General features: G+C 46.7%; 48 protein-coding genes and 1 other RNA gene (1 of these 49 running past the window's edge). 29 read left to right on the top strand and 20 right to left on the bottom strand.

Annotated elements, in window-relative coordinates; translation table 11 throughout:
- The 6 genes from ACKI3C_RS05945 to ACKI3C_RS05920 form a co-directional block, all read right to left on the bottom strand.
- On the bottom strand, positions 1-985 hold the 5' portion of the coding sequence (locus ACKI3C_RS05945) for a DEAD/DEAH box helicase (RefSeq protein ID WP_407403036.1). It extends 509 nt beyond the left edge of the window; only the first 985 of its 1,494 coding nucleotides appear in the window; its start codon is at positions 983-985; its stop codon lies beyond the left edge, outside the window.
- A 12-nt stretch (positions 986-997) separates the two neighbouring features.
- Positions 998-2,641, bottom strand: a complete 1,644-nt coding sequence (locus ACKI3C_RS05940) for a site-specific DNA-methyltransferase (RefSeq protein WP_407403034.1) — start codon at positions 2,639-2,641, stop codon at positions 998-1,000.
- A 670-nt stretch (positions 2,642-3,311) separates the two neighbouring features.
- A complete protein-coding gene (locus tag ACKI3C_RS05935) occupies positions 3,312-4,199 on the bottom strand; it encodes a helix-turn-helix domain-containing protein (RefSeq protein ID WP_407403032.1) in 888 nt (295 codons plus the stop codon).
- 92 nt (positions 4,200-4,291) lie between these two features.
- On the bottom strand, positions 4,292-5,050 hold the full coding sequence (locus ACKI3C_RS05930; RefSeq protein ID WP_407403030.1) for a ZIP family metal transporter: 759 nt from the start codon (positions 5,048-5,050) through the stop codon (positions 4,292-4,294).
- 98 nt (positions 5,051-5,148) lie between these two features.
- Positions 5,149-6,225 carry a YeiH family protein gene (locus ACKI3C_RS05925; RefSeq protein WP_407403028.1) on the bottom strand — a complete coding sequence of 359 codons (1,077 nt, stop codon included), beginning with the start codon at positions 6,223-6,225 and terminating at the stop codon, positions 5,149-5,151.
- A gap of 76 nt (positions 6,226-6,301) precedes the next feature.
- Complete coding sequence (locus ACKI3C_RS05920) at positions 6,302-8,530, bottom strand: RelA/SpoT family protein (RefSeq protein WP_407403026.1); 2,229 nt, start codon at positions 8,528-8,530, stop codon at positions 6,302-6,304.
- Positions 8,531-8,636: 106 nt separating this feature from the next.
- On the opposite strand from ACKI3C_RS05920, the gene ACKI3C_RS05915 reads away from it, so the two are divergent.
- From ACKI3C_RS05915 to rplI, 6 genes are all read left to right on the top strand, one after another.
- A complete protein-coding gene (locus ACKI3C_RS05915) occupies positions 8,637-10,151 on the top strand; it encodes a DUF4301 family protein (RefSeq protein ID WP_407403024.1) in 1,515 nt (504 codons plus the stop codon).
- An 8-nt stretch (positions 10,152-10,159) separates the two neighbouring features.
- Positions 10,160-10,615, top strand: a complete 456-nt coding sequence (trxA, locus tag ACKI3C_RS05910) for a thioredoxin (protein ID WP_407403022.1) — start codon at positions 10,160-10,162, stop codon at positions 10,613-10,615.
- 14 nt (positions 10,616-10,629) lie between these two features.
- Entirely contained in the window at positions 10,630-11,544 is a 915-nt protein-coding gene (locus ACKI3C_RS05905; protein WP_407403020.1) for an FKBP-type peptidyl-prolyl cis-trans isomerase N-terminal domain-containing protein, read from the top strand.
- A 517-nt stretch (positions 11,545-12,061) separates the two neighbouring features.
- On the top strand, positions 12,062-12,454 hold the full coding sequence (gene rpsF / locus ACKI3C_RS05900; protein ID WP_407403018.1) for a 30S ribosomal protein S6: 393 nt from the start codon (positions 12,062-12,064) through the stop codon (positions 12,452-12,454).
- A gap of 19 nt (positions 12,455-12,473) precedes the next feature.
- The gene (gene rpsR, locus ACKI3C_RS05895) at positions 12,474-12,743 is read left to right on the top strand and encodes a 30S ribosomal protein S18 (RefSeq protein ID WP_407403016.1); all 270 of its coding nucleotides are present in this window, start codon (positions 12,474-12,476) and stop codon (positions 12,741-12,743) included.
- Positions 12,744-12,767: 24 nt separating this feature from the next.
- Positions 12,768-13,226 (top strand): 50S ribosomal protein L9, encoded by a 459-nt coding sequence (rplI, locus tag ACKI3C_RS05890; protein WP_407403014.1) that lies wholly within the window; start codon positions 12,768-12,770, stop codon positions 13,224-13,226.
- Between the two features lie 424 nt (positions 13,227-13,650).
- Here the strand turns inward: rplI and ACKI3C_RS05885 are convergent, their stop codons facing one another.
- Both ACKI3C_RS05885 and ssrA read right to left on the bottom strand, forming a co-directional pair.
- Positions 13,651-15,690: a M3 family metallopeptidase gene (locus tag ACKI3C_RS05885; RefSeq protein ID WP_407403012.1), complete on the bottom strand. Its 2,040-nt coding sequence runs from the start codon at positions 15,688-15,690 to the stop codon at positions 13,651-13,653.
- 208 nt (positions 15,691-15,898) lie between these two features.
- Positions 15,899-16,300, bottom strand: a transfer-messenger RNA (tmRNA) gene (ssrA, locus tag ACKI3C_RS05880).
- 100 nt (positions 16,301-16,400) lie between these two features.
- Between ssrA and ACKI3C_RS05875 the strand changes: the two genes are divergently transcribed.
- From ACKI3C_RS05875 to ACKI3C_RS05865, 3 genes are all read left to right on the top strand, one after another.
- On the top strand, positions 16,401-17,027 hold the full coding sequence (locus ACKI3C_RS05875) for a DUF4369 domain-containing protein (protein WP_407403010.1): 627 nt from the start codon (positions 16,401-16,403) through the stop codon (positions 17,025-17,027).
- Positions 17,028-17,051: 24 nt separating this feature from the next.
- Positions 17,052-18,323, top strand: coding sequence for a TMEM43 family protein (locus tag ACKI3C_RS05870; protein ID WP_407403008.1), 1,272 nt, complete (start codon positions 17,052-17,054; stop codon positions 18,321-18,323).
- Between the two features lie 97 nt (positions 18,324-18,420).
- Positions 18,421-19,158, top strand: a complete 738-nt coding sequence (locus ACKI3C_RS05865; protein ID WP_407403006.1) for a DUF6935 domain-containing protein — start codon at positions 18,421-18,423, stop codon at positions 19,156-19,158.
- Positions 19,159-19,243: 85 nt separating this feature from the next.
- Here ACKI3C_RS05865 and ACKI3C_RS05860 read toward each other — a convergent pair whose 3' ends face one another.
- Positions 19,244-19,843, bottom strand: coding sequence for a hypothetical protein (locus ACKI3C_RS05860; RefSeq protein WP_407403005.1), 600 nt, complete (start codon positions 19,841-19,843; stop codon positions 19,244-19,246).
- 720 nt (positions 19,844-20,563) lie between these two features.
- Between ACKI3C_RS05860 and ACKI3C_RS05855 the strand changes: the two genes are divergently transcribed.
- Positions 20,564-22,753 carry a glutamine synthetase III gene (locus ACKI3C_RS05855; protein ID WP_407403003.1) on the top strand — a complete coding sequence of 730 codons (2,190 nt, stop codon included), beginning with the start codon at positions 20,564-20,566 and terminating at the stop codon, positions 22,751-22,753.
- A gap of 353 nt (positions 22,754-23,106) precedes the next feature.
- Here ACKI3C_RS05855 and ACKI3C_RS05850 read toward each other — a convergent pair whose 3' ends face one another.
- Together ACKI3C_RS05850 and ACKI3C_RS05845 are read right to left on the bottom strand one after the other, a co-directional pair.
- Entirely contained in the window at positions 23,107-23,649 is a 543-nt protein-coding gene (locus ACKI3C_RS05850) for a GNAT family N-acetyltransferase (RefSeq protein WP_407403001.1), read from the bottom strand.
- A gap of 6 nt (positions 23,650-23,655) precedes the next feature.
- Positions 23,656-24,900: a CinA family nicotinamide mononucleotide deamidase-related protein gene (locus ACKI3C_RS05845; protein ID WP_407402999.1), complete on the bottom strand. Its 1,245-nt coding sequence runs from the start codon at positions 24,898-24,900 to the stop codon at positions 23,656-23,658.
- Positions 24,901-24,949: 49 nt separating this feature from the next.
- On the opposite strand from ACKI3C_RS05845, the gene ACKI3C_RS05840 reads away from it, so the two are divergent.
- The 8 genes from ACKI3C_RS05840 to ACKI3C_RS05805 all read left to right on the top strand — a co-directional run bounded on the left by ACKI3C_RS05840 (position 24,950) and on the right by ACKI3C_RS05805 (position 34,380).
- On the top strand, positions 24,950-27,301 hold the full coding sequence (locus ACKI3C_RS05840; protein ID WP_407402997.1) for an ATP-dependent helicase: 2,352 nt from the start codon (positions 24,950-24,952) through the stop codon (positions 27,299-27,301).
- Positions 27,301-28,434, top strand: coding sequence for a carboxynorspermidine decarboxylase (gene nspC / locus ACKI3C_RS05835; RefSeq protein ID WP_407402995.1), 1,134 nt, complete (start codon positions 27,301-27,303; stop codon positions 28,432-28,434). The genes ACKI3C_RS05840 and nspC overlap by 1 nt, the downstream gene beginning before the upstream one ends.
- A 79-nt stretch (positions 28,435-28,513) precedes the next feature.
- Positions 28,514-29,215 (top strand): Crp/Fnr family transcriptional regulator, encoded by a 702-nt coding sequence (locus ACKI3C_RS05830; protein WP_407402993.1) that lies wholly within the window; start codon positions 28,514-28,516, stop codon positions 29,213-29,215.
- 3 nt (positions 29,216-29,218) lie between these two features.
- Positions 29,219-29,770 carry a DUF4924 family protein gene (locus ACKI3C_RS05825; RefSeq protein ID WP_407402991.1) on the top strand — a complete coding sequence of 184 codons (552 nt, stop codon included), beginning with the start codon at positions 29,219-29,221 and terminating at the stop codon, positions 29,768-29,770.
- A 5-nt stretch (positions 29,771-29,775) separates the two neighbouring features.
- A complete protein-coding gene (gene rfbD, locus ACKI3C_RS05820) occupies positions 29,776-30,639 on the top strand; it encodes a dTDP-4-dehydrorhamnose reductase (protein ID WP_407402989.1) in 864 nt (287 codons plus the stop codon).
- A complete protein-coding gene (locus ACKI3C_RS05815; RefSeq protein WP_407402987.1) occupies positions 30,632-32,209 on the top strand; it encodes a peptide chain release factor 3 in 1,578 nt (525 codons plus the stop codon). The genes rfbD and ACKI3C_RS05815 overlap by 8 nt, the downstream gene beginning before the upstream one ends.
- A gap of 2 nt (positions 32,210-32,211) precedes the next feature.
- Positions 32,212-33,639 (top strand): phosphotransferase, encoded by a 1,428-nt coding sequence (locus tag ACKI3C_RS05810; protein ID WP_407402985.1) that lies wholly within the window; start codon positions 32,212-32,214, stop codon positions 33,637-33,639.
- A complete protein-coding gene (locus ACKI3C_RS05805; RefSeq protein ID WP_407402983.1) occupies positions 33,640-34,380 on the top strand; it encodes an NDP-sugar synthase in 741 nt (246 codons plus the stop codon).
- 18 nt (positions 34,381-34,398) lie between these two features.
- Here ACKI3C_RS05805 and ACKI3C_RS05800 read toward each other — a convergent pair whose 3' ends face one another.
- The 9 genes from ACKI3C_RS05800 to ACKI3C_RS05760 form a co-directional block, all read right to left on the bottom strand.
- Positions 34,399-35,016 carry a radical SAM protein gene (locus tag ACKI3C_RS05800; RefSeq protein WP_407403040.1) on the bottom strand — a complete coding sequence of 206 codons (618 nt, stop codon included), beginning with the start codon at positions 35,014-35,016 and terminating at the stop codon, positions 34,399-34,401.
- 74 nt (positions 35,017-35,090) lie between these two features.
- Positions 35,091-35,459 (bottom strand): hypothetical protein, encoded by a 369-nt coding sequence (locus ACKI3C_RS05795; protein WP_407402981.1) that lies wholly within the window; start codon positions 35,457-35,459, stop codon positions 35,091-35,093.
- Positions 35,460-35,465: 6 nt separating this feature from the next.
- Positions 35,466-36,911: a DUF4836 family protein gene (locus ACKI3C_RS05790; RefSeq protein WP_407402979.1), complete on the bottom strand. Its 1,446-nt coding sequence runs from the start codon at positions 36,909-36,911 to the stop codon at positions 35,466-35,468.
- Between the two features lie 232 nt (positions 36,912-37,143).
- Positions 37,144-37,374: a hypothetical protein gene (locus ACKI3C_RS05785; protein WP_407402977.1), complete on the bottom strand. Its 231-nt coding sequence runs from the start codon at positions 37,372-37,374 to the stop codon at positions 37,144-37,146.
- Positions 37,375-37,529: 155 nt separating this feature from the next.
- The gene (tsaD, locus tag ACKI3C_RS05780; RefSeq protein ID WP_407402975.1) at positions 37,530-38,546 is read right to left on the bottom strand and encodes a tRNA (adenosine(37)-N6)-threonylcarbamoyltransferase complex transferase subunit TsaD; all 1,017 of its coding nucleotides are present in this window, start codon (positions 38,544-38,546) and stop codon (positions 37,530-37,532) included.
- Between the two features lie 30 nt (positions 38,547-38,576).
- On the bottom strand, positions 38,577-39,740 hold the full coding sequence (locus tag ACKI3C_RS05775) for a DUF4421 domain-containing protein (protein ID WP_407402973.1): 1,164 nt from the start codon (positions 39,738-39,740) through the stop codon (positions 38,577-38,579).
- Positions 39,740-44,293: a translocation/assembly module TamB domain-containing protein gene (locus tag ACKI3C_RS05770; RefSeq protein WP_407402971.1), complete on the bottom strand. Its 4,554-nt coding sequence runs from the start codon at positions 44,291-44,293 to the stop codon at positions 39,740-39,742. The genes ACKI3C_RS05775 and ACKI3C_RS05770 overlap by 1 nt, the downstream gene beginning before the upstream one ends.
- Positions 44,294-44,312: 19 nt before the next feature.
- Positions 44,313-46,298 carry an NAD(+) synthase gene (locus ACKI3C_RS05765; RefSeq protein ID WP_407402969.1) on the bottom strand — a complete coding sequence of 662 codons (1,986 nt, stop codon included), beginning with the start codon at positions 46,296-46,298 and terminating at the stop codon, positions 44,313-44,315.
- Positions 46,299-46,318: 20 nt separating this feature from the next.
- A complete protein-coding gene (locus tag ACKI3C_RS05760; protein WP_407402967.1) occupies positions 46,319-46,474 on the bottom strand; it encodes a hypothetical protein in 156 nt (51 codons plus the stop codon).
- 3 nt (positions 46,475-46,477) lie between these two features.
- Between ACKI3C_RS05760 and ACKI3C_RS05755 the strand changes: the two genes are divergently transcribed.
- The 11 genes from ACKI3C_RS05755 (at position 46,478) to ACKI3C_RS05705 (ending at position 57,576) form a co-directional block, all read left to right on the top strand.
- Positions 46,478-47,062 carry a MarC family protein gene (locus ACKI3C_RS05755; RefSeq protein ID WP_407402965.1) on the top strand — a complete coding sequence of 195 codons (585 nt, stop codon included), beginning with the start codon at positions 46,478-46,480 and terminating at the stop codon, positions 47,060-47,062.
- A 282-nt stretch (positions 47,063-47,344) separates the two neighbouring features.
- Entirely contained in the window at positions 47,345-48,184 is an 840-nt protein-coding gene (locus ACKI3C_RS05750; RefSeq protein ID WP_407402963.1) for a prephenate dehydratase, read from the top strand.
- Positions 48,165-49,349 carry a pyridoxal phosphate-dependent aminotransferase gene (locus ACKI3C_RS05745; protein WP_407402961.1) on the top strand — a complete coding sequence of 395 codons (1,185 nt, stop codon included), beginning with the start codon at positions 48,165-48,167 and terminating at the stop codon, positions 49,347-49,349. The genes ACKI3C_RS05750 and ACKI3C_RS05745 overlap by 20 nt, the downstream gene beginning before the upstream one ends.
- A gap of 19 nt (positions 49,350-49,368) precedes the next feature.
- Positions 49,369-50,445, top strand: a complete 1,077-nt coding sequence (locus ACKI3C_RS05740; protein WP_407402959.1) for a bifunctional 3-deoxy-7-phosphoheptulonate synthase/chorismate mutase type II — start codon at positions 49,369-49,371, stop codon at positions 50,443-50,445.
- A gap of 8 nt (positions 50,446-50,453) precedes the next feature.
- Positions 50,454-51,227, top strand: coding sequence for a prephenate dehydrogenase/arogenate dehydrogenase family protein (locus ACKI3C_RS05735; protein ID WP_407402957.1), 774 nt, complete (start codon positions 50,454-50,456; stop codon positions 51,225-51,227).
- Between the two features lie 427 nt (positions 51,228-51,654).
- Positions 51,655-53,352, top strand: coding sequence for a SulP family inorganic anion transporter (locus tag ACKI3C_RS05730; protein WP_407402955.1), 1,698 nt, complete (start codon positions 51,655-51,657; stop codon positions 53,350-53,352).
- Between the two features lie 369 nt (positions 53,353-53,721).
- Positions 53,722-54,201, top strand: a complete 480-nt coding sequence (locus tag ACKI3C_RS05725) for a hypothetical protein (protein WP_407402953.1) — start codon at positions 53,722-53,724, stop codon at positions 54,199-54,201.
- Positions 54,191-54,397 (top strand): helix-turn-helix transcriptional regulator, encoded by a 207-nt coding sequence (locus tag ACKI3C_RS05720; RefSeq protein WP_407402951.1) that lies wholly within the window; start codon positions 54,191-54,193, stop codon positions 54,395-54,397. The genes ACKI3C_RS05725 and ACKI3C_RS05720 overlap by 11 nt, the downstream gene beginning before the upstream one ends.
- A 29-nt stretch (positions 54,398-54,426) precedes the next feature.
- Entirely contained in the window at positions 54,427-56,463 is a 2,037-nt protein-coding gene (locus ACKI3C_RS05715) for a hypothetical protein (RefSeq protein WP_407402949.1), read from the top strand.
- Between the two features lie 360 nt (positions 56,464-56,823).
- Positions 56,824-57,087, top strand: coding sequence for a hypothetical protein (locus tag ACKI3C_RS05710; protein ID WP_407402947.1), 264 nt, complete (start codon positions 56,824-56,826; stop codon positions 57,085-57,087).
- A 12-nt stretch (positions 57,088-57,099) separates the two neighbouring features.
- A complete protein-coding gene (locus ACKI3C_RS05705; protein WP_407402945.1) occupies positions 57,100-57,576 on the top strand; it encodes a hypothetical protein in 477 nt (158 codons plus the stop codon).
- The last annotated feature ends 95 nt before the right edge of the window (positions 57,577-57,671 follow it).

Here is a 57,671-nt window from a genome sequence, read left to right as displayed (position 1 = left end):
ATAACATACAAGCACGAGGAATATCCCACCCCTCGGTAATGACCATCTTGAAGATAATTATATCAATGGTGGATTCTTTGCTTTTTGCGTAATCTTTCCACTTCGAGACAGGCAGTTTCTTTGCCTTAAAAACATCGTTGGTATTGCAATCCTTATGTTTATCAACAATAAGCATCCATTTCAAATCCTTATGTTCAGGCTTATTAAGCACATCATAAATTCGAGCCAAATCATCATTTGCTTTATCCTTGTTTGAAATCTGTATTATCAAGCAGGGATTTACATCAAGCCGATTGCGATATTCCTCTTTTATCTCTTCCAACTTTTCAATGGCTTCTGCAACATCACTGTCCTGCTCATTCCATTCTACTGTCTTGATAAGTCTTGCATTAACAGCTGCTTCTTCTGTAATTTCTACATCGGGAACTTGCCCTCGGGATAGTATAGGCGTAGCAGACATATTGATGGTTTTGGAGAAGTAATCTTTTGAGATTGAATCAAGATTGTTGGTTGCTTGATGGCACTCATCTTTTATCAGATAGACCTGTTTGTTCATGCCATTGCCAAACAAATTGCTTGTGATGGTTTGCAAGAAGTTATCCATTGCTCCTTGCATTAATCGTCCTCCTTTTTTATACAAATCACGTGGCAGAACATAGACATTGTAATCTATTGGCACAAACGGTCCTTCCTCGCCCGACACTTCACTTGATATCAGGTAAGGGCTTAGATGTGAGAACTCTCCATGCTCCTTGCACTCGCAAAACTTGTCATAGTTCTGTTTTGCCAATTCACTTTTTGAGAGTGACGAGACAAGGAAAATCACGTCATTTCTTTCGCTCAATATTCTGTCCATAAAGTCAGCCATCATGTGAGTCTTTCCACTTCCTGTAGGAGACTTGAATGTGATAACATTCTTTCTAGCTATCTTATCAACGAGAGCAGTTACTGCTTCATCGTGTAGTTGAATAACTTCTTGTAGCATAGTAGCAACTCATTATTTCTTCTCAACAAGTTTATCTTGAGTAATCTCAAAGTTTTCACATACCCATCGTATCTTGTCTTCAAGAGTAGTAAACTTCTCATGTCCATAAAGCGTCTCGTCAATCACATCAAAGGGAGTCTTGCCACAAACATGCTCAGCATTCGATACAGAATCTATCTCATATACATCAAGATTGCCACCATAAGGTTGATTGTTTTTCAACCATTTAAAGTCTGATGTTCCATCATAGCACGTTCCAGTCATTACACGTTTAATTCGTTTTGTGGTTACATCGTACGCAATACCATTAGGTGTTTCGTTTGTTATTTCATTGATTTGACATAGAATGAACATCGCTTTGTTTCCTTCTTTATTTCTCTCCAGTATAGCTTGTCCTGTGGTACCACTTCCCGCAAAGAAATCAAGAACAATCGCATCCTCATTTGATAATACAAGATCTATTAAGGCTTTTATTAAAGAGATTGGTTTTGGATTTTTGAAGAATCCATTTGCACCAGGGATGACAGAATTAAGGTCTTTTTTACCTATATTGTTAGAAAAATCATTTTCTACATACATCAAGGATGAATACGCTTGTTGCTTTTTTGTAAAAAATTGCAGTTCTGCCCGACCTATTCTTTTTCGACATTTTTCGTAAGTTTTTGTGTAAATACGATTACCTTTTAGGACGAGCAGTTTATTCTCTGCTGCCCACTGAATATCTGATTCGCTCCAACGCCAAGTCCAATCTTGCTTGGCATGATTGCCGTTGATTCGCTTTTCCCTCTTTTCTCTATCACCACCTGCAACAAAGCATTTTCCCTCATAATTAAGGACATAATCCATAGTCGCAGAATAGGATAACGAATCATAATCTAATGTTTGAGTAACCTTGTACTTACCTCGTGTCTCTACAAATTCATCTTCCAAATTATAACTTGATGTGTCGGTATCCAATAATGCCAGTTGTATTTCCATATTCATACTATAAGCAAGTACATAATCATGATTTTTATATATAGAGGTGGTTGTCTTTCCTCCTTTTATTGTTTGACGTGGTACATTGAAAAGAAATGCGCTTTCCCCGAATACTTCATCTAGTAAACATTTTACGTATGATTGGTTTCTATCATCTATACTACAGAAGATAATACCAGTATTGCTAAGCAGTTGTTTTGCCAACATCAACCTTGGATGTAGCATTGACAAAAGATTATCTCTTGTTATAGCATTATCATAGTTTGTGTTTGCAAACTCACCCATGCTGTCCTTTCCGTATGGTGGATCAATGTAGATAACATCCACTTTTCCACGATATTGGATGAGAAGATTTTGCAAAGCATCGTAGTTGTCACCAATTATCAATTTGTGATGCGGAGAATCCGTACCATCAGTGAAACTTAACTCTTTATTTTTCTTGAAATACTTTATCGTGTTCCCGCGTTGTTTTTCAAGGCGTTTATCATAATGGAGTCCTGTACGTTTGTATGTTGTACCCAACTGAGCAATAGCCATTGCTTCGTCTAATGTATCTGCACCGCGAATAAGTTTTATTAGCAATTCGGCATTCGTCTGCTCAAGTATTTTGTCATCAACACGCCGTTGAATCTCCGCGATAAGCCCTTCGCGAGTTGCTGTAATGCTGTTCTCTGCCATAGTTGTTTTCCTTAGTAGCAATGCCTACTCTTTCAACTATGCGATGAACGGAGTAAAAGAAAGGTGCAGACCTTTCCATTCGCGTTCACGGGAAGCCTGAGAGAGAAACCCGCATGTCATCCAGGATGAAGTCCACACCATTGGCATGAACATCAACTAATGGATGACATTAAAGGGATAATCTTTCTTGTCAGACAATCCTCGTGAACAAATTATTCCGAAATCCTTTCAGGTGAAAAGAAATCAGTTTCTCAGGCTTTTTCTTTTTCTGAACGCGAAATAATAGTCAATGCTGTTTGTTAATATGTTAATATTTAAGTAATTTCTATTTTGTTTCGTTGGCCTTTGAGGTCGGCATAGCCTGGACCTGATGGCGGAACGTGTAATTTTCTTTTATTGTTTAACTAATTTGTTGTTATTTGTAACTAAATTAACTTTATTCCTCCTGCAAATCCTTATATTCGAGGTGACGAGGATTGATAGTACGCGACTTTTCAGCCTCGTATTAGGAGGTCTTGTGTAGAGGTTTTCTTGTTCCCTCACATATTATTTTACTGCAAAATTACTAAATTATTGGCAAAGGAAACATTGATTTAAATAATTTATGGTAGAATTTAACACTAATTGGTGTTTTGATATAGTGAACGTAGCAAATGGAACATAAAAGTATTTACGCTGCCCTCCATTGTGTAGGTGTCTTTCCCGTCATAGCATTGAAGAAGCGGATGAAATGTTGTGAATATTCAAAGCCAAGTCGCTGGCTCACCTGGTTGATTGATAATGTCTCAGATTGGAGAATTTCTTTGGCTTTGGCGAGAATTCTGTCGTTTATAAGGTCTTTGGCAGTTCGGCCTGTTTCGGTCTTTACCAGTGTACCGAAGTAACCAGTAGAGAGACAGCACTTGTCAGCAAAGTAGGCGACCGTGGGTAAGCCCTCATATTCTGCTTTGTTGACAATGTATTCATCGAGAAGGGAAAGGAATTTCTTCACTACGCTGTGATTGATTTCCTCACGTGTGATGAACTGGCGATCGTAGAAACGGAGGCAGTAGTTGAGAAGGAGTTCGATATGGCTTACCACCAGTTCGCGTGTATGCTTGTCGATGGCGTGATGCAACTCCTGCTCTATCATGGCAAGTACACCTTTGAAGATTTCAACCTCTTGTGCTGAAAGATGCAGTGCCTCATTGCTCGTATAGTCAAAAAACTCATAACGACTCATCTGTTTGCCCAATGATGTGCGATTGAGAAGATCGGGATGGAATGCCAAACCAACGTATTTAGCAAACGGAACCTCAGGATTCGGTTCAATAGTCACCACCTGTCCTGGTGCAAAACTGGTTACAGTCATCTCGTCGAAGTCATACTCGGTGCGACCATACGAGAGTTTACATCCTTTGTTCTCCTTCAGATAGAGCGCATAGAAGCCATAGTGCATCATACATTCCTTGATATGCTCCGTGCTCTCAACATGCACAACACTTACAAGAGGATGAAGCGTTTCCATCCCATTATAGTCGTTGAACTGCTGTATTGTGTCTAAATAAATTTTTTGCATTATTTATTTAAAATGTTTTCGGACACAAAGGTATTCACATTATTTACATTTAGGCATACCTGAATTATTGGAGTAATAACCAATTTTTAGGATTATTCAAAAAACCGTTCAATCACAAGCAATGTCATAAAGCCAAGAAGAAGGGCGTAAGTTGCTTGCTTCTGATAACCATGGGCATGAGTTTCGGGAATCATCTCATCACTAGTAACATAGAGCATTGCCCCGCCAGCAAAGCCAAGCATGACGGGCAAGAACATTGTTGATGCTGTCCCCAGTGCGAATCCTAACCACACTCCTACCACTTCAAGAAGTCCTATTGCGATAGATATTGCCAGTGTACGACTACGTGTCACTCCTGCTACAAGCAGCGGAGCAATTATGACCATGCCTTCAGGTATGTTCTGTATTGCAATTCCCAATGACACTGTCCACGATGTTTCACCAGAACTGACATTGCTCATGCTGACACCTGCGGCCATTCCTTCTGGCAATTTGTGAAGCGCAATAGCCAACACAAAAAGGAGTATGTGATTAAGCGATGCATTGTTGCGATGTTCCTCTTCGTCAAGACCTGTAATGTGGTGAAGGTGTGGTGTAACCAAGTCTAGTACATTGAGAAACCATGCTCCTGACATCACTCCTATCACAACCATCCACCAATTAGTACCCCCCGCGCCATCGAAAGCCGGTACAATAAGACCTAACGTGGAAGCAGCAAGCATTATTCCGGCACAGAAGCCAAGCACTGTGTCGTTCCATTTGTGAGGCAGTTCCTTGATACCGAACCCCAGAACTGCTCCTATCAATGTCGCGCCGCATAGTCCTATGGCGCTAATCCATACACTATTCATGTGTTGTATCTTTGCTCTTGTTCAATCTTATGATGTAAACGAGTATTTTAGCGCTACAAAACAGTGATACTCTTTCACTTTTAGCTGAGTCACACAACTCATATCCACAGTATGTAAGCCAGCGATACACAACTGATGGTAACCCAGAGCAGAATGCCTTGTATAAGGGGGCGAATCCCGACGGCTTTAAGCGTCTTACGTGTAAGTCCGGCTCCAATGAAGAAAAGCGATAACGTGATGAGATGCTTAGCAAGCTGGTTGACAGCGCCACTTATTCCGGTACCGATATTTACCACATCATCGCCGAGAAGCGATGAGTTTGACAGCAGATAGGTGTTCACAAGAATGGCAATGACGAACCAGATGATGAAACGAGGAATAGCATGATACCATGCTTTCCCTCCTTTTTCGCTTTCATCGTCGTTTCGCATGATGAAAGGGGTGACAAGCACCAACGCCACAATCCACAGGGCACGGGTAAGCTTGATGGTAGTGGCAACTTCCAGAGCCGAAACTCCCTCGCTCGCCATCATTTCAGGATGCATGGCGTCGTATGCCGAGCCTGCTCCTACAACCGAACTCGTATCATGAATGGCAATAGCTGCCCACATGCCAAAATCCTTCATTGTCATGCCAATTGCATCACCGATGTAAGGAAAGACAAAGAGCGCTACGGCATTCAGCACAAAAACCACTCCAAGGGCCACTGACATCGACTCGGCTTTCGCCTTTATTGCAGGACCTACTGCGGCAATAGCTGAACCTCCGCAGATGGCTGTGCCCGATGAGATAAGATAACTTGTATCTCTATCAACCTTAAGCAGTTTCCTGCCTATCAGCCAACCGATAGCGAGCGTGCCAAACACGCTGACGATCGTAAACAGCATTCCTTCCTTGCCCGATGCAAGAGCCTGATTGACATTCATGCCGAAACCCAGTCCTATGACCGAGTACTGCAACATCTTCTTTGACATCAGCTTAGTGAATTTCTCAAAAGTCGCTCCGAAAGTCAGAGCAAACACAATGCCCAGCAAAAGAGCTACAGGCGATGACACCCAATGTGCCATCCAATCCATTGCACCGAGGTTGACGCTAAATTGTTTTGTAATAAATGCTGCAAGTAAAGAAATGCTCAACGCTGCTACAATAAGGATGTAAATGACTTTTTTATACATATCAATAATTCTCTTTTTTCACTCCTAATTTAGTTTGCATGAGGACAACGTCGTGCTTCGCGGCAAGTCTGGCTTCTCACCTGTTCACTCGTTCCACGTGCTTCACGCCCTTGAGTGCCAAGATCTTCTTCATCAGTTCATCGAGTGCATCATTACTGGGAATACCCACCACAAGGAAACCCTCAAATGTGCCTTGCTGCGACGAGATGGAAATGTTGCGTAGCACTGTGTCGGCGTTCTTGTTGATTACCGAGGTGATATTCGATACAATACCTATGTCATCCTTGCCCACTACCTTTATTGTCACGGCAAACTGGGTTCCCACTTTGCCCGACCATGCGCTCTTTATCAATCGATAAGGATATTTTGCAACTAGATGCTTCAGGTTACCGCATTCAAGTTTGTGAATCTTGATTGCCCCGTCACTAGCGATGAAACCAGCAATCTTGTCGCCCAAGATAGGGTTACAGCACTTTGAAAGCTTGTAATTGATGCCCTTCACGTTATTGCCTATGACTAGGATATCGTCCGACGGGACCTCATCCTTCACAGGCTGAAGCACAAAGCCTTCGGCCGTGCCATGAGGCGCATTAGGATTACCCTCGGTGAGACGTCCCACGAGTTGCTCATATTTCTCGGCAACAGTGTTAACATCAAGATGGCCTTCATTGATGTCAACATAGAAGTCGGTGATTGTCTTGTAGCCTAACTTCTTGGTGAGCTTTGCCATAGTACCCTCGTCAAGGTCTATCTTGCGATTCTTGAAACGACGCTGCACGAGTTCGCGTGCCATGTCGGCCTGACGCACACGGGCTTCGTTAACGGCCTGACGTATCTTGTTGCGGGCCTTGGAGGTCACTGCAATGTTGAGCCAGTCCTGACGCGGGGTCTGTGTTGACATCGTGGTGATTTCAACCGTATCACCGCTTTTGAGTTTGTAATTGATTTTCTGGTTCTTGCCATCTACGCGTCCGCCGGTACACGTGCACCCCACCCTAGTGTGGATGGCAAACGCGAAATCAAGAATGGTCGAGCCCATAGGCAGTTGGAAGAGGTCTCCTTTTGGCGTAAACACAAACACCTCTTTCTCATAGAGGTTCATGTTCATGCCACGCACCAGTTCCATCTGGCCTATACTGCCTGCCTCAAGCACCTCACGCACATTGTTCATCCACGAGTCAAGGTCACCCTCGCTCTTGATGCCCTTGTATTTCCAGTGTGCTGCCAGTCCTCGCTCGGCAATCTCATCCATGCGCTTGGTGCGTATCTGCACCTCAACCCATTTGTCTTCAGGACCTTTTACGGTGATGTGCAGCGATTCATATCCATTACTCTTGGGTATGGTGATCCAGTCCTTGTGTCGTGAAGGATTAGCAGTGTAAATATCTGTGACAATAGAGTAGGCAATCCAGCACTCTTTCTTCTCCTTTTCTCGCTCGGTGTCAATGATGATGCGTATGGCAAACAGGTCATACATGCCGTTAAGGTCCACATCCTTTTTCTTCATCTTGTTCCAGATGGAGTTGATGCTCTTTGTACGGCCCTTGATTTCAAAGTTAAGCCCCGACTCGGCAAGCGCCTTCTTGATGGGATCGATGAAATCCACAACGTAAGCATCACGACGTGCCTTTGTCTCGCTCAATTTTTCAGCAATCTGCGAATATACCTTGCGGTTCAAGTACTTGAGCGACATGTCCTCAAGTTCCGACTTGATCTGATACAGTCCGAGCCTATGGGCAAGAGGAGCATACAGATAACGCGACTCTGCGGCTATGTCATGCACAAATTGTTCGTTGGGATGGTGGTTAATCTCACGCATCAGTCCCAATCGGTCCACAATCATGATGATAATCACGCGTATGTCGTCGGCAAAGGTCAACAGCAGTTTTTGGAAATTCTCATTGCGCACCGCTGCCTGACGTTGATATAGTTGAGACACCTTAATCAGACCTCGGGTAATCTTTGCTACATCCTCGCCAAACTTGGCAACAACTTCTTCCTCTTTAATTGAGTTATTGCGCACAAGATTATACAATAACGTAGCGATAACCATGCTGCGGTCAGGAGCAATGTTATCGGCAACAAGCAATGCCGTGCGCAAGTTGCGCACAGTAGGGTTAATGCCATACTGGTCACGGCTGTAATGATTGGCAAGAATACCTTGTTTGATTATCGCATGAACATGATTCACATCACCATTGTTCAAGGATTCGTTCAGCTTACCAATAAGCGATTTAACCATAGTTCTTACAAGAACTTTCTCGTCGTCGTAGAAATAACTCTGTTCCATAATCAATGTCTCCATTGTTAAAAAAGATTACAAAATTATTTTTTTATGCTCAATTACGCAAACAATTCGACCTAAAATCACTAACTTTGACAATTATTGGAAAAATTAAACACAAAATAATATGCTTAAAGAATCAGACCTTCAGCTTATCGAACAAAAAGGGATCACGCCCGACATGATCACTACTCAACTCAATAACTTCAACAACGGCTTCCCGTTCTTGAAGATTGAGTCGGTTGCCACTGTGGGCAACGGTATTGTTGCAATCAACGACCAAATGGCTTCACAATGCATCGCTCGCTGGAATGACTATAAGGCCGCAGGCGGAACAGTAGAGAAATTCGTTCCCGCTAGCGGTGCTGCCAGCCGCATGTTCAAGAACATTTTCGCCATCGTGACCGCCGACAAGGCTACCCCCGAGACCGACTTCGAGAAAGACTTCTTCGGCAATATCTCTAAATTTGCATTCTACCCATTGCTCAACAAAGCATGCGTGGAGATGTACCAGAAGAATGTGACCGAACTCATCGAGGAAGGACACTGCGCCCAAGTGGCTAATGCACTGCTCGACGCCAAAGGACTCAACTATGGAGCATTGCCCAAGGGATTGCTCAAATTCCACCGCGCAGCTGCAGGAACGGTTCACACTCCGGTCGAAGAACACCTCGAAGAAGGTGCACAGTATGCAGCCGACAAGGATCGCAACGTGAACCTACACTTCACCGTGTCGCCCGAGCACCGCAAGGAATTTAACAAGATTCTCGACGAGAAAGTTCCTCTCATGGAGAAAGTGTGGGGCGTCAATTACAACGTCACAATGTCAGAGCAAAAGGCCTCGACCGACACCATCGCTGTCAACGCCGACAACTCCCCCTACCGCGATGCAAAGGGGCATTTGCTTTTCCGTCCTGCCGGACATGGCGCTCTCATTGAGAACCTCAACGAGCGCGAAGCCCAAGTGATTTTTGTCAAGAACATCGACAACGTAGTGCCGGCACGCATAAGGCACACCACACTGCGTTACAAGAAGGTCATAGCTGGCTATCTTGTCGGGCTCCAGCAGCAAGTTGCCCAGTACCTCACAATGCTCGACGAGGGCAACGCCCCTCTCGCTGAAATTCTGGAATTTGTCGAAAACAGCCTTTTCACCCACAACCCTGCTGCGGCAAGCATGGACGAGGCAACGCTGGCACAATACTTGCGCAACAAACTTAACCGTCCCCTACGCGTGTGTGGCATGGTACGCAACGAGGGAGAACCTGGCGGTGGTCCATATTTGACTTACAACGCCGACGGCAGCTACTCTCCGCAGATCCTCGAAGCTGCGCAGATCGACGCTTCCAACCCCGAGGCAGTGCAACTCATGAAGAGCGGCACACACTTCAATCCCGTTGACCTTGTGTGCTACATTAAGGACTACAAGGGCAACAAGTTCAACCTCAAAGACTTTGTTGACTACACCACAGGCCTCATCAGCGAGAAGTCTAAAGACGGAGTAGCTATCAAAGCTCTTGAATTGCCAGGATTGTGGAATGGCTCAATGAGTGACTGGAACACCGTCTTCGTTGAGGTTCCCATCGAAACATTCAACCCCGTCAAGACCGTTAATGACCTGCTGCGACCCCAGCATCAATAATTTAACTTATGAAAAAAAGAATTTCTATACTGCTTGCAACACTTGCGCTCATGGCAAGTTGCAACGCAAAAGAGACCGTCAAGCAAAGCACAAGCGAGACAACAAAGGCTGTAGTTGAAATCAACCAGCAAGAATTTGCCGAGAAGATTTCTGACTACACCACAGGCACTTGGCAGATGAAGAACGACAAACCCGTAGTCGTTGACTTCAACGCCACCTGGTGCGGCCCCTGCCGTCGCCTTGCCCCAGTCCTAGAAGAACTGGCTGTAGAATACAAGGGCAAAGTTGAGTTCTACAGCATCGATGTAGACAAAAACAAACCGCTGGCACAGGCGTTCCAGGTGCGTAGCATCCCCATGCTGCTGCTTTGCCCTGTTGAGGGTGAGCCTCAGGCAATCGTGGGTCTATACCCCAAGGAAGAGATTGTCAAAGCAATAGAATACATGCTCTTGAAGCAAGAATAGACTGAATCATTGGTATGAAAAAATTGATGATATGTGTGGTTGTATCCATTGCAGCTTGTGTAATGGGGGCAAGCAACATGGCTGCACAGCCGCAAAACAGTGAGCTAGATGTAATGACTCCATCCGACTCGGTGAGCATGCTCTTGGGGGCGGCCATGGCTAATGCCGTGCCTGCCGACGGCAATGACTTCGACTTCGAAAAGTTTGCCAAGGGATTTGAAACAAGCACGTTAACTGCAAAGATGTCGCAAGATTCAAGCTTTATGGCAGGCGCTATTATTGCAGTAAAGCTAATGGCATATTTTTCCGAAAAAATTGACATGAATGAAAAAGTGTTCTTGAATGCATTTAAGAAAGGGCTAGATGCAAATCGCATGTCACCCAAAGAAGCACAAGAACTATCAGAGAGTCAGTGGAATCAAGCTATAGAAATTACCGAGCGCATGCAGATGCAGGCTTTGCTGGACCGTGCTTCTACACCCGAAGCTCTTGCTGCGAAGAAAAATGGCGAAGCTTTTATCGCCAAGATGAAACGCACCAAGAAGTATAAAACCACTCCCAGCGGACTCATGTATCGCGTGCTCACTCCCGGCAAGGGACAATGCTTTGGCACCGAGGACTGGATTAAGTTAAAATATGTGGGCAAACTGGTCGACGGCACAGTCGTAGAGAATAGTAATGGCGAAACACACAAGCGCATCCTAGGAGTAACTCCCGGATGCGGCGAGATGTTGAGCCTCATGAAACCTGGCATGAAGGTAGAGGCAATCATTCCAGCAGCGTTAGCTTACGACATCTACGGCAACCCCGACCGAGGTATAGGTCCCAACGAAACACTTATCTTCGAGATTGAGACAATAGATGTTGATCCTTCCTACGAAGAAGAAACAGAAGAAGACGATATTAACTCCGACGAATCAGAAGAGTAAAAGTTTGAGCAACCCAACTTTCGCTGTAAATTATAATTTTGTATAACTCAACTTTAGCATTTGATAATAAATATTGCTAATTTATTGTCCAGCAGGACAATACCTGAATAACCCCCACCGCCGAACGAAGTGGCGGTGGGGGTATAGTATCAACAAACAGATGCGTCCAGTAGGACGCTAATCGGAGCAAACAGGTGAAATTCAGATTGTTCCATATGCTATAGTTGTTGAGTGTATAAAAATATTCATCGCGCCGACAGGTGCGTGGTCGCACAAGGTGCGACTATCGATAACCGGGGGTGAAGTGAGCGAAGCGAACGTAACCCCCGGATAATAAAACCCAAGGGAATGCGTGCTGAAAGTACGCGACTTACATGCGATAAGCATTTTTACATAATGCAAAATCCTTGATTTTTAGAAAATAAACACCGAATCATTTGGTACAATGAACTATTTTTACTAACTTTGCAACGCTTTTTGAAGCAAATTTTACTAATTTATTAATTTTAAACGTTTTATGAATCATTACGAAACCGTTTTCATTTTAACTCCCGTTTTGTCTGATGTTCAGATGAAGGAAGCGGTAGAAAAATTCAAAACAGTGCTCACCGACAATGGTGCTGCTATTGTTAATGAAGAGAACTGGGGTCTGCGCAAGCTCGCTTATCCCATCGACAAAAAAACTACCGGTTTTTACACTCTCATTGAGTTCGATGCTGAGCCCACTATCGTAGCTAAGCTTGAAACAGCTTATCGCCGCGACGAGAAAGTTATCCGTTTCCTTACTTTCCGCAACAACAAGTTTGCTGCCGAGTATGCTGCTAAGCGCCGCAGCCTCAAGAAGGCCGCTAAGGAAGCCGCTGCCGAAGCTCCCGCTGCTGAGGAAGCACAAACAGAAACTAACGCTTAATTATTAAGGAGAAACAATTATGGCACAAGCACAAAGTGAAATCCGCTATTTGACTCCGCTTTCAGTGGACAACAAGAAGAAGAAATATTGCCGTTTCAAGAGAAGCGGTATCAAGTATATCGACTACAAGGATCCCGAGTTCCTCAAGAAGTTCCTCAACGAGCAGGGTAAGATTCTGCCCCGCCGCATCACTGGCACTTCTCTCAAGTTCCAGCGCCGTGTAGCTCGCGCCGTTAAGCGCGCTCGCCACCTGGCTTTACTCCCCTTCGTAACCGACTTGATGAAATAATATTTAACTGGAGAATTAAGATTTATGAAAATTATATTGAAAGAAGACGTTGCTAACCTTGGATACAAGGACGACGTTGTTGAAGTAAAGAACGGTTACGGCCGCAATTACCTCATCCCCACTGGCAAGGCTCAACTCGCTACCCCCGCTGCACTGAAGGTTCTCGCTGAGAATCTCCGTCAACGCGCTCACAAGATCGCTAAGATCAAAGCTGACGCTGAGGCTGTAGCTGAAACTCTGAAGGACGTTCAACTCACTATCGCTGCCAAGGTTAGTGAGACTGGCACTATCTTCGGTTCTGTAGGTAGCATCCAAATTGCTGAGGCTCTTGAGAAACTCGGTAAGGAAGTTGACCGCAAGCTCATCTCTGTTGACGCTGTTAAGCAGGTAGGTCAATACACAGCTACTGTTAAGCTCCACAAGGAAGTTTCTGTTGAAATTCCCTTCGAGGTTGTTGCTGAGACTGCCGAGGCCGCTGAGTAATCAATCCACACAATACAACACAAGGCATCAGAACACAATCTGGTGCCTTGTTTCTATTTATACCCACCATTACCTAAGCGGTGGTAGTATTCAAATATTGTACCGCCAAACAACAAATTAGCAACAATTATTTAAATGTGCTAAAGTCGAAAAAAAATTTTATTGCTGTCTGGTAAAAAAATCATTTTCTTTTTTATTCTATACTAAGCCACGGTTATGCCAAAGTGTCGTAACTAGCAGTGTTTTTGGGGAAGTTAGAACAACTCTCGCAATTTTAACCGGACAAAAATAAAAAAATTTCAATCTGCGCGATCTGTGTGAGATAAACCCTATGGTGTATAGTTACCCTATAAGACAACTACTCAGCAATGGGTAAAATCAGGCAGATTACCTCATTGCTGAGTAGAGCTATATAAGTATTTATTTACTTGATGATGCCATCACGACGCATGAGAGCGTCAATCTTGGGCTCGCGACCACGGAATTCCTTGAAGAGTTCCATGGGCTCAACGGTACCACCAGCCTGAAGCATTTTCTTGAATGCCTTAGCAGTTTCAGCATTGAAAATACCATCTTCCTTAAACTTACCAAATGCGTCGGCGTCTAATACCTCGGCCCACTTGTAACCATAGTAGCCAGCAGCATAACCACCAGAGAAGATGTGACCAAACTGGGGTGACATAGCACAACCCTCAACAGGATCAAACACTTTAACCGGAGCCATTGCCTCTTGTTCAAACTTCATCACGTCGCCATCAAAGGGAGTTTCCAGAGTATACCATGCCATGTCAAGGAAACCAAAGCTAAGCTGACGCATACAAGCATAAGCAGCAGCATATTGTGATGATGCTATAACCTTATCAACAAGCTCTTGGGGTATCTTCTCACCTGTCTCATAATGCTTTGCAAAACCATCAAGCACTTCACGCTCGCTATAGAAATTCTCATTGAACTGAGAGAACAGCTCAACGAAGTCGTGGCGCACATTAGTACCGGTGATTGATGAGTATTTGCCCTTGGCAAGAAGGCCGTGGAGACCATGGCCAAACTCGTGAGCAAAAGTCTCAACTTCATAGAAAGTAAGCAGAGAGGGCTTTGATTCGGTAGGCTTAGTGAAGTTCATCACAAGAGTAACAAGAGGACGCACTTCGTTGCCATTCTCATCTACACTCTCCTCGCGGAAGTTGGTCATCCACGCACCAGCACGTTTAGTCTCGCGTGGGAAGAAGTCGGTATATAGCATACCCACAAAGTTGCCGTCGTTATCGGTCACGTCATAGGCTTTAACATCAGGGTGATAGACTTGAGCATCGTGGTTCTCAGTGAAATTGATGCCATACATCTTGCTCGCAAGGCCAAATATTCCCGCTGTTACATTACTTAGTTCAAAGTAAGGACGCAGGAGTTCGTCGTTTACGCTATACTTTGCATTTTTCTCCTTGTCGGCATAATAAGAATAATCCCAAGGCATGATAGTAATCTTCTTGCCCTCCATCTTAGAAGCGAACTCCTCAAGGCGCTTCATGTCGGCACGCTGCACGGGAGCATAAGCCTTGCGCAGTTGGTTGAGCATGTCATATACGTGCTTAGTATCACCCGCCATCTTGCTTGACAAATTGTAGTCGGCAAATGTTTTATAGCCCAAAACCTGGGCAAGAGCCATGCGGGTATTTACTATATCCTTCACGATCTGTATATTACTAAATTCACCATCGGTACACTGGCTATTATACATTTTATAAAGTTTCTCACGGAGATCGCGACGAGAAGAATATTTCATAAAGGGACTGTAGCTGGGCTGATTCATCGTAAAGAGATACTCACCCTCACGTCCCTTAGCCTTTGCATCGGCAGCAGCAGCCTCAATAGTGCTCTCGGGAAGGCCAGTAAGGTCATCCTTGGTCAGCCACAACTGAAAGCGCGTCTTGTCCTTAAGACAATTTTGAGAAAACTTCAATGTGAGTTCTGTAAGTTTCTTGCTAAGCTCCTTGTACTTGTCGCGGCTTGCGCCCTCAAGATTGGCACCACTGCGAATGAAAGACTCACGAGTCTTCTTGAGGAGCATATAGTCCTCTTCGGTATACTTGCTTTTGTCAAAGCCATCGTAAACAGCCTCTACACGCTTCCACAGTTTTTCGTTAAGAGTAACACTATTGCTGTGTTCGTCAAGGATAGGAGAAACACGCATTGAGACGTCCATGAGAGCGTCATCACACTCGGCCGACAGCATAGCATAGAACACACCAAGCACGCGATTAAGGGTTTTGCCAGAGCGTTCCATCTTTAAAATGGTATTCTCAAATGTAGCAGGCTCGGGATTATTGGCGATAGCTTCAATCTCGGCCTTATGTTCCTGAATACCTTGCATTATTGCAGGCTCATAGTCAGATGTGCTAATTCTATCAAAAGGAATAGCACCATGAGTGGTCTTGAAATCACTCAAAAACACATTGTCAGCCTTCATTTGAATTGAAAACAAAACTAAAGTTACTAATAAAATTTTCTTAATCATTGGAATTATATGTTTTAAATTTCTAATTACACAGTTAAATCTATATGCAAATGTACAAAATATTTATGAAAACCACACTACAATCTATACAATGACCCATAAATATATTTACTGCTAAAAGATAAAAAGCAACCTGACTCTATCATCAAGTTGCCTTTATCAGTGGAGCTGGAGGGGTTTGAACCCTCGTCCAAACGCGGAACTAATAAGCTTTCTACATGCTTAGTCTTGACTTGGTTTTCGACTTCAGGCAGGATCAAGACTACCAACCTGGAGCTTAGCCTCTAAATTTCGAACAGACCTCGAGGCATGATCCGTTCTATCTCCGATATACCTGCACCGCCATGTCGATAAGCCTCGCAGAAAGGGCCACCGGGCGATGTCTCGTCTCTATCCCTGGGACAGAGATTAAGCGATCCTACTGTGCTTCAGATCAAGCAGCGAGAGCGTAAGTGTTTTCGCCATTTAAAATTTAGTAATGACTGATATTATAGAGCATTGCCATCATCGCTCTGCATGCTTACCTACCACCTCTACACGCTGTCAAAGCCAAGTCAGCCCCGTCTTTGTTAACGCCTTTAAGCGATAAGCGGGTGCAAATGTACGATTTTTTTTTGATAAACAAGCAGTTTTATTATATTTTTTTGTAATTTTGCGTATTAATGAAGTTATATTATTATATATTGACCATTTTAACCGCATTCACAGCGTTTTCTTGCAGCGAATCGTCAAGCACCAACGACAATTCGGGATTCCATGTCTCGTGCACCTACGACGCCTCGCTCAACAGGGACAGTGCAACGCTTTACTTCCTGGAAGAAGACTACAACAAACTCTCCTCAGCAGGACTGTGCGTTGTCAAACCTGGCAATGCCTTTGAATGGCAAGGGCATGTGACTGGCCCCAAAGCCGCTTTCCTCAAGCTCAGCAACGACTCCGTGCCGTTCTACTTTGTCCTTGAGCCCGGCGAAACGACAATCAAGGTGCACCGCACATCTTGGGAAATCAACGGGGGACAGTGCAACAAGGAATACACCAGATTCATGCAGCATCGCAAATCGATAATTAAAGAAAAAAACAAGGTATTTAATTATTACCTCAAAATTGCTGCCGACTCTACCTTGACAGCTACAACCGAAAAGGACATCCTTGCACAAGACAGCATACTCTCCGACTCGCTGCACCGCTACACCGCTTGGCGCATGATCACAGGCGGACCTGTCGCAGTCATTGCACGCGAGCGGTTTTTCAATACATTACCCAAACAATATCAAATTAAAATCAAATAATATTAATCACAAAAAAATTATCTTATGGCAGTTACAAAAACAAGAACCGTAGGCTATGGTAGCCGTGTAAAAGACTCTTGCATGGGCGTTTTCGTAGGCATTGGTTTATTCCTGGTAGGAACCTACGTCATTGGTTGCAATGAATTTGACGCAAAGAAGACTAGCGACATGCTTGAAGAAGTTGCTGAAAAAGTTGAACACATCGATGTGGCTAAACGCAGTTCCGACAACGTGGGTCTTCTTGCACACGCATCGGCCGACGCTGTTACTACCGACTCTCTCGTTGACCCTGACTTCGGCGTAGGGTTTGTAGGTATCAAACTCGAGCGCACTGTAGAATACTACCAGTGGCAAGAGAATACCCACGAGGAAAGAAAAGACAAACTTGGCGGCGGTGAAGAAATCATCACTACCTACACCTACGAGAAAAAGTGGGTGAGCAAGCCCATCAACTCTAGCGGCTTTGAGGAAGCTGGTCACACCAACACTGTGAACTATACCACCGACAACAAAACCGAGTGGGCCAAGAATGTTGCTTTCGGCGACTACAAGCTTCCCGAATTCCTCATCCAGAGTATCTCGGGCAACGAGGACATGCGTCTCAACATTCCCGAGGCTAAAATGAATGAGCTCAACAGAGCCGTTGCCAACGCTAAGGGCGTGAGCGTTACCACACCCGTCACCGCCAGCACTAGCGACTCCACAGTTCAGAACGACAACTATGCTTATGCTCATGTCAACAAGAACGAGCTCTACCTGGGTCGCAACGCTAGCACTCCCGAGATTGGCGACGTGAGAATCACCTTCTCTTGCATTCCTTGCAAGACTGTCTCGGTCATCGCTACCGTTACCGAAGACTCTTTCAAGAAATACAAAGCAAGCAACAAAAAGACCTTCAGCAAGGTCATGAGCGGCAAAGTTGACCAGGAAGAAATGCTCGATGCAGCCGAGAGCGAATCTACAATGTGGAAATGGATCTTGCGCGTGGGCGGAACATTGGCAGTGTGCATCGGTATCATGATGATGTTCAACCTCCTTGTCACCATCGCAAAGGTTGTTCCCTTCATCTCTAAGATTATCGAATTCGGAACCACACTCATCAGCTTCATCATTGGCATAATCTGGTCACTCCTCGTGATGGTAATTTGCTGGATTGCTGCACGTCCGTGGATCATCGTTGTAGTCATTGGTGTTATTGCAGCCGTGGGCTTCTTCCTCTACAAGAACGCTCAAACCAAGAAACTCAAAGAGGAACTTGCCGCTGCTAAAACCAGCACCGAGGAAAACAAAGAGTAATCTATTGGTCAACTGGTAATTAAATCACAAACAATCATCATGGAATATACCCTAGCCCAGTGGCTGGTATATTCCATTTTTCTAAAACACTATCAGCGTGAAAAAGACTTTATTATCAACCATAGCAGTCCTTGCGCTCACATCTTGCAGCGGTGGCAGTGATAACAGCGGCAACGAAACCATCACGCCTATTGCACAAACGGGCGAACAAGCAGGCAAGGAAACAACTGTTAGGACCCAGCAAGTGACCATCGAGGGCAACATCGACCATAAGGAGTATAAAGCCGGTGTCGAATCGACCGTGACATTCCAGCATTTCCCCAAGAACGTGGCCGAGTTTGAGGCAGCAATGAACCAACTAGGCGGCGAGCCGCAAGGTGCAGTCGTGCTGCAACTCATGGCAATGGAACTATTCCGCAACGACTCGGTAGCAGGTCGCCAGTGCATTGAGAAGATCAACACCGAGGTCAATGTGCCCAGTGTGATGCGTCGTCTCCCCGACATCTTGCGCCGCAACGACTCCTATTCGCGCCCCTATCTCGTGGCTACATTCATGCAAGGTGCAACACCGCAAAACGGATACAACCCGCCACGCCCCTACAAGGTAAAAGTGCGCACCCACCCCGTCCACAGCTACGAGCGTAGCGAGATGCTCAAAGGATATGTCATCTACCTGCAAGTCGAAAGCAGCGGATATGACACATCATGGCGCGGCGTCGAGGTTGTCAAGCAAAAGGGTGACGACCACTACCGCGTGTCAAACTGCCCCTCGCTCTACACCCAATGCAAAGAAATCGACTGGGAAACCGACGAAGAATTCCAAGGATTAGAGTAATAAGTTTATAAACTATCTTATCTAACGCAAGCGGGCTCGTCACTAACTGACCAGCCCGCTTTGTTTATATTCCTTACACTATGATTTACTCATAAAATCCGGCACTCATCACATTATTATACATGTTCATGTTGTCGTGAAATGAACGCATCATGTCAAGAGCGTCAATGTTGTCGTCATAGTCCTTAATTTCTTCCTTGCTAATCACACCACCCTCATCATCCTTGTGGGTAATTTGAAGAAAGCACGGAGTGCCATCGGCATTGAAATAGTAGCGCTTCTCAATGGTGCCATCGTGCTGGTAGGTGTTACCCACGAAGAAAATAAACACAGGTTGCTGGCTTTTTTCGTCAACAAGATATTCCTCGTTGAACTGGAGAGCCGCCACATTATAGGACGAGCGCATGAAATACATGTCCCACTTATACATCTGATCCTCATCACCCGCTTCATGGCTATAACAGCTCACCTTCTTGTTCTGAATCCCAGTGCCAGGCATCATGCGATGCAAGTCTATCACCAAGTGGTTATCGGTTTCAGGCAGCTCAGCATCAGCCTTAATATTCTCCATCGCCCGTGCATAGAGCGTGCGCACCTCTGTGATGCGTTTTTGCTGCGCCTTGTTCTGTGCCACGGAACTCAATCCCATAGCAACAAGCGCTACCAACAATAATGCTTTCTTCATATATCTGTAAATAAAAGATTCAACACAGTTCACACGCAAAATTAGTAAATCTTCGTCAAAACCACAATACCCCCGCCCACATTTTCAGTAAAAACACCTCAATTCAAACCTCTCGCCGATTAACGCTAATTTTGCCTCTCGGGGAACTCGCAGAACTCGGGGAAGTTTTCTCTCTCGCTAATTACGCCGATTGCGCAGATTTTATTTTGACTGAAAGAAATTAAAATATTTAGAATAATTTTATTTCCTTTTGTTCTTTTGTTCTTCTGTCAAAAAATCACGCAGAGGGCGCTGCGCTTGAAATTTACTGAAAATAATTTGAAAATACCAAATCTGCGCAATCTGCGTAATCTGCGAGAGAAAACTTCCCCGAGTTCCCCGAGAGGTCAAAAATTTCTTCTAATTTCGAATAATTTCTTTCAGTAAGAATAAAATCTGCGCAATCTGCGAGAGAATACTTCCCCGAGTTCCCCGAGAGATAAAATATTTACGAGTGATAATTTGGTGATTGGAAGAAAATGTTGTAACTTTGTGCTTTCAAAATTGAGACTGAATGATGAGGAGAGTCTTGAAAAGAAACTACTGTTCACGAGGCGCCAAGGCGTTTCTCTCACTTCATCACCCCAATAGCCACCCACTAACTCAACGAGTTTAGCGGGTGTTTTTCGTTTATATAAACTGATTTTTAGTACAACCACATATTAAAGAAAGGATTTACAAATGTCACACTTAAGGTTTAAAGAAGTAGAGGTTGCGTTTAACCGCACTCCGGTAAAGGTCGAGATTCCCAAGGAAGCCCCCTCGCAATACTTTGCCAAGTATGTGTTTAACCGCAAGAAGATGTATGAATATCTTCCTAAATCGACCTACGACGCGCTCATCCGTGCTATTGACAACAAGGAGCCTCTCAATCGTGAGCTCGCCGACGATGTTGCCGCAGGCATGAAGCAATGGGCGCTCGACAACGGTGTGACTCACTATACCCACTGGTTCCACCCCTTGACCGACGGCACTGCCGAGAAGCATGACTCATTTGTGGAGCACGACGGCAAGGGCGGCGTGATGGAAGAATTCAGCGGCAAGTTGCTCATGCAGCAGGAGCCAGATGCGTCGAGTTTCCCCAACGGCGGCATACGCAACACATTCGAGGCGCGCGGCTACTCGGCTTGGGACATCTCTTCGCCTGCGTTCATCCACGACAACACCCTGTGCATCCCCACCATTTTCATTGCTTACTCGGGCGAGTCACTTGACTACAAGACCCCGCTGCTGCGCGCACTCAACAGCGTTGACCGTGCCGGCACCGCTGTGGCTCAAATGTTTGACCCCGCTGTGAAGCATGTGACGTCAAACCTGGGCTGGGAGCAGGAATACTTCCTTGTGGATGAGGCATTATATGCAGCCCGTCCCGACCTTGCGTTGACAGGACGCACCCTGCTGGGACATGAGAGCGCCAAGAACCAGCAGCTCGAGGACCATTACTTCGGCGCTATTCCCATGCGCGTTGAGGAGTTTATGCTTGACCTGGAAATCGAAGCCCACAAACTTGGCATTCCTGTAAAGACCCGACACAACGAGGTTGCGCCCAACCAGTTTGAGCTGGCACCCGTATATGAAGAAACCAATCTTGCCAACGACCACAACCTGCTGCTCATGAGCGTGATGGCACAAGTGGCAAGGCGTCACCACTTCCGCGTGCTATTGCACGAGAAACCCTTTGCCGGCATCAACGGCAGCGGCAAGCACAACAACTGGAGCCTGGGCACCGACACTGGAACACAACTGTTCAAGCCGGGCAAGAACGCCAAGGAAAACCTGCAATTTATCACATTCGTCTCTTGCGTGATGAGCGCAGTGCACCGCTACAACGGACTGCTCAAGGCATCAATCTCATCGGCAACCAACGCTCATCGCCTGGGAGCCAACGAGGCCCCTCCCGCAATCATCTCTATGTTCATGGGATCGCAGTTGAGCAAGGTCATCGACAGCCTTGTGAGCGACGACAAGGACGACAACCTCAACATAAACGCCAAGGAAGAACTCAATCTCAAGGTTTCGCAGATTCCCGAGATCCTGCTCGACAACACCGACCGCAACCGCACGTCGCCCTTCGCCTTCACCGGCAACCGCTTCGAGTTCCGCGCCGTGGGTTCAAGCGCCAACTGTGCATCGGCAATGATAGCGCTCAATGCCGCCGTTGCCGAGCAACTCTATGAATTCAAAGACGTTGTTGATGCCCTGGTGGCCAATGGCATGGAACTCAACGACGCAATACTCTATCAGGTCAAAGTGTTCCTCAAGCAATCTCGCAGCATACACTTCGATGGCAACGGTTATAGCGACGATTGGAAGCAAGAGGCGGCAAAACGTGGACTCGACTGCGAGACATCGGTGCCTAAAATCTTTGACTCTTATCTTGAACCCAAAGCTATTGAGCTCTTCAAAAGAACTGGCGTATTCACCCAGGTTGAGCTTGAAGCCCGCAACGAAGTGAAATGGGAAATTTACACCAAGAAAGTTCAGATCGAGGCGCGTGTATTCGGCGACTTGGCATTAAACCACATTGTCCCTGTTGCAACACGTTACATGTCGCTCCTGCTCGACAACGTGTATAAGATTAAGAATCTCTTCCCCCAAGAGAAGAGCGAAATAATTGCTTCTCAAGACCTTGCGATGATTGAAAAAATGTCAGAACACCTGCTGTTCATCAAGGACAAAGTGAATGAAATGGTCGAGAATCGCAAAGCAGCTAACCAAATTGATAGCATGCGAGAACGTGCCATTGCCTATCACGACACTATAGTCCCCCTGCTCGACGAGATACGTTACCACGTTGACAAACTCGAGCTCATGGTCGACGACGAAATGTGGCCCCTGCCCAAGTATCGCGAACTGCTGTTCATAAGATAAGACCAAAGCATTGTCTTACACATATTTCAATAGAGGGCTTCACATGCGAACCCTCTATTTTTTATCTTCTACGGTCACAGTGTAACGAGATGGGAGTATATGTAGAAGATACGGTATATGATTTATGTGATTTATGTGACCGTAAACGGTGAAACCGTTTCATTGCATCGTAACCAGCGGTCAACCGACCGTCGGTACATGACTACCACCTACGACCTCGGATGAGGTCGCATTGCATATTACAGTGCGACGTGCGACCACTTCGAGGTCGGATTCGTAGTAGATGTCACTACCGACGGACTGCGTCCGCCGGTTACGATGCACTGTGACGGTTTCACCGTCATCGGTATGGTTTATTGTTTGATCAGGTTATAGTATGTGTCAAGGTCGAGTTTCATTATCTTGACCATATCCTTGTCGCCGCCCAGGAGGTTGCTGCAGCGGTTTAGACAGCCGGTATCGACGAAGCCGCACTTCTGCATTACTCTGCCAGAGGCGGGGTTGCCGGTGAAGTGGTCGCACCAGATGTTCTCGAATTGCTTGACATTGATGCAGTAGTCAAGCATTAGCCTCAATGCTTCGGTACAGATGCCTCGGTTCCAGTAAGGTCGTGGTACCCAGTAGCCCATCTCGCAGTCGTTTGTGCCGATGGGGATGTTGCTCGTGTCGTGTGTGAAGTAGCCCATGGCACCTATTGCCTCACCGGTTTCTTTGAGGACAATGGCCCAAGTGGTGTCGTTGGTGAAGATGTTCTTTATCACATCAAGACTTTCTTCCTGTGACTTGTGAGGAGGCCAGCCTGCACGAGGCCCGACTTCGGGGTCGGACGCATACTTGAACAACGCAGAGGCATCGCTTTCCTGCCACCGTCGCAACAAGATTCTATCAGTTTCCATAATGAATTACTCTTCTTGCAGTAGGTTGAGAAGGAGCAGCATTGCCTCGGTGGTGGCACGGTTGATTACACGGTCGCGGTCGCCGGGAAAGCGCTTCACTTGGCTCACTACCCTATTCCCCGCCTTGGCAGCCATCCACACTGTGCCCACGGGAGTTTCCTCGGTGCCTCCACCGGGGCCTGCCACGCCGCTAGTGGCTATCGAGCAGTCACAGCCTAGCAGGTCACACACGCCTTGCACCATCTGTTCCACTACGGGTTGGCTCACGACGGTGTACTCATCAACAACGTCCTGCGGCACACCCAGTTGGTTTATCTTAACCTTTGTATCATAGCACGTTACCGAACCAGTAAAATACTCGCTGCTGCCTGCTATGCGCGTTATCTCGTGTGCGATGTTTCCGCCTGTGCAACTCTCGGCCGATGCCATTGTCAAGCCCTGCTTGCGCAACTCATTGCCAAGTATAGCCGCAAGAGGTACATCTCCGTCGCACATTATGAGATTGCCCAGCAAAGCATGGAGTTGGGCAACGGCCTTGTCCAATTGATTTTTAAGGACTACTGCATCGCTATGCCTTCCGTCAAGACGCAATCTGATAATACCTTCATTGGGCAAGTAAGCAAGATGAAGGCTCTCGGGCAGCGAGTTCTCGAAATCATCAAGCCTCATGGCAAGGGCACTCTCGATGATACCGCTCACCATGAGCGTGCGGTGCTCGACATGCATTCCGTCGGGAAAACGTCGGGAAAGCTGCGGTATCACTTCGCGCTGCATCATCGTGCGCATCTCATGAGGCACACCAGGCATCGACACTGCGACTTTGCCGTCACGCTCAAACCACATGATGGGAGCTGTGCCCACCTCGTTCTGAATCACACGGCAACTTGAAGGAACCATTGCCTGCATGCGGGTGTACTCATTGAGTTTTATGCCCCTGCGATTCACCACTTCAAGCACATTTTGCGCAGTCACTTCGTCATATATCATTTCGCCGCCGAAATACTCGCACAGCGTTGCCTTTGTGATGTCGTCCTTTGTGGGCCCCAAGCCTCCTGTCATCAGCACCACATCTGTCACGGCAAATGCCTGATCCATGGCAAGTTTTATCTCGCCAGCATCATCAGCCACAACCTTCACACTACTTGCCTCCCATCCTAGCGGAGACACTTCACGGGCAATCCATCCCGAATTGGTATCGGTCACCTGCCCTATAAGTAATTCGTCGCCTATTACAATTACACTGTATTTCATAGCACAAAAGTAAGCAAAAATTTGTATCTTTGCAAAATAAAATCAACCTATGTATAACTATCTTGACGATCTCAACGAGCAACAACGCAAAGCCGTGGAATATTGCGACGGCCCGCAACTGGTCATAGCAGGTGCAGGCTCGGGCAAGACCCGTGTGCTCACATATAAAATAGTACACTTACTCAACCTGGGCATACCGCCTTACCGCATCATGGCGTTGACCTTCACCAACAAGGCTGCGCGTGAGATGCGAGAGCGCATTGAGGCACTGGTGGGGCACGAGACCGCATCACGCCTGTGGATGGGTACGTTCCACTCTATTTTCTCACGCATCCTTCGCATGAATGCCGAGCGTATAGGGTTCAAGCACGACTTTACCATTTATGACTCAAACGACTCCAGGTCATTAATTAAACTCATCATCAAAGATATGGCACTTGATGATAAGGTATATAAGCCGTCATCAATACAAAGCACCATTTCTAATGTGAAAAACAGCCTTATCTCGCCTGCCGACTACGAGAAGCATCAGGGCATACGCGACGCCGACAACAATGCCGGACGTCCCATGACCTACGCCATATACAAAGCTTACTGGAACCGATGCCGAGTTGCCGGAGCCATGGATTTTGATGACCTGCTATTTTACACTAACATATTGCTGCGCGACAACCCCGACGTGCTCAATAACTACCAGGACATGTTCCAGTATTTCCTGGTAGATGAGTATCAAGACACCAACTTCGCCCAGCATCTCATTCTCGTGCAGTTGTGCAGCAAGCACAACCGCCTGTGTGTTGTGGGTGACGACGCACAGAGCATCTACTCGTTCCGCGGAGCCAATATTGAGAATATCTTGAAACTCAAAAAGGTGTACCCCACCCTACAGACCTACAAACTCGAGCAAAACTACCGCTCAACACAGAATATAATCCAAGCCGCCAATTCGCTCATCGAGAAAAACAAAGGGCAGATAGCAAAACATCTGTTCTCGGAGAACAGCATCGGCTCGAAAATAGCAATCACGCAGTGTTACAGCGACTATGAGGAAGCCTACGTGGTTGCCAACCAGATTGCAGCTCTCAAAGCACGACACGGGGACAGATACAGTGACATCGCTGTGCTTTATCGCACTAATGCCCAGTCGCGCACGCTTGAGGAAGCATTGAGCAACGGCGGACGCCGCGACAAGCACGGTAATGTGCGCAGTGCCATCCCTTACCGCATCTACGGCGGGTTGTCATTCTACCAGCGCAAGGAAATCAAGGATGCAGTGAGCTACTTCAGGCTATCTCTCAACCCCGACGACGACGAGGCCTTGCGGCGCATCATCAATTACCCGTCGCGTGGCATAGGCGACACAACCCTGGGCAAAGTGCAGCATTGCGCTATGCAGGCCAATGTGAGCATGTGGCAAGTCATCCAGCTACCAGACACCTACGGGTTAGAGGTAAACAAGGGCACGCTCAAGAAAATAAACAACTTCGCCGAACTTATCAATGGCTTCATGCAGCTCAACAGAGATAACCTTGACGCAAGCATCGTGGCACGCACTATCATTGAGCGCACGCAACTCCTGTCTATCCTCATGAATGACAACACGCCCGAGAACATCAGCAGGCAAGAGAACCTTACCGAACTGATGAGCGGTGTCAACGAGTTTGTCGAGGAACACCGTGAGGAAGGCAACGAGAACATCTCACTAGCCGATTATCTGGCACAAGTTTCACTTCTCACCGACCAGGACGAAGACAACGGCAATGGCGACCGCGTCACATTGATGACCGTGCATGCAGCCAAAGGGTTGGAGTTCAAGCATGTGATAGTCGTGGGAGTGGAAGAAGACCTTTTCCCGTCTTATATGAGCCAGAGTTCAATGCGAGAGATCGAAGAAGAACGCCGTCTGCTCTACGTTGCCATCACACGCGCAAAGAAAACCTGCATGCTCACATTCGCTTCGTCTAGGTATCAGAACGGGCAAACAAAGACTTGCACAATGAGTAGATTTATCAGGGACATAGACCCGCAATTCATTGATGCAGGTTCCACAAGAACAGCCATTATGGGCACCATGCCGCCAACTAATCGGCAACACACCGTTATCTCACGCCAGGACGCGACTGCACGCACGACTTCGTCCCCAGCGAGACCAAATACAGCCTCCTTTACCACGACGGTGCCCTCCCACCATTCAGTACCAACCACATCAGCCGGAGGATACTCGGTGCACGATGTGAGTGAAGTGTCGTCTGGCATGAGCATTAACCACTCAAGGTTCGGACCTGGCAAAATCACTGCCATTGACAACAATGGCGCCGATGCCAAGATTATTGTCCAGTTTGAAGACGTGGGCACAAAGACCCTATTGCTTAAATACGCTAAATTTGAAATTATACAATAATGAAGACTCCCTACTACATAGTTTACGAGGAAAAATTGCGCAACAACCTCAACCTCATCTCTCGCGTCATGCACGAGAGCGGCGCAAAAATCATCATGGCTTTCAAGGCCAACGCCTTGTGGAAAACATTCCCCATTTTTAGGGAATATGGCATATGCTCCACCGCAAGTTCGGTCAACGAAATGCTGCTAGCCAATGATGAACTCGAGTGCAAGGCACACACTTATTGCCCCGCCTACACCGACGAAACAATAGTAAAATTCATGGAAGGAAGTTCGCACATAACCTTCAATTCAGTAGCACAATACGTTCGTTTCAAAGACAGAATCGACGAGTATGAGAAATCCACAGGGCGCCACATCAGTTGCGGATTGCGCGTCAACCCCATGTGCTCGGTTATCGACCACGACATCTACAACCCCTGCACACCGGGGTCTCGCTTTGGAGTCACTGCCGATGCCCTGACACAACTCCCCGAGGGACTTGAGGGTTTCCACTTCCACGCATTGTGCGAGTCAACAAGTTATGACCTCGAAAAAGTGCTCACGGCATTAAAAGAGCAATTCGGACAATATCTCCCCCATCTCAAGTGGGTAAACATGGGCGGCGGACACCTCATGACACGCAAGGACTACGACGTGGAGCACCTCATTTCGCTACTCAAGCAATTCAAGAGCGAGTTCCCCAACCTGGACCTCATCCTAGAACCAGGCAGCGCCTTTTGCTGGCAGACTGGCGACCTCGAAGCAACCGTCGTTGACATCGTTGAGAACTGCGGCATCAAGACCGCTATCGTCGATGTGTCATTTGCATGCCACATGCCCGACTGCCTTGAAATGCCTTACAAACCCCGCATCACGCAAGCACTTGAAGATGTTGACACAAGCAAACCCACCTACCGCATCGGCGGCAACTCTTGCCTGAGTGGAGACTTTGTGGGAGACTGGAGTTTCGAGCAAGAATTGAAGGCTGGCGACCGCCTTACGTTTGAGGATATGAACCATTACACAACGGTAAAAACCAACATGTTCAACGGTATCGACCACCCCGCGCTCATTCTCGAACGACTCGACGGAGCCCAAGTCGTTATGAGAGAGTTCACTTACAACGACTACAAAAATCGCATGTGCTAGGATTTAGAACTAATATACTTGTATATTAGACGAAAAATTGCTAATTTTGCACACAGTATAAGAGAAAATGCAGATTTAAATGATAAAAAAGAGTACGCTAGAAGAAGTTATCAGTAAAGACCTGGCTGCGATATGGACAATCCTCAGTCCCGAGGAGAAGAGAATCGTGACCGACAACTTCATTATACGCAAATTTAAAAAGAACCAAATCATCTATGCCGAGCGAGACGAGCCTGTCTATCTGTGGACCCTTCTCGAAGGCAAGGTGAAACTGATGAAAGACGGCATGGGCGGACGCCAGCAGATTTTGCGACTCTACCGCCCCATCCAGTATTTTGGCTACCGAGCATTCTTCGCCCACGAACCCTACGTGTCAAGCGCAGTGGCATTTGAGGCATCCACTCTGGGAATGCTACCCATGAAACTCGTTACAGAGATGATTGACAACAACCGCAAGCTGGCTTGGTTTTTCATCAACGAATTATCCAAGAACCTAGGTGGCAGCGACACTAAGATCGTCAACCTCACGCAGAAACACCTGCGCGGCCGTCTCGCCGAGGCGCTTACCGTGATGCTCGACCACTACGGATATGAAGAAGACGGTGAGACACTCAAGATTTACATGGCACGAGAGGACTTAGCAAACCTCTCTAACATGACTACCTCAAACGCAATCAGGACATTATCGACCTTCGTCCAGGAGAAAATCATCACCGTGGACGGACGCCGCATCAAGATCCTTGACGAAGAAAACTTGCGCAACATCAGCAAATTTGGATAAACTATGATCATCGCTCAACAAAAAAGAAAAGAAAACATGGCCGAATACCTCCTCTACATGTGGCAGGTAGAGGATATCATGCGTGCTTGCAACCTCGACATCGACATTATTGAGCGTAACGTCATCGCACAGTATCAGGTTGACGACGACACCCGCGCACAGATGCGTGAATGGTGGGAGTCACTCATCAAGATGATGGAACTTGAGAACGTGAAAGAGTCTGGCCATCTCCAGATCAACAAGAACGTGATCATACGCCTTACCGACCTCCACCTGCAGCTGGTGAAGAACGATAAATATCCTGCCTACGGAGCCGACTATTACCGCACCCTTCCCTTTATCGTCGAGCTCCGCGCCAAGCATGGCAACGTTGAAGATGCCGCAGGCGAACTCGAGACTTGCTTCAACGCCCTCTACGGCATGCTCTTGCTCAAATTGCAAGGCAAGGAAGTGAGCAAAGAGACTGAAACGGCAATGGCACAAATATCACACTTTTTAGGACTCTTATCGGCCTATTATGTCAAATATGAAGCCGACGAACTTGAACTGGATTAACGGCTATGAATATTCTCATAACAGGTGCCAATGGCCAATTAGGCAACGAGATGCGCAACGTGTTGAGCGCACACGACTGTTACAACGTTACCTATACCGACGTAGCAGAACTTGACTTAACCGACGCCCAAGCCCTCTGCAACTTTTTTGACTCACACGACATTGACATCGTGGTCAACTGTGCAGCCTACACCGCTGTTGATGCTGCCGAGGACAACGAACCTTTGTGCCGGCTCATCAACGTAGATGCGGTAAAACTGCTTGCTACTGCTGCACAGGCCCATAATGCAAGAGTGATTCATGTATCAACCGACTACGTCTTCGATGGCAAGGGCCACCGCCCCTACCGCGAGGACGACACCACATGCCCGCAATCAGTTTATGGCAGCACCAAACTCGATGGGGAGAAAGCCCTGTTCGGTGCTGCCCCAAGTAGCGTAGTGTTGCGCACGGCATGGCTATACTCGCCCTATGGCAAGAACTTTGTGAAAACAATGCTCATGCTAGGCAAGACACGTGACAGCCTCAACGTGGTCGTTGACCAAGTGGGAACACCCACCTACGCCCGTGACCTAGCGCTAGCAATTAAAGCAATCATCGACGCACCGCAATGGGTGCCCGGCATATATCATTTCAGCGACGAGGGAGCAATCTCCTGGTACGACTTCACCAAGGCCATACACCGCCTGGCAGGCATCGCCACATGCAACGTTTCACCTTGCATGAGCGACCAGTTCCCAGCCAAAGCCGCACGCCCCAATTACAGCGTGCTCGACAAATCAAAAATTAAAGCCACTTACGGCATCACAATACCCTATTGGGAGGACAGTCTAAAACACTGCCTTAACCGCTTGAAAGAAAATGAGTAACGTACAAGAAATATCTAAACGACGCACGTTTGCGATTATTTCGCATCCCGATGCAGGTAAAACAACACTCACCGAGAAGCTGCTGCTTTTCGGTGGTGCAATCCATGTTGCAGGTGCTGTGAAATCTAATAAGATTAAGAAAACAGCCACTAGCGACTGGATGGAAATAGAGAAACAGCGTGGTATCTCGGTAGCAACCTCTGTTATGGGGTTCAACTACGGCGACTACAAGATTAACATCCTCGACACCCCTGGTCACCAGGATTTTGCCGAGGACACTTACCGTACCCTCACCGCTGTCGATAGCGTTATTATCGTGGTCGATGTGGCAAAGGGTGTGGAGACACAGACACGCAAACTCATGGAAGTGTGCCGCATGCGCAACACACCTGTGATTATCTTTGTCAACAAACTTGACCGTGAGGGTCGCGATCCGTTTGACATCCTCGACGAACTTGAAAAAGAACTCCAAATCAGCGTTCGTCCCTTAAGCTGGCCCATCAACATCGGAGCCAAGTTCAAGGGAGTATATAACATCTATGAGCACAGCCTTGACCTGTTCCGTCCCGACAAGCAGCACGTCACCGACCGTGTGGAAATAGCCGATATCAACGACTCGTCCATTGACGAGGCTGTGGGCGAAGACGATGCAGCACAACTCCGCACCGACATTGAACTGATTGATGGTGTTTATCCCGAATTTGAGGTCAGCGATTACCTTGAGGGTCAAGTTGCTCCTGTGTTCTTCGGTTCAGCGCTCAACACATTCGGTGTAAAGGAGCTGCTTGACTGCTTCGTGCGCATCGCTCCGTCGCCCCGCCCAGTAGAAGCCGAGGAACGCAAAGTAGAACCCAGCGAAGAGAAATTCTCTGGTTTCGTCTTTAAGATCCATGCCAATATGGACCCCAACCACCGCAGTTGCATTGCATTCGTCAAAGTTTGCTCTGGCGTCTTCCGTCGCAACGAGGTTTACAAACACGTGCGCAGCGGCAAGACCTACCGATTCTCAGCTCCCACAGCATTCATGGCACAGAAAAAAGAAATTATCGACGAGGTTTACCCCGGCGATATCGTTGGTCTCCCCGACAATGGAATCTTCAAGATAGGCGACACCATCACAGAGGGCGAAGAACTCCACTTCAAGGGACTGCCCAGTTTCTCACCCGAGATGTTCAAGTATATCGAGAACACTGACCCCATGAAGACCAAGCAGCTCAACAAGGGTATCGAGCAACTCATGGACGAAGGTGTGGCACAGTTGTTTGTCAACCAGTTCAACAACCGCAAGATTATAGGCACCGTGGGCCAACTTCAGTTTGAGGTTATCCAGTACCGCTTGCTTCATGAGTATGGCGCACAATGCCGCTGGGAACCCATTCACCTCTACAAAGCCTGCTGGATCGAAAGTGACGACGAGACGGCTCTCGATGCATTCAAGAAACGCAAATATCAGTTCATGGCAGTTGACCGTGACGGACGAGATGTCTTCCTTGCCGACTCGGGCTACGTGCTGCAAATGGCACAGCAAGACTTCCCCAAAATCAAGTTCCACTTCACTAGCGAATTTTAAACATGGACATTTCTATTCTCAAGCAATTATATGCCCAGCACGTGGGCAGCGAGTGCACCAGCATAACAGAATTGCCTGGTTCTGGCTCTAACCGCCGCTACTTCCGCCTTACCGGTGAGCAAACTATCATCGGTGTCATCGGCGAGGTAGCCGAAGAGAATCAAGCATTCCTCTACATGGCGCGTCATTTCAAATCAAAGAACCTCCCCGTTCCCGAAGTATATCTCGAGAGCGATGACCACATGGCCTACATCCAGGAAGACCTGGGCGACAGCATACTTTTCAACGAAATAGAAAAAGGGCGCAAGACTCGCGTCTTTGGTGATGAAGAGAAAAAAATGCTCGCCGAGACTCTGAGGCAACTGTGTAAATTCCAGTTTGCCGGAGCCGACGGTTTTGACTTCTCAATGTGCTATCCTGCTGCCGAGTTCGACCGCCGTTCTATCATGTGGGATCTCAATTATTTCAAATACTGCTTCCTCAAGGCAACAGGACTTGACTTCCTTGAGAGCAAACTCGAGGACGACTTCCAGCGCATGGCCGACGTGCTGCTACGTAGCAACTCGGCTACATTCATGTATCGCGATTTCCAGTCTCGCAACGTAATGATCAAAGACGGAGATCCTTGGTTTATCGATTTCCAGGGCGGACGCAAGGGACCATTCTACTACGACGTTGCCTCTTTCCTGTGGCAAGCCAAGGCCAACTTCCCCGACTCGTTGCGACAGGAATTACTCAAAGAATACATCACCGCTCTGCGCAAGTATAAACCTGTCGATGAGGACTACTTCCACTCACAGTTGCGCCACTTCGTTCTGTTCCGCACGTTGCAGGTACTGGGTGCCTATGGTTTCCGCGGTTACTTCGAGAAGAAACCGCATTTCATGCAGAGCGTTCCCTTCGCGATTGCCAACTTGAGAGAGTTGCTCAAAACACCCTATGTAGAATATCCCTATCTCAACGAAGTGCTCAACAACCTCGTGCGCATGTCGCAGTTTACCGAGGGATTGGAAAAACGCAGCCTCACGGTCAAGGTCATGAGTTTTGCCTACAAAAAAGGTATCCCCGACGACACCTCGGGCAATGGCGGTGGATTTGTATTTGATTGCCGTGCAGTCAACAACCCTGGTAAATATGACCGCTACAAACCCTTCACAGGCCTTGATGCCTCTGTTATCAAGTTCCTTGAGGACGACGGTGAGATCCTTGTGTTCCTTGACCATGCTTATGCTCTCGTTGATGCAACCGTCAAGAGATATGTCGAGCGTGGTTTCACCAACCTGATGATATGCTTTGGTTGCACAGGCGGACAACACCGCTCGGTTTACAGCGCGCAGCACATGGCACAGCACATCAATGAGAAATTCAACGTCAAGGTGGAACTAATCCACCGCGAACAGAACATTGAGCAAACTTTCAACGTCAAGTAAATGAAAGCAATGATATTTGCAGCCGGGCTCGGAACCCGGCTGCGTCCTTTAACCAACGACCGCCCCAAGGCACTTGTAGAGGTGGGAGGAAAGCCCATGCTTGAGCACGTCATCAATCACATGGCACAAGCAGGCTTTGACGACATCACCATCAACATTCATCACTTTGGGCAAAAGATTATTGATTTCCTGGCAAGTAAAGATAACTTCGGCCTCAACATCCACATCAGCGATGAACGTGACTTGCTCCTCGACACTGGCGGTGGTATTCTTAAAGCGCGTCCATTTCTCGACGGCGACGAACCATTCCTTGTGCACAATGCCGACATACTCACCGACCTCGACCTCAAAGCAATGGTCAACGCACATGTGGCAAGCAACGCCACTGCATCACTTTTAGTGAAAGAGCGTGAAACTCAACGCTATTTTGTGTTCGACAAGGATTATCGTCTCAACGGATGGATTAACAAAAAAACTGGCGAAACTAAACCAGCGTCACTTCACTATCAAGGTGACGAAATGCTAGAACGTGCTTTCGGTGGGGTACATGTCATCTCTCCGTCCATCTTCCCCTTGCTAGAGAAACACGCACAGGGTGAGCAAGTGTTCTCCATAACCCCATTCTACATAGGCGAGTGCGGCAACTGCCACATCCATGGTTATGAATCACCGTCTCCCTACAACTGGCTCGACGTGGGGAAACCCGAAACTCTCGAAGAAGCAAATAGGCTGTTCGGGTAAATAGTGATAGCCTCTACCCTATTTCTTTCTGACGATGTAATTAAACTCGTCAAAGTTAACAACGCCCATTTCGGCAAGAATTTCACGGCTACGGTCCACATCCTCTTGGGCATTATATGACGGAATGTGAGGTAATCTCACTGTCACCTTGCTAGAAATATCAGGTTTGCTCATTAACCACCCAAGGTTAGTGAGCAAATTATTTTGTGACAGTTGCGTGTATTTTTCATATATTTCGCGATTCATGTCCTTGATGTCAATGATATAATTGTTGACATGAGGAAATACACGTTCAAGATGTTCAAGCGGAACATTAAGCGATGTTTCAAGAGTGATATTCCAACGCGTGTCGCAACTCTGGCAAAACGACTCAATAAATCGGCTTTGAAGCAATGGCTCGCCGCCGCCAAAGGTAATGCCCCCGTCAGTTGCCAGGAAATAAAGGTTATCTATCATCACCTCGTCGATCAACTGCTGCACCGTCACACGGCGAGGCACCCTATCCATGTTATGGCAAAAATCGTTCAAGCAAAACTCGCACCGGAGCGGACAACCCATGAACGCGACAAGCGTCACAACGCCATTGCCATCAAGTGCAAGGCGATGACGACTCACCGCAAGTATAGGAGCTAGGATTTCTTTTGATTCTGTACTTGACACTGCCGAAAACCTTACTAAATCAACATGAGTGCTTTGCTGCACTCATGCATTTATTTGTTAATATCCTTGACATCAATGCTATCAGTGAGCGTTGTCGAGTCAATCTCGGCAACCACATCGCCTTCAAGCTCATACACAGTGTCAATACTTTGATTTGGCACAGACCCCATGTGTCCGCCGCCAGGGATACAAGACGCCACAGTAAGTCCGAGTCCGGCAACAACCACCGCCTTGCCCAGCATGCTGCGCAAGTTCAGCTGATTTTCCAAGTAACGCACTTCGGCCTCGCACGCAGGACATGTTCCCTTGCAGTCGCCCTTGTGGTTGCACTCTGTGGGAGTATATACTATATCGTTAGCATCGGCTATCTGCTTGCGCACACGCTTCAACTCGTTGCACACTTTCTTTCCATTTTTCATAACTAATCAATTTACAGGTTTAAGCTCATCAATTGCAACCGGCATAACATCTTCAAGTTCGTCGGTTCCTCCATCCTCATATTCACGCACGGGTTCAATGCTGCAAAGCACTTGCAACAATGCAACTATGGCATTTGCGCCTTTCTGTGCAGGGATGAATGTACCCTTTAAATTGCGTATGTCTACAAGACCAAACTTTATGCTTCCTCCTTTATTGTCTTTAGCGCGCACATAAATGCCCATGGGAGATTTTGAGAAGAACTCACGTGCATCGGCATTGTCATAAGCATAGCCCTCGGTCTGCTCATAGTTGAGCATCTTCATGTATAGCGAGCCATTGCTGTTGCCCAGTTTCACCATCTTGTTGTCGTACTCATAGATATATTCGTTGTCATATATCTCGGGTTGCTGGCCCATTGATGCGGCGAAAGCCTTCAACTGGTTGAGCACATCATCGGGCGTGGTTGAGCATGCAGTGACAACGGCATTCCAGTCGTCAAGGTTAGGATCCTTTGCCATACCCATTGCCACAGGACCATCAATAGTCTTCAATATTGATTCTATATCCAGCCGTCCTATGAACGGAGTTTTCTTGAAGGTCTCTATCATAGTAGCAATTTGAGGAAGCTCAACAAATTTCTCGCCTTTCACGCTCATCGACACAATGTTCTCCATTGATTCAGGCACTGATTTCAAGAAGTCGGCCGTTGGTTTACCCAGTGTGCCCGACAGCAACTGAACATACTCGCTGTTATCGTCGGCCAGGATCTTCACTTCCAGTTCGGCAGAATCCTCATTTAAATTGGCCGAGGCAACATACGCTTTGATATCACTCTCCACAAAAATGTCAATGAGAGGGAATTTCTCCGACATCTCCTTATAAGTTTTGCTACGCTTTGACAAGAGTTTCACTCCGTCGAGCAGCATGTAAGCATTCACGTCATTCTCGGCATTCAAGCACTCCATCACTTCGCTGTTGTCAAGTATTGACTTCGATGTGCGGGCGAGCATATTCCGCGCAGCGGCCGAGAGTTTGCTCACTTCCTGCGGTTTGTTTACTGTTGCGTGGAAAAATATCCCATCATGCAAGGCATAGAAATCATCCCCCACCGAAATACAGTTCAAACCATCAACATCGGCAAAATCCTTACCGGCACGACGCTCAATCACCTTGCGTGCTGCATCTTCATCGTCTATGCCCATGAGCACTACCGAGCCAAATGTCTTCAACGTATAGAACGAGAATACTTTGCAATCATGATCAACTCCCATTTCGGGCAAGTCAATGAGCATTTTGCTGAATGTAGATTCATCATTCTCGTCAACGATTGCTTGCAGCGATTCAGGCATCGTAAAATCTCCCGACCCACTCAGCATGCCGCTTTTTTCCAATATATTAGGGACATCCACACTGACAACGCCCACAGCATCAGCAGGGATAACTTTCAGCATTTCATCGTTTTTGTTGCTACATGAAACGAGAAATGCCACCACACATAAACTAATTAGTAGCTTGTAAAACCTCATTTTAGTTGTAATAATCTTATCTTGTGCAACAATAATTTACAAATTTAGCAATTAAATTTGACAACACAACAAAAAAAGTCACCCAATTTTTCTGGATGACTCAACAAATCATCAAAAGCAGCTATATAGAATACATCTAACCGCTTTTTCGTGTGTATTATGATACTAAGGCTTGTGAAGTTTCATTGCTATAACGACGAGACTCATTCATCACATTATTACGGAACATCATATATACAAGCTCCTGGAGCGGTGTCAATTCCATGCTACGTTCCACACCCAGGATTTCATCACAAAAGAAAGTGTCAAGAATGACTTTTCTTTCTTCTACCGACATATTCTTCATGCGATTAATCACTCGCGACGAAATAACAATTAGATTTTCCATATTATATTTCCTTTCTTATTTTACACTGCAAAGTTACGCAACACATGTGCTTAGATTTTACACACCAAAAATAACAAAAGTTAAAACTATCACAAAGAGCACTAAAAAAGCAGAGGCTGGAACCCCTGCTTGATAATTATACCACATATGCGACATCAAATCACCACCCTAGCAAACGGAGGTGCAGTGATGTCGCAAAATTGCTTGTCAAGATAACGGTAATGCCCAGCGACAGCAATCATAGCAGCATTGTCGGTAGTAAATGAGCGTTTAGGGATAAATGCCGTGAGTTTGTGACGGCGAGCATACTCTTCGACAGCAGCACGCACACCGCTATTAGCCGACACACCTCCCCCTATGGCTATAGTCTTGATGCCAGTATCCTTTATCGCCTTGGTGAATTTTGTCATCAAAATATCTATAATCGTCTTCTGCAACGAAGCAGCAAGATCGGCCTTGTTTTCCTCAATGAAATTTGGGTTAACCTTCAACTCATCGCGCAAGGTATATAAAAACGATGTCTTCAATCCACTGAAACTATAATCATATCCCTGCAACCTAGGTTTTGCAAACTTAAAGGCATCAGCATTACCCACGGCCGCCAGCTGGTCAATTATAGGTCCTCCGGGGTAAGGCAACCCCATCACCTTAGCACATTTGTCAAATGCCTCGCCAGCAGCGTCATCAATAGTCTGGCCCAGTATCTCCATGTCATTAGGGGCATTCACCTTAATTATTTGAGAGTTACCGCCCGAAATGAGCAAGCATAAATAGGGGAACTCCGGGACAACGGTTTCAGGAGTCTCTTTGATGAAATGTGCAAGAACATGACCATGCAGGTGGTTCACATCTACCAGCGGCACGTTCAATGCTAGCGACAACCCCTTGGCAAACGAAGTTCCCACATGCAAAGAACCGGGAAGCCCAGGACCGCGAGTGAATGCTATGGCATCTATATCATCACGAGTTAATCCTGCTTGCCTGATTGCTTCGCTCACCACAGGCACAATATTCTGTTGATGGGCTCGCGATGCCAATTCTGGCACCACTCCGCCATAAGACTCATGCACCTTCTGACTTGCAATGACATTACTCAGCAACACACAATCACGTATTATAGCTGCCGAGGTATCATCACACGACGACTCTATTCCTAATATCGTTACACTCATTTCTTGCTAACTTCTAACTTTTTATTTAGTTCAAAACCTTAATCCTGCCATTGCTGTCACATCACTTATCTGATTGTAAAACCAATAAGATTTACTCCACGATGTGTAACCGTTAAAACTACCATGAAGACCATAAAAGAATTTACCAGCGTTACGCACAAGCGCAAAACGAACACGTATGTTCAATGCAAGTTTATTGGTTGGTCCGTCAAAAGTATCGTCCACGCAATGCTTCAATCCTATCGAAGGCATTGCTGTAACATTAAACAGCCAGTTTTTATGGAAAACCCAGTTATAGCCATATCCCACATTAATCGCATAATCATAGAAATGAAACGAGAAATTCTCGTTTGGCCATGGGTTATAAGGTTTCAGATCCTCAGGCAACTTGCTCGTGTCAAGAGCCAGTTTCTGATTAGAATATTGGACTCCTAGGATAAACGATCCTGCGTTACGCCTTTGTATTTTAGAAAAACAATAAGCAGCTGCATGGGCATATTTCTTGTGATTAAACACATAGAACGCATCTATTCCTAGTGTCTTAGATGTCAAACCATCAAATTTCACATTGACAAAATGCCCATCTTTATAATTACCAAATTTGTTTATTCTAGACGTGCCTGTGTTTTTATTATAGTAGAGCTCGGCTACAACACGGCTGCAAGTGAATGAAAATCGAGTGCGACGATGATCTATCACACGCCCAGACAGCAAATTGTCTATGTCGGGCATATACTCAAACCCAACAGCCATAAACGACAAGCGAAAACCAGCACTCGTGCGGGGCTCAGTGTTTATAAACAGGCTAGGCCTGCCACTACGAGCATTAAATTGAAACAAATCCCACTTAGTGTTGGCTTTTATCATCAACTTCCATTTCTGCGGGTAAGAATACACATAGGACGAGTCATAACTGTTAAACGTGTGGTCGCCCCAGCGGTAAACATCATAACAAAATTCCACAAACTTGGGGCCTTGTAGAGTCGTGTCCATCACGTCAAAGCGTTTTTCTATCAACTGCTTAATCCAACTTTTCTCCTCAGGTATCCTCTTTATAATATGAGCAGGCACACTATCGTGCAAATAGTTGTGCACATTTTTCCTGATTTTGTGCGTAACACTATCTATACGTTCGCTTCCCAAAGCAAATACAGGTACTACTAAAAATAATATGTATAAAATTCTTCTAATCATTATTTCACATCTACTACTTTCACTGTGTCGGTCACAGTAGTATCTTTAACAATGTTAAGTTTATATCTGTTTTTATTCAAGAAATCAAACGGACGATCAAAGTCGTGCTTCCACACAATTCCCACACCTTGAGTTGTCAAGGCATTACGCACATAGAAATTCTGGTCATTGAAGTGGTTATAGGCTTTCAACCTGAACGAGCCATTCTTGTTAAGGAGGTATTCAATGTCGAAATCTCCTATGAAATTACTATTGCGAGTATTGTACTTGTTGTCGCGGTAACCAAAGTTGCCATTGAAGAGCAAACGATTATTAAGCAGTTGGCTCGACAAGGCAAGATCCACTTCCACGTCACTAAAGTCACCTCGCGATGTTCTGAAATTAGGCGAGATACTCCATTTGTCGCTCATCTTGCCCAACATGTTGGATAACTGCGACGATATCGTCGATGACGCCACCGAGGTGAGTTCATTGTTAGGCCGCGAGTTATTCATATACTCGGGGGTATAAAATCTATTAAGAGCCAGCAGATAGATAATCTGACGGTTCATCATTTCGTCTGTACTGATAATACTCTTGATACGTCGGTAAGCATCTGTGGTCAGAGTCGGGAATTCAAGGTCGAACGAAATGTCTGGCTGGCTTATTAAGCCCTTAGCATTCAACAATGCATGTACCGGCACATTAGTACGGTTGATTTCCTTGTCGTCGGCAAATGTTTCGTCTAGGTCCTTAATGTTTGCATTAAGAGCATATACTGCCTTGATGTCGAGCAACGCTGCATAAGGATCGCCCTGGAAACTGATGCTACTGCCATCCTTGATAGTAAAGTCCTTGATGATGACATCTTGAAGGGTGAAGTTATAATTACCTTTTTCAAGCGTATATTTGCCGAACATCGTCATCTCATCATTATTATTATAGGTGAGACGCAGGTTTCCTCTACCTGTTGCCTTGATGCGGTCACCACCCACGGGATCCATCACGACTATCAACTGCAAGTCGGGAGTAATGTCGCCCTGCAAGTCAATGTTATAACTTGTGGGCGGGCCTTGCTGTTCAATATTAGCCTTTGCCGACAGCTGACGCACTATTTCAGGTATAGTATCTACAACTTCTTCTACCTTGATTTCTCCGACAGGCTTGTTCCGGTCTCGGAATGTAATGAAGTTATATTCATTAGCCTCCTCGGCATCGCTCAACACGAATGTAAACTTGCTGTTAGGTGAAGACTGCATGTTTACCTTGATATCAACTACTCCAGGTTCTCCTGTCACGAATGCCGAACCATTACCATAAACTTGTCCATACCATATCGGATTTATGTCAGCATTGGTATCATAACACAAGAAGTTCTTAGCTTCTGTAATGGAGAAATTAAACACAGGGTCATGGAAACTGTTATGCTTGAGCCAGCCATTGAGCTTCGCTTCGTGACCCTCTCGGTCATGAATCATCACGTCGCTGAATGTGATCAAGTCGGGCTTCATGTGCACAGAGTCTCCGCTGCATGTGTAATATACATTAGTATAGTCTAACTTGAATTTGAGGCTATCGGCTTTGATGTCGCCCTTCAAGTTAATGGTCTTGAAATTGCCAAACAAGATTGCATTGCCCGACACCTCGCCTTGCACATCGCTTGTGAATGCCGACATGTAAGGTTTCAGGAATCCCACATTGGCACGCTGTGCATCAAAATCGAGATACAACGAATCGTCGGCAGCAAAGATTGCACCCTTAATGCGCGAGTGCAGCCCATTGGTTTGGGCGATGTCGGCATCAAGTTCCACCGCTTTTTCATCATTAAGCCAGCGACTCTTGATGTCGGTGTCACCCATGAGGGCCTCATTGTAAGACAATCCTGCCACATGCAATACAGGAGTGTAAATCCTCGGTGCTTTTGAGAACAAATCGCTGGCATAGAACTTGCCTGTTGCTTGCCCTCCAAAGGTAACATGGTTGATATTTAGTGTCTCAAACACATAGTCAAGGCTTATATCATTCAACTCTAAGCAAAGTTCTGATTCAGGGTTCTTCGATGCCTCTCCATTAATTTTCACAAACTGGTCATCACTATGGCCGCACAGATTATCAACTTTAATAACACCATCGTGCACACTCACCTTGGCAGGATCTACTTGCCAGGGTTTGTCATTAAACACAAGTTGCGATGGGTTGACATCGATATCAATAATCATCTTACCATCTTCGTCACGGTCGAAGAATGACGACATATTCAGATTACCGTGGAAATCGGTCTCACGGGCTACACGCCAAGCCAGGTCGGCATCAAGTCTGTCATTTATGCCATTGGCATTCAGCGTCACTGCAGCTTTACCCTGCTTGAGCGGGAACAAAGTGTGAGCAACGACCGACACGTTGCCTGCTTCATTGTCAAGGCGAGCCGAGAGATCGGTGCCTTCTATAATCTTATTTCCATTAAGAAGATAAGGAGCATTCACATTAACAGCAAACGAATTGTGCGACTCGCTTATATTTCCGTTTACCGTGGTCTTATACACAAACTTAACTGGCAACTTGAGTATATCGTTCAACTCGTCCGACGGGTCAAGAACAAAGTTGAAATCCAAGTCGTTTTTCTTGCTGGCACGTTTCAGCACATAGGCATAGTTACCAAACAGTTTGGGGAATGCAGTCGATAGCATACCCTTAACCGAAGGCACTAATGTTGAGAAGTCATACGAGCCTGTTACATTTCCGTTCAGGAAATCGCTATTCAGCGTGATGTTTTGCGGCATTGATGCATTGTCGGCAGTCAACGTCACGTTATTCAAGTGCAACTTCTTACCATTCCCGTCGCTGTAATTAACATCGTCAACTACAATGCTGCCAGTGAGGTTATCTAGCGAATTACCGCTGAAATTTGATGACATCACCATTGATACCTGTCCATCGGGCACGTTCTTGATAAATCCCAGGCGAGACATGTTCAATCCGTCGGTATTCAGGTCGATGTCTATTGTAGTCGCAGGGCCGTCAAGATGTGCCACTCCTTCAATATTGAGTTTCACCGACGGGTCATCAACCGATATCGAACCATTGACGTCTTTCAGTTCATTTTTCAAGTCGGCGGTAATGTTATGATAACGATAGCCATTGAAATCAATGTAACTTATCACGCCATTAATGCTAGCATTCGACAGTTTTCCAGCGCCCAACTGGCCGGTAAGATCCACGTCCATAGCTACTTCACCGAGCAGATTAGTTTTCGCAAGCAATTCACCGAGACCGAAGCCCAAGGTCGCTATGTGCCCCGAGAAACTCTTGTTGGCGTCATTCGAGACAAACTGGCCATTTAGGTTCAACGCACCTAGCGATGTACCCACACCGCCATTAAAATGGAGATTATGGATATTTCCTTTGGCCGATCCATCGATACTCACATCGCCGCAACGCCTGATTATACCTGCTGCCTGGGGCGTGAGGGAAGCGAAACGCGACACAATGTCTTCAACCTTATCGGCATGAGCATGAAGGACGATGTGAGGCACGTCAAAACTAATGTTTTCCTTGCTCGACAAACTGTCTATGGTGGCACTGGTATTGAGCGACAACAAATTGTCATGGGTATTTAGAGCCAGGGTGCGTACATCCACATGATTAGCGTCGCCCTTGATTATTGCCGAGATATCTACCACGTCTTTCATTCCTTTAAGTTTGGGAACAAAGGGTGAAATGTCTTCAAGAGCGATGTAACTGTTTGACAATGCCACCTCAACCGGAGAATTTTTAATATCATTCCCCATAGTTTTAAGTGAGTTGTAGTGCAATTCAATGTCGCCTAACGACAACAGCGAGTTAGGCAATTCCACAATCAGTCCTCGTGCCACTGTCATCTTGTTGTTTATCTCAACCTTTGCTGCAATGTTTTTAAGTTTAAATCCGCTTTGCTCCACAAGCGACATGCGATTCAATTCTATAATGAAATCGTCATTTTTAAGCCTAGGCAAGGTCAAGTCGGCCTTAATGCTATCGAGTGCCACATGGTTAGGGTCAAACTGTCCTTCCTTGCGGGCTTCACTCAGCAGGTCGTAAGTCAATGCACACTTTCTTAGCACCACGTTGTAGATAACCAAGTCAAATTTCTTGGGAGGCTTGTTATCCTTTGGCTTAAACGCATCAATAATAAACTGCATGTTAGTCGGGCTTTCTCTGTCGGGCTTCACAATGTGTCCTTTAAGCCCCACAATTTCAGCATAAGTAAACACTATGCGCTGGTTCACTACAAGATTATATAGACTCACGCCTGCACCCAATTTTTCAATGGTAAACAGTGAATCCCCTTTCTGGTCGGGCACCTCGACATCTTTGAGCACGACCTCGTTAAACGGCATGATGGTCACTTCTCCAATCTTGACGTCGGTATGAAGCAAGTTTGAGAGTTCCTCCTCGCCCACTTCCTTTATCTTGTCCTGCACAGCAGGGATCGACAATGCAACGTATGCAATGGCGAACACACCCACAATAGAGACCAGAGCGGTAACTATTGCTAGTCGCAGTATGTTATATATCTTGCGTGCTGCCTTCTTCATTCAGTTTATCAACTCTTTTTTACACAGGTAATTGTTCACATTGTTTCAGCCACAACCCGCTTGATGCGTCGCTAGGCATGCGCCAGTCGCCACGGGGCGAGAGTGACACGTTTCCCACCTTTGGACCATCAGGCAGGCAGGAACGCTTAAACTGCTGGTTGAAAAATCGGCGGCTGAATGTTGTGAGCCACTTTTTTATAGTGGCATTGTCATACATGCCGGCAAAGGCCTTGCGTGCCAAGAAATAGATTTTTTCCGGCCCGAAACCATGACGAAGCATGTTATACAAGAAGAAATCGTGCAGTTCATAGGGACCAACCAAATCCTCGGTCATTTGCGCTATGTTGCCCTGGGCATCAGCCTTGGTAAGTTCGGGACTGATCGGGGTGTCTAGCACATCGAGCAAGGTCTCGTGTATCACTATGCCAGTAGGGTTGCTGGTATTCATCGACGACGCAAACCACATCACGAGATGACGGGCCAGTGTCTTGGGTATGCTGCAATTCACGTTGTACATCGACATGTGATCGCCATTATACGTAGCCCAGCCTAGTGCAAGTTCGCTCAGGTCGCCAGTGCCCAGCACCATGCCACCCACTTTGTTGGCGTAGTCCATGAGTATCTGGGTGCGTTCTCGTGCCTGACTATTCTCATATGTCACATCCTGCACTTCGGGATCATGCTCGATATCGGCAAAATGTTGCATCACTGCATCAGCGATTCTGATTTCTTTCACAGTAATGCCCAGTGCATTCATCAGCGCCACAGCATTCTTATGGGTGCGTCCGGTCGTTCCAAAACCAGGCATAGTGATTCCGTAGATACCTTTGCGGTCAAGGCCCAGCCGGTCAAAGGCCCGCACTGCTATCATCAGTGCAAGCGTTGAATCCAGTCCGCCAGAGATCCCCACTACAAGCGACTTCGTGTGGGTGAAGTCCATGCGGCGCATCAGCCCCTGCGTCTGAATGTTCACGATTTCTTCACAACGTGAGTTCAATCGCGACGTCTCATTAGGGGTAAAGGGCATCTTGCGCACCTTGCGTTCTAGTTTCACATGCTCATAATCTAGCGGGTCAAACTCAATAGGGATATACTTGTACTGGCGTGTAAACTGAAGCATACTGTCAGTGAAACTGCCGTTCAACCTACGCTCATTGTCAAGGGCTTCAAGATCTACGTCGGCAACCGACATCTGCGGTGTAGTGCAGAATCGCTTGCCCTGCTTGATTATGCTTCCGTTTTCAGCTATTATAGCATTGCCGGCAAACACCAGGTCGGTGGTTGACTCGCCATAGCCCGATGAGGCATAAATATATGACGCAATGCACTGGTTGCTCTGGTGCTTAATCAAATTCACCAGGTAGTCATGCTTGCCCACAAGTTCATTGCTGGCCGAGAGGTTGACCAGGACATTTGCCCCATTAATGGCTGCGATACTGCTTGGAGGAACCGGAACCCACAAGTCTTCGCATATCTCGATTGCCAGCTTCAACCTGCCGCACTCAAAGATCATGTTAGTGCCGAACTGATATTTTAATCCATTAATCGAAATCTCGGTGATCGCCCCACGGGTAATATTATCGCTGGCAAACCAACGCTTCTCGTAAAACTCCTTATAATTAGGCAAATAAGTTTTAGGAACCACATACATGCCATTGTTGCATGTCATCACAATGGCACAGTTATACAAGTGGCCGCGCTCGCGCAACGGTGCACCCACAATAGCGATACTTCCGCTAGCTACCACGTTGCGAGCAATCTCCTCGATTCCCAGTTCCACCTCATCCAACAAAGCTTCGTTGCCGAAAAGGTCGCCGCAGGTATAACCCGTGACAGCAAGTTCAGGGAACACCACTACCTGGGCGCCCTCCTCTCTTGCCTCGTTATATGATTTGATGATATTGTGCACATTTCCAGCCACATCGGCCACATTGAGCGACGGCACAACCGACGCCACGCGCACATATCCATAGTCAGTCTTATATGTAGGTTTGTTCTGTAACATTACTCTATACAATAAATAACTTACAAAGGTACAAAAAAACCACCAATCAAGCACCATTTTGCCGCATGTTTTTTCATCACACTTAAAACTCCCTGCCAATAAACTTTTGCATGTTTATTTTTTTTCTTACCTTTGCACAGATTTTTAGAGTAATCGTTAATTAACCATACATCCATTTTATGTTTTCTTCTTTTAGCATTATGGATACGCTCAGCGCGTTCCTTGTTCTTTTGGGTATTATCGATATCGTAGGTTCTATACCCATTATCTTGCAGATAAAATCCACTGGCAAGCACGTCAGTGCCACCAAGGCAACCATCTATTCATGGTTGCTCATGATAGGTTTCTTCTATGGCGGTGACCTCATTCTCAAAATCTTCGGTTGCGATATTGGTTCGTTTGCGATAGCCGGCGCCATCCTCATCTTGTTCATGTCGCTTGAAATGATTCTCGACGTTGAAATCTTCAAAAATGCCGGCCCCATTAAGGATGCGACACTTGTGCCACTTGTCTTCCCATTGCTGGCAGGAGCGGGATCTTTCACCACGCTCATCTCCATGAAGGCCATGTATAGCGACCTCAACATCATGCTTGCACTTGCGCTCAACATGGTGTGGGTGTTCATCGTCATCAGCCTCACCGACAAGGTGCAGAAAATCCTCGGCAAGAGCGGTATCTACTTCATACGCAAGTTCTTCGGCATTATCCTCATGGCCATTGCCGTGAAACTCTTCACCGACAACATTTCCCATCTGTGGCAATGACAATATCAACGCAACAAACATCCCTTTTTTGAGTAGATTATCAATTTTATAACATATTTATTGCAATTTTCAATAATTATTGGTAATTTTGCAGCATAAATAAGATTATATGACTCGATTTTATTCATATTACTATTATTTTTACTTTTATTCTAACACAATAAAGGCGGAATCGGTATTGAGTTAAATTGATGAATTAAATCTACTTTTCAAGAATTAGATGATTAACAAAGATAACGAGTCCCGCCATGAACAGTGACGGGATTTTTTTATGGACAATATATGGAACTCAGAGTAGCGATACAGGGCGTGGCTGGATGCTTCCACGACGAGGCCGCCCACGAATACTTCAAGGGCCAGGACATCACCACGGTGCCCTGCGAGACTTTTCACGAGATGATGGACGTGCTGCGTGGCGACGCTTCCATGCTCGGCATCATGGCCATAGAAAATACCATAGCCGGCAGCCTGTTGCAAAACCATGAGCTGCTGCGACAGAGCAACCATCGCGTCATAGGCGAGTTCCGCAAGTACATCTCTCACTCGCTTGTCGCCCTTCCGGGGCAGACCATCGACGACATTGTCGAGGTCAACTCTCACCCCATGGCGTTGCGGCAATGCGAGCAATTTCTCATGAGGCATCCTCGCATGAAACTCGTCGAGACCAACGACACCGCTGGCAGTGCCGAGATGATTGCCAACAACAATCTCATGGGACACGCTGCCGTGTGCGGCAAGTATGCTGGCGAACTCTACGGGCTCAATATCCTTGCCGAGGACATACAGACCAACAAGCGTAACTTCACACGCTTCCTCATCATCGCCGACCCCGACACCGCACCCGAGTTCACCCGAGGCAGCAAACCCGACAAAGCAAGCATCGAGTTCACCCTGCCACACAATCAAGGCAGCCTCTCGGCTGTACTCACCATCTTCTCGTTTTACGGCATGAACCTAACCAAGATCCAATCTCTGCCCATCATAGGACGTGAGTGGGAATACCGATTCTACGTCGACCTCACCTACAACGACTACACACGTTACCGCCAGAGCATCGACGCCGTGAAACCACTCATCAACGACTTCAAAATACTTGGAGAATATGAAGAAAGCAAGCAATAACATAACACCCGCCTGTCGTGTGAGCGAGGTCAAGGAATACTATTTCTCTACCAAACTCAAAGAAATCGCTGCGCTCAACGCACAGGGAGCCAACATAATTTCCCTTGGCGTGGGTGGTCCCGACCAGCCGCCGCACCCCGAGGTGATAAACACCTTGTGCCACGAGGCACAACAGCCCGGTGCACACGGATACCAGCCCTATGTGGGCCTGCCCGCATTGCGCGAAGCCTACGCCGGGTGGTATTCACGTTGGTATGGCGTTGAAATTGATCCTGCCACCGAGTTGCTACCGCTCATAGGTTCCAAGGAAGGTATCCTGCACACCACCCTCGCCTTCATCAACCCCGGCGACGGCGTGCTGGTACCCAACCCTGGCTACCCCACCTACACATCGGTCAGCCGCCTTGCTGGCGCTAGTATACACTACTATGACCTCACCGAGGAAAGTAATTGGGAGCCCGATTTCGAACAACTGGAAAACATCGTCAAGGACAGCAACATCAAGCTCATGTGGGTTAACTATCCCCACATGCCCACTGGCAAGACTGCCAGCAAAGCACTGTTTGAGCGTTTGGTTGACTTCGGGCACCGTCACGGCATTGTCATCGTCAACGACAATCCTTATAGCTTCATTCTCAACGATAACCCTTTGAGCATACTTCAAGTCGAAGGCGCAAAGGACATCGCCATCGAGATGAACTCCCTCAGCAAGTCGCACAACATGCCAGGTTGGCGCATGGGCATGGTCACGTCTAACGCCACTTTCATCAACTGGATTCTTAAAGTAAAGTCCAACGTTGACTCCGGCCAGTACAAACCCATGATGCTTGCCGCAGTGCGCGCACTGCAATGCGACGAACAGTGGTATGCCCAGGTCAACCAGGTCTATGCCGAGCGTCGCAAGGCTGCCGAGCAACTGATGCAGGCACTCGGGTGCACATTTGATCCACAGCAGCGTGGCCTTTTCCTGTGGGGACGCATCCCTGACAGCGTCGAGTCGAGTGAAGCATTCGCTCAACGCATCCTCGACAAGGCAAGGGTTTTTGTCGTGCCAGGTTTCATCTTCGGCACCAACGGCGACCGCTTCATCCGCATCTCGCTCTGTGCTTCAACAAGCAACATACAGCAAGCAACCCAGCGTGTGCTAAATATTGACAACAATTAATATATATATATATATGGAAATGTTTAACGATTTACAACCTATCACTTTCCCTGGCGTTGATCCCGACCAACCTCTTGTAATAGCAGGCCCTTGCAGCGCCGAGAGTGAAGAACAATTACTCGACACAGCACGCCAGTTAGCAGCTAACGGCGTCAAGATATTCCGTGCAGGCATTTGGAAACCCCGCACCAAGCCCGGAGGCTTTGAAGGTGTCGGCCTGAAAGGACTCCTGTGGATGCAGCAGGTCAAGAAAGAAACAGGCATGTACACCGCCACCGAGGTCGCAACACACGAGCATGTCAACGCAGCCCTCGACGCAGGCATCGACCTCCTCTGGATTGGCGCACGTACTGCTGCCAACCCCTTCGCCATGCAAGACATCGCCGATGCATTGCGTGGTCACGAAGACGTGCCCGTGCTGGTAAAGAATCCTGTCAACCCCGATCTCGAACTATGGATTGGCGGAATTCAGCGCATCTACAATGCCGGTATACGCAAACTCGGTGCAATTCACCGTGGTTTTAGCGCCTACGGCAAGCACCTCTACCGCAACGAGCCACAATGGCACATACCTGTGGAGTTGCATCGCCGCATACCCAACATCACCATCGTGTGCGACCCGTCACACATGGGCGGCAGGCGCGAACTCATCTCGCCCATCTCGCAGCAAAGTCTCGACATGGGTGTTGACGGTCTCATGATCGAGTGCCACTGCGACCCCGACAAAGCGTTGAGCGACAACAACCAGCAGCTCACACCCGACAACCTGAACATCATTCTCAACGCTCTCGTTGTGCGCGACACTCACGTTAGCACCGAGAACCTTTCCACCCTGCGCCAGCACATCGACCGTTGCGACAATGAGCTGCTCGAAATTCTTGCCAAGCGCATGCGCATCGCCAAGGAAATCGGAACCTACAAGAAAGAACACAACATGCAGATTGTGCAGGCTGCACGCTACGACGAGATCATGAAACGTCGCGTCAAGCAAGCCGAGTCTCTTGGACTCAACCCCGAGTTCATGAAAGAAGTGATGCAAGCCATTCACGAGGAATCAGTCAACCTGCAACTTTCACTCTTTGAAGGCAAAAAGTAATGGACCGCATGAAAATTCTTATTATGGGAGCCGGCAAGATGGGATCATTCTTGTGCGACGTGCTCAGCTTTAACCACGATGTTGCAATCTACGACACCGATGTCGAACGCCTGCGTTTCACATTCAATGCCATGCGTTTCACCACTATGGACGAGATTGAAGCCTTCCAGCCGCAACTCCTCATCAACGCAGTGACGGTCAAGTACACCATCCCCGCTTTTGAGGCAGTGCTCCCCCACTTGCCACAAAGTTGCATCATCAGCGACATCGCCTCGGTCAAGACAGGATTGCCCGAATTTTACAAGAACTGCGGTCACCCATTTGTGAGCACCCATCCCATGTTTGGCCCCACCTTTGCTTCGCTCAGCAATCTTGCCAGCGAGAACGCCATCATCATCAGCGAGGGCGACTGTCTGGGACGTGTATTCTTTAAAGACATATACAACAGCCTGCATCTCAACATCAGGGAATACACCTTTGCCGAGCACGACGAGACCATAGCTTACTCACTGTCAATCCCCTTTGCCAGCACCCTGGTCTTTGGCAGCGTGATGAAGCACCAGGACGCTCCCGGTACCACCTACAAGCGTCACATGGCCATCGCGCAAGGCCTCATGAGCGAAGATGATTACCTATTGCAAGAAATCCTCTTCAACCCGCACACCAACGACCAGCTCGACAAAATCAAGGAAAAACTCACCCGCCTGCAAGAAATAATTGACAATAAGGACAGCAAGGCAATGAAGACATTCCTAGAAGAAGTGCGTGAAAACATCAAGTAACCCCGAATTTAGCGAGTTATATAAAGATATTACTAATTTATTGCCAAGCAAGACAATATCCGAATCTCTCCCCCTCCGCCGCTATTCGGCGCTGGGGGTATTTTTTCTGTCCCAAATGGGAAATGATTGCTTATATTTCGAGTCCTGTTTTTCAGCATTCATTATTTTTTTGTAATTTTGCAAGTTGTTTAGGAATCTAAGCAAATAAAGTAACTATACTCCAATATGATTTTTGCAGAATCCCCGCGCGGATCTCACGGATCTCACGAAAAGATTAATAACAGATTGCTCTGATTTAACTGAAAAAGAAATTATTCTAATTATTTTAATTTCTTTCAGTTATTATTAAATCCGCACGGTGACTCCGCAATGCACTATTGGCGAATAGTTACGCACATAACTGTTGAATGACTAAATTGATAAATAGATGAAACACGGAATTTTCAGTAATTTTAAGGGCGACCTTTTCGGTGGTCTCACCGCTGGTATTGTTGCCTTGCCGCTTGCTCTGGCGTTTGGTATCCAGGCATTTGGCGGCATCGATGCTCCCGAGGCAAGTTCTATGGGCGCACTGGCTGGCCTTGTGGGTGCGACCCTGCTAGGTATGTTCGCATCAATCTTTGGTGGCACTCACTCGCAGATTAGCGGCCCCACCGGACCTATGACTGTTATCACCGCCGGCCTTATCAGTGCCTCATGGACAGCTAGCAACGGCAACTTCTCTAGCGTGCTCATAGCCATGTCGCTCGCAGGTCTGTTCTGCGGACTTTTTCAGATTCTTTTCGGCATTCTCAAGATCGGCAAGTATGTTCGTTACATCCCCTACCCTGTCCTGTCGGGATTCATGAGCGGTATCGGTGTCATCATCATCTTGCAACAGATTTATCCCCTTGTGGGGCAAAAGTCTCCCGTGCTCGTTGTCGATATGGTGACTGGTCTTTCTACAATCGCCAAGGCTGGCATCAGCTGGCAGGCATTAGGTCTGGGACTTGCAACCATCGCAATCATCATCGCGATGCCCAAAATCAGCAAGAAAGTGCCTTCAACTCTTGTCGCACTCATCGGAGTGACCATTATCTCTCTTTTATGCAGCATCGAGGAAAAACTCACCATTGGTGAAATTCCCACAGGACTACCCATGCCATTTTTTGCCAAAGGACTTGACCTGAGCAATGTGGACTGGGCGCAAGTGCTCAAGGCAAGTGTGATACCAGGTCTCACGCTGGCAGGTCTTGGCTCTATCGACACTCTGCTCACCAGCGTTGTGGCCGACAACATCACACGCACCAAGCACAATAGCAACAAGGAGCTCATCGGCCAGGGCATTGGTAACGCCATTGCCGGATTGTTCTGCGGTATCGCTGGCGCTGGTGCTACCATGCGCACAGTGGTAAATGTGAAGTCGGGCGGACGCACGCAGCTCAGCGGTGTCATGCACTCACTGTTGCTGCTGTCCATTCTCCTCGGACTGGGTGCCCTTGTGAGATATGTCCCCCTTGCAGTGCTCGCAGGTATCCTCATTACTGTGGGATATGGTATCATTGACTTCAAGGGATTCCGCGACCTCAACAAGATTCCTCGTTCGGACGCGTTTGTCCTCATCACGGTATTCATCGTGACAGTATTCGTCGATCTCCTCACCGCCGTGGGCATCGGCATGGTTATGGCTTGCGTCTTCTTCATGAAGCACGCTGGCGACATGCTTGAAAGAAACTACAGCACTGCCGAGATAAGCGAGTTTGACAAGGAAAACCCATGGCCCGACGAGACCACAATGCCCGAGGAGCTCAAAGGCAAAGTATATGTGCAGCGTCTCAACGGCCCCGTCTTCTTCGGCTCAATCACCAAGTTCCAGGAGGTGATGCACGACGTGCCCACCGACGCAAAGATTGTCATCATTCGCATGCGTTATGTTGCCTACCTCGACCAGTCGGGAGTTTACGCATTTGAGAGCGCAATCAAAGACTTGCAGGCCAACGGAGCGACTGTACTCATGACCATCGTGCAGCCCCAGGCCATGTCTAAACTCACCGCACTCAACATCATCCCAGGCCTCATCCCCGAAGACCACGTCTTCCCCACATTCGAGGCATGCACAACCTGGCTGCGCAACAACGCCCAGTAAATATAGTTTTCACACACACAAAGGGATACCCGTCACCACAACGACGGGTGTCCCTTTATATTTTCTTGTCTGTGTCTATTGAAGCGTAAAATGTAACCACAGATTACACAGAAATACAGGGAATTAAATTTCAGATTTATTGTTGTCCGGTAAAAATTCTTAGTCAACATCGTAACTATACACCAATGTTGTTTTTGCGCAGTCACCGCGCGGATCTCACACATGATTTTGTAATAAATCAGTAAAATCAGTGAGATCCGCGCGGGGAGTCCGCGAAAATCTGTATTAAAAACTAAACTTTTTGTAAACTTTACTTGTCATATTGGAAATTTTGCTTAACTTTGCGCCGTGAAACAAAAAAACATAATCATGACAAAGAAAAAACTTTCAGTCCTCGACACTAATTATCTGTTCCCCCGGTGGTGCGCCATCGTGGGCTGGTGTGTTTTCATCGTGTGTGCAATACTCCTCCCGTTCCACAAAGAGCTGCCCGACCTCATTACTTTTACCACTATCAACATCTGGCCGCAAGAGAGCCAAGGGCTGCTTGTGACCAAATCTAACTGGTGGATTGAGATTCTCATTTCAGGACTTTCAGTTTCCATGCTTCTCGTTTCTTTCACCAGAGTCAAAGAGGAAGACGAATTCACAATCAACCTGCGTCTCAAATCGGGGGCATGGGCACTGAAACTCTACACTATTGTCATCGTATTGGGCACATTACTCATCTACGGCGACATCTACATGAAACTCATGACAGTGTCATTTGTCGCTTGCTTCTTGATATTCATCGGGAAATTCCAGTATGAACTCTATAAGCTAAAAAAGGAGGCCCAAGATGAAGAATAGCGTACACGTGGAGCGTGCCATCAAACGCATGACCCAACAGCAACTGGCGACCCTCGTCGGAGTGAGCCGGCAGACCATCGTTGCTATAGAATCAGGCAAATACGTACCATCAACGGTGCTGTCAATGAAGATTGCCTCGGTTTTTGAAAAACCGTTGGAAAGTATCTTCACACTCGAAGAATCCGACTGGCAATAACATCCCATTTCCACATAAAATTCCCCAACATGAATACTCCCGAACAAGAAATACAAGCACTCAAGTCGCGCATCTCACTGCTTGAACAACGCGTTGCTACACTCGAAGGAAAACGCTATGTGCCCGACAGAGAACCTGCGGCCACAACACACTCTGTCCTAGACGATATTCTAGATGCCGTCTCAGCACCACCACCCTTGCCCAGCCCTACAACCGCTCATCAGGCTCCAGTTCCGCCAACCAGACCTGCGAAGCAACACAGCGAGTCATTCCTTGAACGCAACGTGGGCAAATACGTCATGGGCATTGCCGCTTCTGTGCTAGTGCTACTCAGTCTTGTAGGGTTTGCTCAATTTATAACGCCACATCTCACAGCGCTGGCCAAGGTCGTCATCATGTACCTGGTGAGTGCCATTTTCGCTGTGGCGGGACTTTTGCGCATGTGGAAAGAAGGCAAATACCAAGTTCTCTTTACGGCTCTTGCTGCATGTGGTGTGAGTGCTGTGTATGTGACCAGCTTATTGGGCCATTTTGTTTTCGACATCATCGGCACATGGGTGCTTGTCGCAATTCTCATGGCATGGATAGCATGCCTCATCCCGCTATCGCGCCAAGGAGGAAGGATATTTGCCATTATCTGCAACGCCGGCATCATCATTGCATCAACGCTGTGTGCATTCAACTGGTCGTCAAGTCTAGCAGGTATTGCCGTCTATGCACCTTGCCTCGCCGCTCTGTACTGGGCAGTGCGAACCGCGACTTTCAAAGGTGACTGGCTGCTGCTAGTTCAACTGCCCGTTGTCTGTGTTGCGCTGCTAGTACTAGGCGTGTTTAGAGATGACACAATTACTGCTGCCTGCATCACATCGTTAGCAGTTGTTTATGCCACGTTCCTGCTCTCACAACTCTATTACAAGGATGACAACAAGCATGTGAAATTACTCTTCCTTCACGGAATCACTACACTTGCAGCTATAATGTTGTCATCGGCAATAATAACAGTAGAGACATCGGTGAAATGGAATAGCATCATTTGCTTCATAGCACTTGCATCACTGCTAGTTGTGCTCTACCGCAAGCACCGCGCTCAATCGCCGGTTTTATTCTATCTCTTGTTCTTCCCATTTGCGATAGGCATGTCAACGCTCAGTTACAACGCCACGTTCTCACAACACATAGGACATCTTGCGCCAGCGGCATTACTGCTCATGACTATCGGGGTGAGATTTAAGGAATTGCCCATGCGACTCGCTTCCGTAGTCTATGTCATACTGTGGTGTATATTCGCGCAGCCCACTTGGGAACAAGTGATTATCGTCACTACCACTTCTTTGTTACTGCTGATTCACACAATCAGGCACTACCACTATGCCGACAAATATTCGTTCACAACCCTCCTCGTTGCCGGTGTTTTAGTGCTTGCCCAGCACAACATGATCGACATCGCCATTGCCTACACGATGCTCGGCATTCTAGGCATATTGCTATGCACACCACTGTTCCGCAACAACATGGCAACGCGCAAGAGCGAAACCGAATCAGTAATAATAAGTTACGCTTCTACATTCATACTCCTTGGCGTAGGTGTGTCTATGCTATTCAAGCCTCAATTCAGTGCATTGACCATTGCACGCCACACGATAGCAGGCACCGCTTCCGTTGCACTGGGACTCGTCATCCTGGCCACAACGGCTCTGTCAATAGCAAACTTAAAGAGATCTTACACAATAAGCATTGCCGACGAACGCGTAACAAGTTGGTACAATGGAATCAAATTGAGCATCGTCCTTTTTGCGATACTCCACAGCCTCCATGCCGTGAACTTTGTAATCTCAATAGCAGGCATCGTGCTTGCAGTGCTGTTCATCATCATCGGCTTCAAGTTCCTTCTGAAAGGATGCAGGCTTTATGGCCTAGTGGTATCTTTGCTGTGCGTGATAAAGTTAGCGATGTTCGACATCCAGTATGACTCCACCATCATGCGACCCGTGGGACTGCTCGTTTCAGGCCTCTTGTGCTTCGGCATCAGCTGGATTTACTCACGTCTAGAACGAAAAATCAAGTAACCGATGCGTAGCAATAGGATATAAAATCTTTCAAAAAACTAGATAAAAAGAACCGTCCCTTTTATCTATTAAAAATTAACTAGTCGAATGAAACGAGAATTTTTAATTATACTTTTTGTAAATGCAATTATATGTATTCTATTAAGTTTCCTAACTGGAACTTTTAGAGATACATTGACAATGCTTTGTACCTCTGTTGTTACATGCCTAGTTTGTATTGTACTGTCATGCATTATGGGAATAGTGTTAAAAAATAAGAAGTTTGCACCTCTCATGCTGCTCAACTCCATAATGTTACCATGTATAATCTTTATTATTTTCCAGGTATCAAGCAGTTTCCGTATTCACAACCTGTATGTCATGTATCATTTTGAAACCCCAGAAGGTGATTACCAAGTTTATATACACAAAGATTCTAATGCTTTTAGTATTGACAAATCCTTTGACGGAGGAAGCGAGGGAATCGTCTCAGGAACATATACCCGTTTACGTGACAACGAATACAAACTGCATGTTTCTCATGCAAGTTCCTATGACACCATACACAATGAGTTGTTAATCAAAAACGATTCAATTCACGGATTCAATGGCGCATCATATTCTGTATTCACTGGATCAAAATAAACATTTGCGATTATGAAAAAGACAACACTAATAGTATTAGTTAGTATAGGATTTGGCTTACTGCTAGGAAATTGCATAAACTGGCTATCGCATTTTAGATTTCACGAGATAAATTCGATAGATAATAGTGAATCAGTGGAGGACTCTAAAAAGAATCATGCATTCCTTTGGGAATATGAATACCCTGACACGGTTTGGGTTAATGATTCCATATTCATCAGATTCAAAGAAGTGTTTGCCGAATACGATCGTTTTTATCCTGGCCCGACCGACATGTCCGAGGTGTCCTACGAATCGGCTAAGGTAGTTCTAATAATTGAAGAAATTAATGACGTCGGGTTAAGGCAATTAACCAAAACATGGGGATTATCTGGCCTAAAACTGAAGCCATATATGCGCGCAGTTGAGTACTTTGACTCATTACCGCAAGACACTATTTACTATTATTGCTGTCCGATAAAACTTGAATCCTCGCGCGTTCACGCGTGAGCAACAAAAAAAAGGGAAAGAACATTTGCCCTTTCCCAAAAGGTTTGTAACTTTGTGTGACCATACTACAAATTTCAAACCTATGGACAAAGGTA

Source organism: Sodaliphilus sp., from assembly GCF_045598405.1.
In the GTDB taxonomy this organism is placed as follows: Bacteria; Bacteroidota; Bacteroidia; order Bacteroidales; family Muribaculaceae; genus Sodaliphilus; species Sodaliphilus limicaballi.
This window is presented reverse-complemented; position numbering and strand designations above follow the sequence as displayed.

Coding starts and splice junctions, on each gene's coding strand:
- ACKI3C_RS05770 (WP_407402971.1), bottom strand. CDS start 44,293: ATGAAGAAGGCAGCACGCAAGATATATAACATACTGCGACTAGCAATA.
- ACKI3C_RS05905 (WP_407403020.1), top strand. CDS start 10,630: ATGAAAAAATTGATGATATGTGTGGTTGTATCCATTGCAGCTTGTGTA.
- ACKI3C_RS05825 (WP_407402991.1), top strand. CDS start 29,219: ATGATCATCGCTCAACAAAAAAGAAAAGAAAACATGGCCGAATACCTC.
- ACKI3C_RS05830 (WP_407402993.1), top strand. CDS start 28,514: ATGATAAAAAAGAGTACGCTAGAAGAAGTTATCAGTAAAGACCTGGCT.
- nspC (WP_407402995.1), top strand. CDS start 27,301: ATGAAGACTCCCTACTACATAGTTTACGAGGAAAAATTGCGCAACAAC.
- ACKI3C_RS05885 (WP_407403012.1), bottom strand. CDS start 15,690: ATGAAGGCTGACAATGTGTTTTTGAGTGATTTCAAGACCACTCATGGT.
- ACKI3C_RS05740 (WP_407402959.1), top strand. CDS start 49,369: ATGTTTAACGATTTACAACCTATCACTTTCCCTGGCGTTGATCCCGAC.
- rfbD (WP_407402989.1), top strand. CDS start 29,776: ATGAATATTCTCATAACAGGTGCCAATGGCCAATTAGGCAACGAGATG.
- ACKI3C_RS05920 (WP_407403026.1), bottom strand. CDS start 8,530: ATGGAGACATTGATTATGGAACAGAGTTATTTCTACGACGACGAGAAA.
- ACKI3C_RS05850 (WP_407403001.1), bottom strand. CDS start 23,649: ATGGAAACTGATAGAATCTTGTTGCGACGGTGGCAGGAAAGCGATGCC.
- ACKI3C_RS05745 (WP_407402961.1), top strand. CDS start 48,165: ATGAAGAAAGCAAGCAATAACATAACACCCGCCTGTCGTGTGAGCGAG.
- ACKI3C_RS05875 (WP_407403010.1), top strand. CDS start 16,401: ATGAAGTTATATTATTATATATTGACCATTTTAACCGCATTCACAGCG.
- trxA (WP_407403022.1), top strand. CDS start 10,160: ATGAAAAAAAGAATTTCTATACTGCTTGCAACACTTGCGCTCATGGCA.
- ACKI3C_RS05710 (WP_407402947.1), top strand. CDS start 56,824: ATGTATCATTTTGAAACCCCAGAAGGTGATTACCAAGTTTATATACAC.
- ACKI3C_RS05815 (WP_407402987.1), top strand. CDS start 30,632: ATGAGTAACGTACAAGAAATATCTAAACGACGCACGTTTGCGATTATT.
- tsaD (WP_407402975.1), bottom strand. CDS start 38,546: ATGAGTGTAACGATATTAGGAATAGAGTCGTCGTGTGATGATACCTCG.
- ACKI3C_RS05840 (WP_407402997.1), top strand. CDS start 24,950: ATGTATAACTATCTTGACGATCTCAACGAGCAACAACGCAAAGCCGTG.
- ACKI3C_RS05720 (WP_407402951.1), top strand. CDS start 54,191: ATGAAGAATAGCGTACACGTGGAGCGTGCCATCAAACGCATGACCCAA.
- ACKI3C_RS05775 (WP_407402973.1), bottom strand. CDS start 39,740: ATGATTAGAAGAATTTTATACATATTATTTTTAGTAGTACCTGTATTT.
- ACKI3C_RS05715 (WP_407402949.1), top strand. CDS start 54,427: ATGAATACTCCCGAACAAGAAATACAAGCACTCAAGTCGCGCATCTCA.
- ACKI3C_RS05915 (WP_407403024.1), top strand. CDS start 8,637: ATGCTTAAAGAATCAGACCTTCAGCTTATCGAACAAAAAGGGATCACG.
- ACKI3C_RS05930 (WP_407403030.1), bottom strand. CDS start 5,050: ATGAATAGTGTATGGATTAGCGCCATAGGACTATGCGGCGCGACATTG.
- ACKI3C_RS05940 (WP_407403034.1), bottom strand. CDS start 2,641: ATGGCAGAGAACAGCATTACAGCAACTCGCGAAGGGCTTATCGCGGAG.
- rpsF (WP_407403018.1), top strand. CDS start 12,062: ATGAATCATTACGAAACCGTTTTCATTTTAACTCCCGTTTTGTCTGAT.
- ACKI3C_RS05925 (WP_407403028.1), bottom strand. CDS start 6,225: ATGTATAAAAAAGTCATTTACATCCTTATTGTAGCAGCGTTGAGCATT.
- ACKI3C_RS05735 (WP_407402957.1), top strand. CDS start 50,454: ATGAAAATTCTTATTATGGGAGCCGGCAAGATGGGATCATTCTTGTGC.
- ACKI3C_RS05760 (WP_407402967.1), bottom strand. CDS start 46,474: ATGGATGTATGGTTAATTAACGATTACTCTAAAAATCTGTGCAAAGGT.
- ACKI3C_RS05705 (WP_407402945.1), top strand. CDS start 57,100: ATGAAAAAGACAACACTAATAGTATTAGTTAGTATAGGATTTGGCTTA.
- rplI (WP_407403014.1), top strand. CDS start 12,768: ATGAAAATTATATTGAAAGAAGACGTTGCTAACCTTGGATACAAGGAC.
- ACKI3C_RS05845 (WP_407402999.1), bottom strand. CDS start 24,900: ATGAAATACAGTGTAATTGTAATAGGCGACGAATTACTTATAGGGCAG.
- ACKI3C_RS05935 (WP_407403032.1), bottom strand. CDS start 4,199: ATGCAAAAAATTTATTTAGACACAATACAGCAGTTCAACGACTATAAT.
- ACKI3C_RS05765 (WP_407402969.1), bottom strand. CDS start 46,298: ATGTTACAGAACAAACCTACATATAAGACTGACTATGGATATGTGCGC.
- ACKI3C_RS05755 (WP_407402965.1), top strand. CDS start 46,478: ATGTTTTCTTCTTTTAGCATTATGGATACGCTCAGCGCGTTCCTTGTT.
- ACKI3C_RS05725 (WP_407402953.1), top strand. CDS start 53,722: ATGACAAAGAAAAAACTTTCAGTCCTCGACACTAATTATCTGTTCCCC.
- ACKI3C_RS05855 (WP_407403003.1), top strand. CDS start 20,564: ATGTCACACTTAAGGTTTAAAGAAGTAGAGGTTGCGTTTAACCGCACT.
- ACKI3C_RS05750 (WP_407402963.1), top strand. CDS start 47,345: ATGGAACTCAGAGTAGCGATACAGGGCGTGGCTGGATGCTTCCACGAC.
- ACKI3C_RS05795 (WP_407402981.1), bottom strand. CDS start 35,459: ATGAAAAATGGAAAGAAAGTGTGCAACGAGTTGAAGCGTGTGCGCAAG.
- ACKI3C_RS05785 (WP_407402977.1), bottom strand. CDS start 37,374: ATGGAAAATCTAATTGTTATTTCGTCGCGAGTGATTAATCGCATGAAG.
- ACKI3C_RS05805 (WP_407402983.1), top strand. CDS start 33,640: ATGAAAGCAATGATATTTGCAGCCGGGCTCGGAACCCGGCTGCGTCCT.
- rpsR (WP_407403016.1), top strand. CDS start 12,474: ATGGCACAAGCACAAAGTGAAATCCGCTATTTGACTCCGCTTTCAGTG.
- ACKI3C_RS05730 (WP_407402955.1), top strand. CDS start 51,655: ATGAAACACGGAATTTTCAGTAATTTTAAGGGCGACCTTTTCGGTGGT.
- ACKI3C_RS05860 (WP_407403005.1), bottom strand. CDS start 19,843: ATGAAGAAAGCATTATTGTTGGTAGCGCTTGTTGCTATGGGATTGAGT.
- ACKI3C_RS05790 (WP_407402979.1), bottom strand. CDS start 36,911: ATGCTGAAAGTTATCCCTGCTGATGCTGTGGGCGTTGTCAGTGTGGAT.
- ACKI3C_RS05870 (WP_407403008.1), top strand. CDS start 17,052: ATGGCAGTTACAAAAACAAGAACCGTAGGCTATGGTAGCCGTGTAAAA.
- ACKI3C_RS05810 (WP_407402985.1), top strand. CDS start 32,212: ATGGACATTTCTATTCTCAAGCAATTATATGCCCAGCACGTGGGCAGC.